Here is a 56,928-nt window from a genome sequence, read left to right as displayed (position 1 = left end):
GTGGTGGGCGAGTGCGGGGACGGGCGGACCGGGGTCGACCTGGCCCGCGAACTGCGCCCCGACGTCGTGGTGATGGACATCCGCATGCCGGTGCTCGACGGCCTCGAGGCCACCCGCCTGCTGGCCGGCGCCGGGGTGGAGCACCCCGTCAAGGTGCTCGTGGTCACGACGTTCAACCTCGACGAGTACGTCTACGAGGCGCTGCGCGCGGGCGCGAGCGGCTTCCTGCTCAAGGACGCGCCGCCGGACCGGCTGCTGCACGGCATCCGCACCGTGGCCATGGGCGCGGCGCTGCTCGACCCCGACGTGACACGCCGCCTCGTGGGCCGCTACGCCGCCCGGATCCGGCCCGCCGAGGGCACCACCCGCGACATACCGCTGACCCCCCGCGAAACGGAGGTCCTGCGCCTGATCGCGGACGGGCTCTCCAACAGCGAGATCGCCGCGGCCCTCGTGATCAGCCCCGAGACCGTCAAGACCTTCGTCTCCCGCATCCTCACCAAGCTCGACCTCCGCGACCGCGTCCAGGCGGTCGTCTTCGCCTACCGCCACGGGCTGGTGACCTGACCCGCGCGGCGCCGGAGTGGCGCGACTCAGTCCTGCAGCCGGCTGCGCATCTGCGACAGACGCCGGTCGAAACGCAGGTTGTACCAGGTCAGCCAGCTCATGAACACGATCGCGAGGCCGAGCATCAGGCTTCCGGCGCCGACCGATCCGGAGACGAACCACAGCGCCGACGTGCCGAAGAAGATGAGGAACAGCATCGGGAACGCCCACCAGCGGTTGCGCCGCAGCCGCTCCTGGCGTGAGTCGACGAACGCCGCCATCGCCCGCCGCCGCTCCGGGTCCCGGGGCACCGGCCCGCCCTCGAGGATCTGCCGGTCCATGCCGGGCACGTCGTCCGGTTCCGTACCGACCGCTTCCGCGTCCCGCACGCGCCGACGGCGTACCCACCACACGAGCCCGACGGCGATCGGCGCCGCGCCCACCACGGCCGACGGCCACGCCGACGCGCCGTTCACGACCAGTCGGACCCCGACGCCCACGACCAGGGCGATCACACCGATGCCCCACAGGCTGTCCTGCCACCGCAGCCGCCGACGGTCGTCGCTTCTCTCTGCGCTTGCCATGTCACCTCTCATGGGGGAGACGTGGAAGTACGGTGCAGACCGGGTACCCGCGTTCGCCCGGGACACTTCGGCCGACACCGAAGCAACCGGCCCCTAACGTGCGGGACATGAGCGACACGCGAACCGCCGCAAGCACCCTCACGCCCGCCGACGCCGTCACCGGCATGGTCGACCACGTCCTCGCCCTGGCCGCCACCTGGACCCACTGGGACGGGCGGCCCGCACACGTCGACGGCCGCGTCCACACCCCGCACAAGGCGATCCGGCGGGTCGCCGACCACATGGTCGACCATCTCGCGGAACTGGAGGCCCGGTTGGCGGGGGAGGAGACGCAGCCCGACCACTGGCACGCCTCCCTGGTCACCACGGACGCCGACCGCGCGCGCTTCACCGGCGAGGACCTGGACGAGGCCCGCAGCCGCCTCACCCGGCTCGCCCGGATCTGGGCCAACCGCCTCGACGCGCTCACCGACGAGCAGCTCGACCACTCGCCCGGCGAAGGCTGGAGCTTCCGCGAACTCGCCGTTCACCTGGCGGAATCCGTGTACTACGCCGACGCGATGGGCGACCTCTCGTGACCGCGTTCGCCGAACTCCACCGGGCCGGCGGGCCCCTGCTCCTGCCGTGCGCGTGGGACCACGCCTCCGCGCTCGCCCTCGCCGGGCACGGCTTCCGCGCCGTCGGCACGACCAGCCTCGGCGTCGCGGCGGCGGCCGGGCTGCCCGACGGCGCGTCGGCGACCCGCGACGAGACCCTGCGGCTGGCCCTCACCCTCGGCTCGGCCCCCTTCCTGCTCTCCGTCGACGCGGAGGACGGGTTCAGCGACGACCCGGACGAGGTGGGGGAGCTGGCGCGGCAGCTGGCGGCGGTCGGCGCCGTCGGGATCAACCTGGAGGACACCCTGGGACCGGCGGACCGGCACGCCGCGAAGATCACCGCGGTCCGCAGGGACGCCCCCGGCCTGTTCGTCAACGCCCGTACGGACACGTACTGGTCGGGCGAGGGTGACTGGGCCGAGACCCTGCGGCGCCTGGAGGCCTACCGCGAGGCCGGCGCCGACGGCGTCTTCGTCCCCGGGCTCACCGACCCCGCCCGCATCGCGTCCCTCGCCGCCCGCTTCGACGTGCCCCTCAACGTCCTGTACACGCCCGCGGGCCCCACCCTCGCGCACCTCGCCGACCTCGGCGTACGCCGAGTCAGCCTCGGGTCGCTGCTCTACCGGCGGGCGCTGGGCGCCGCCCTGGAGACGGCCGCCGATCTCCGGGCGGGCCGGGATCCGGACGGTCCGACGCCCACGTACGACGAGGTGCGGGCGCTGACCGGCTAGCCGTTCCCTTCGTCCCGCGGCCAGTTCTCCAGCGCCACGTGCAAGGCGTCGACCGCCTTGTCCCAGGACGCCTGTACGTCGCGCGGGGCGCCGAAACCCCCGGAGGCCTCCAGCGCGCAGTACCCGTGGAAGGTGGAGCGCAGCAGGCGTACGGCGTCGGTGAGGTCGGGTTCGGCCAGGCCGTAGGCGCGCAGCATGCCGTAGGTGATCTCGGCGGTGCGGCGCAGCGCGGGGGAGTCGGCCACCAGGGCCTGGTCGATGCGGATCTGGGTGGCGGCGTAACGGCCGGGGTGGCGCAGGGCGTACGCCCGGTAGGCACCCGCGAAGGCGGCCAGCGCCTCCTTCCCGGCCCGGCCGGCCACCGCCCCCGCGATCTCCTCGATCAGCTCGCCGCCGGCCAGCAGCGCCATCCGCTCCCGCAGGTCCCGCAGGCCGCGCACGTGCGTGTACAGACTCGCGTCCTTCACCCCGAGGCGCCGGGCCAGCGCGGAGACGGTGACGTTTTCGAACCCGCCCTCGTCCGCGAGATCGGCGGCGGCCGCGACGACACGCTCGCTCGTGAGGCCGACTCGGGGCATGGGACCACCTCTCCGGCGGTGGACGACGGCGCCTCCGGCCGGGAAGCCGGGAGAAGGCGGAAGACCCGGACCCGAGGGGCTCCGGGTGCCACCCTATTACGCCACCTCGCCCCGCCTCCTTGTTGCCCGCCGGGCCCGGCGGGGCTAGTTTGCGCGGCACCTGTCCCACCTCCGCCCCCCCCCACGTTCGGAGCCGTGCATGACCGATCCCGTCCTCCGCCGCGCAGAGGCCCCCGTTCTGGTGGGACGCACGGGAGAACTCCACGCGGTACGGGACGCGCTCGCGCACCCTCCGGCGGTGGTGCTGGTGGAGGGCGAGGCCGGGATCGGGAAGACGCGACTCATCCGGGAGGCACTCGGGCACGCATCGGTACGCGGCCGGACGATCCTGGCCGGAGGCTGCCACCCGCTGCGCGAACCCTTCCCGTACGGCCCGGTGTTCGAGCTCCTGCGCCGCCTGGAGGGCCGCCTGCCGTCGGGGCTCAACCCCGTGTGCGGGGCGCTGCGGCCCTATCTGCCCGAGCTGGACGACCGGTTGCCGCCCGCGCCCGAGCCGCTCACCGACCCCGGCGCGAGCCGGCACCGGCTGTTCCGCGCGGTACGGGCCCTGCTCGACCGGGTCGGCGGCGCCGTGGTCGTCGTGGAGGACCTGCACTGGGCGGACGAGGGCACCCGGGACCTGGTGCGGTTCCTGGTGGACGACCCGCCGGCCGGGCTCGGCGTGGTGCTGAGCTACCGCCGCGAGGAACTGCCCGGCCCCGGGCTGCCGCTGGGCCGCGCCTACCGGCAGCCGCCGGGCACCACCGCGGTCCTGGTGCCGCTGGGGCCCCTGGACGTGCCGGCCGTGCGCAGCATGACCGCCGCCCTCACCGGCAACGCCCGGATACCGGCCGCCCTCGCCGAGGCCCTGCACGAGCGCACCGCCGGCATCCCGTTCGTCCTGGAAGAGGTCGTACGGGCCCTTCCGGGCCGCCTGGACGGCACCGACCCGCTGGACGCCGTCGGCGTACCGACCCGGCTGCACGAGGCCATGGCCGATCGCATGGCCCTGCTGTCCCCTCGGGCCGACGCCTGTGTGCGGGCCGCCGCGGTACTGCGGGTCCCCTCCGGCGAGGAGCTGATCGCGACCGTGGCCGACGCCGGGACGGACCGGGACGGCGCGGCCTGGGCGGGACCGGCGCTGCGCGAGGCGCTCGGCGCCGGTGTGCTGCACGAACTGGGGCCCGACCGCTACGGGTTCCGGCACACCCTGGCCCAGCAGGCCGTCTACCGCAGCATCCCCGGACCGGCCCGCACGGCCCTCCACCGGCGGGCCGTGCGGGCCCTGGACGGCGTCCGGCCGCAGCCCGTCGTGCACCTCGCCTACCACGCCAAGGAGTCCGCGGACACCGCCGAGTGGCACCGCTACGGCGAGGCGGCCGCCCGGGCGGCGCAGCGCATGGGGGACCTGGCCCTCGCCGTCCAGCTGCTGGAGGACCTGCTGGCCGACGCCCGCCTGGCGCCCCTGGCGCGGGCCGAGCTGGCGACCCGGCTCAGTCGCGCCGCGGTGCACAGCGTCTCCCACCGGCAGGCCGCCGAGCTGCTGCGCCGCATCGTGCAGGACGACCGGTTGCCGGACCCACTGCGCGGGGAGATCCGGCTGAACCTCGGACTGCTGCTGCACAACCACGCCGGTGACTACGAACAGGCCCGCGCCGACACCGAGATCGCCGTCGAGGAACTGCGCGAACGCCCGGCGCTCGCAGCCCGCGGCATGGCGGCCCTCGCGCTGCCCGGCTGGGGCGACCACCCCTACCCGGTGTACGAGCGGTGGGTGACGCGCGCCGAGGCCCTGGTCGCCGAGGAGGCCGGGGAAGCCGGCGAGGCGGACGCGGGACTGCGGATGGCGGTGCGCGGCAACCACTTCACCCTGCGTGCCGGCCGCGGCGACCCCCACGTCTGGGAGGAGGCCGAACGCGCGCTGCGGGAGGGCGAGCGGACCGGCCCCGAGGCCCGAATGCAGGTGGCGCGCAACTGGGGCAACCTCGCCGACTACGCGGCCTGGCTGGGCCGGGACGTCCGGGCCCGCCGCTACTGCGGGGAGGCCGAGCGGCTGGCCGGGGAGCACGGCGCGACGTTCGTCGCGGGCATCGCGGCCGGCACCGGACTGCGCCTGGACTGGCACGGCGGCCACTGGCAGGAGCTGTCCGCCCGCGCCCACGGCATCCTGCGGGACAACCCCAAAGTGGCGCCCGTCGCCGCCGACGCACAGCTGGTGCTCGGCCAGTTGGCGCTGGCCCGGGGCGAGTGGGAGGAGGCGGCCGCCCGGCTGGACGCCGCAGGCCTCGCCGACCCGGACAACGCCCCCGCCCCGGTCCTCGCGGCGGCGTCCGGCGCCCGCGTCCGGCTGCTGCTGTCCCGCGGGCAGACCCACGCGGCCTGCGCCCTGGCCGACCGGGCCGTGGCCCGCGTGCGGCGCAAGGACATCTGGGCCTGGGGCGCGGAACTCACGCCGATGGCGGTGGCGGCGTACGTGCGGGACGGGCGCCGCAGCGAGGCGGAGGCGGTGACCGAGGAACTCGCGGCCGGTGTCGCGGGCCTGGACGTGCCGCTCGGCCGGGCCGCCGTGGACACCTGCCGGGGCATCCTCGCCGCCGCCGCCGGACGGCACGAGGACGCCGCGGCCGCCTTCACCGCCGCCCGTGCCGGATACACCGCGCTGCCCCGGCCGTACGCCGCCGCCCGCGCCGGGGAGGCCGCCGCCCGCGAGACGCTGGCACTGGGCGAGCCGGAGCCGGCGCCGGAACTGGGCGACGTCACCGAGGAGTTCGCCGCCCTCGGTGCCACCCGGGACGCGGCCCGCTGCCGCCGGGTGCTGCGCGGCGCCGGTGTGGTCACCCCCTCCCGGCGCGGGCGGCGCGGCTACGGCGACACCCTCTCGCCCCGCGAACGCGAGGTGGCCCGCCTGGTGTCCCTCGGCCACACCAACCGGGAGATCGCCGACGTGCTGTTCCTGTCGCCGCGCACCATCGAGCAGCACGTCGCGAAGGTGCTGCGCAAGCTCGGCGTCTCCTCACGGGCCGACGTACCGGCCGACGGCGCGTGAGCGGCACCCAGCTGTGACAGGCGTCGACGACGCGGCGGTGACAGGGAGTCGAGTACGCGGGGGTGACAGAGCGTCGAGCACGCGGGGGTGACAGCGCGTCGAATACGTAGGGGATACCTACCGCTCCACGGATTGTTCGCGCACCTCGCCCGGCGGAGGGTGAGCCCGCCCGGTTCCGGTGGCTCCCCCTCCGGAACCGTTCCCCACCCTTACCGGAGGAGCAGAGGTATGCGCAGAAGGAGAAGGCAGCTGTCCGCGCTGTGCGTCGGAGCGGCGGCGACGACGGTACTGGCGCTCGCCGGGCCGGTCGCCGCCGCCCCGGCGGACGGGTCGCCCGCCGAGGGCACGATCCGGAACGCGGACGCGGTCGGTGCGGTCGAGGGCCGGTACATCGTGGCCCTGGAGGGCCGGCCCTCCGTGCAGGCGGGCACCGAGGCCGACGTGCGGGCCGACGCCCGCGCCCTCGCCGAGCAGTACGGCGCGCAGGTCCGCCAGGTCTACTCGGCGGCCTTCCGGGGCTTCGCGATATCCGCCACCGAGACCGAGGCCAAGCGGCTCGCCGCCGCCGACGGCGTCGAGTACGTGGAGGCCGACGGCGCCGCCCGCCTCGTCGGCACCCAGCCGGACCCGCCCTCGTACGGCATCGACCGCGTCGACGGCGCACTCGACGACGCCTACACGTACCCCAACACCGGCTCCGGAGCCACCGCCTACGTCATCGACACCGGAGTCCACCTGAGCCACCCGAACTTCGAGGGCCGGGCCTCCAGCGGCTACGACTTCATCGACAACGACTCGGACGCGAGCGACTGCCAGGGCCACGGCACCCACGTCGCGGGCACCGTCGGCTCACGGGACTACGGGGTGGCCAAGGACGTCGACATCGTCTCCGTGCGGGTGCTGAACTGCCAGGGCACCGGCCAGTGGTCGCAGATCATCGACGGCATGGACTGGGTGGCGCGCAACGCATCCGGCCCCTCCGTGGCCAACATGTCGATCGGCGGCGACCCCAGCTCCTCCGTCGACCAGGCCGTCCAGGGCCTGGTCGACGCCGGCGTCACCACCGTCGTCGCGGCCGGCAACAACAACCTGGACGCCTGCAACTACAGTCCCTCGCGCACCGCCGCCGCGATCACCGTCGGCGCGACCACCAGCAGCGACACCCGCTCCAGCTTCTCCAACTACGGCCGCTGCCTGGACCTGTTCGCCCCGGGCAGCGACATCGTCTCCACCCGCAACGGCGGCGGCCAGACGACGATGAGCGGTACGTCGATGGCGTCACCGCACGTCGCGGGCGCCGCGGCCCTGTACCTGTCGGCCCACCCCGGCGCCGCACCGCAGGAGGTCCGCGACGCGCTGGTCGACGGCGCCGACCAGGGCGAGGTGGGCAACCCGGGCAGCGGCTCGCCCAACCTGCTGCTCAACGTGTCAGGACTGGGCGGCGACGACGAACCCGCGCCGGGCGAGCCCACGGCAGCCTTCACCGCCGACTGCTCCACCACGGAGCCGGCCTGCGCCTTCGACGCGTCCGGCTCCACCGACCCGGACGGTGACATCGCCTCCTACGCCTGGGACTTCGGCGACGAGAAGACCGGCACCGGCGCCGCCCCCTCGCACACCTACCCGGCGGCCGGCACCTACGAGGTCACCCTCACCGTCACCGACGAGGCGGGCAACTCCGACACCGCCACCCGCTCCGTACGGGCCGGCGCACCCCCGGCGGGCGACACCCCCACGGCGTCCTTCACGGCCTTCTGCATGCAGACCGGCTGCGACTTCGACGCCTCCGGCACCACCGACCCCGACGACGACATCGCCTCGTACGCCTGGAGCTTCGGCGACGGCCGGAACGGCACCGGGGTGACCACCTCGCACCGTTACCCGGCCGCCCAGCAGAACTTCACCGCCATCCTCACGGTCACCGACGAGGCGGGCAACTCCGACACCGCCTCCCGCACCGTCCAGTGCTGGAGCTTCGGCTTCTGCTTCGCCAACTGACCAGTCGCCGCCCGACCATCGATCCCCACGGGGCGCACCCGGACACGACCCGGGTGCGCCCCGCCCGTCTCCCGGCCGTCAGCCCGCCAGCACCCCGCGCACGAACGCGTTGGTGAACTTCCCCGCCGGATCCAGGTCCCCGGCCAGCACCCCGAAGTCGCCCAGCCGCGGGTACAGCGCACGCAGCTCGTCCGCCGGGGTGGTGAACACCTTCCCCCAGTGCGGGCGGGCCGCGAAGGGCGCGAGCGCCTCCTCCAGCCGCCGCACCACCGGCAGCACCGCCGCCGTGTCCTCGACCCAGGTGAAGTGCGCGGCCACGGTGTCCCGGCCGTAGGAGGGGCTCAGCCACTGCTCGTCGGCGGCGACCGTGCGGATCTCACAGGTCTGCAGCACCGGCGCGAGCACGTCACGTATCGCGTCCATCGCGTGCAGGGCGGCCAGGGCGTGCTCCCGGGGCATCAGGTACTCCGACTGCAGCTCGGCACCGCTGCTGGGCGTGAACTCGGCGCGGAAGTGCGGCAGCCGCTCGTGCCAGGGTCCCGGCACCCCGAACTGTTCCGTGCAGTTGACCGCGGGCATGCCCGGCACCGGGTGCGTCTTCTCGGTGGCCGGCGCCGCGTACGGGAAGTCGGACAGCGGCCGGTCGGTGCGCCGCTTCAGCCACACCTGGCGGAAGCCGGGCGCCCGCCAGTCGGTGAACAGGCTCACGCTGTACGCCGCCGCCATCACCGTCTCGAACGTCGCCGTGTCCAGCCCGGCCAGCGGCAGCCCGGTGAAGACGTGCTGCTCGACCTCGTAGGTCGGCTCCAGGTCGAGGGTGAGCGAGGTCACCACGCCCAGCGCGCCGAGCGAGGTCACCGCCCCGCCGAACCGCTCGTCGCCCCGCGCGAGCACCGCGGTCGAACCGTCCGCGGTGACCAGCTCCACCTCGCGCACCACCGACGCCAGCGGACCGTTGCGCACCCCGGAGCCGTGGGTGCCGGTCGCCACGGACCCGGCGACCGAGATGTGCGGCAGCGAGGCCATGTTCGGCAGCGCGAGCCCCCGCGCGTGCACCAGCCGGGCCAGCTCCGCGTACCGGACCCCGCCGCCGACCCGCACCGTACGGGCCGCCGTGTCCACGTCGACCTCGGACGGCAGGTCCGCCAGCGACAGCAGGACGCCCCCGTCACCCGGCTCGGCGATCTCGTTGAACGAGTGCCCGCTGCCCAGCACCCGCACTTTGGCGCTGTCCGCCACATGGGCCCGCAGCGCGTCCAGGGAGTGCGGCCGGAGCAGTTCCTTGGCCGTGTACGTGATGTTGCCGGCCCAGTTGGTCACCGTGATGTCGCTCATACGGCGGAAACCTACCCGGCGCGCCTGGAAGGGGCCCCGGGCGGGAAGCCGCTGTCGCGGGGGCATACCGTGAGAAGTCGAACGCCGGAGCTGGGAGGAGACACGGGATGGACAGCCGTACCGCGCTGGTCGAGGATCTGATGGAGCGGTTCCCGAACGTACCGCGCGAGGCCGTCTTCAAGGAGGACCTCCTGCGCGGCGGTGTCGCCTTCGACCCCTCCGCGCTGAGCGACAACGAGGACGGCGAGGTCAAGCCGAAGTCGTACTTCATCTTCTCCTTCGACCACGGCACCCTGCCCGAGCTGGGCGAGGCCGCCCTGCGCCGCCCGCCCGAGGAGATCATCCTCACCGGCGGCCCCTACGACCTGCGCCGCACCGTCGTCTCGGTCCGGGTGAACCCGTCCTCGCCCTACCGCGTGGCGGCCGACGAGCACAACCAGCTCGGCCTCTACCTCGACGGCAAGCGCATCTCCGACGTCGGCGTGCCACCGATGCCGGAGTACTACCGGCACAAGCTCTCCAACGGGAAGTCGGTCATGGAGGTGGCCCCGACCATCCAGTGGGGCTACCTGATCTACCTGACCGCGTTCCGCGTCTGCCAGTACTTCGGCGCCAAGGAGGAGTGCCAGTACTGCGACATCAACCACAACTGGCGCCAGCACAAGGCGGCGGGACGGCCGTACACGGGCGTGAAGGACGTCGACGAGGTCCTCGAGGCGCTGGAGATCATCGACAAGTACGACACCGCCAAGATCTCCACCGCGTACACGCTCACCGGCGGCGCGATCACGACGAAGGTTCAGGGGCTGGACGAGGCCGACTTCTACGGGCGGTACGCCAAGGCCATCGAGGAGCACTTCCCGGGCCGCTGGATCGGCAAGGTCGTCGCCCAGGCCCTGCCCAAGCCGGACGTCCAGCGCTTCAAGGACTACGGCGTGCAGATCTACCACCCCAACTTCGAGGTGTGGGACGAGTACCTGTTCAAGATGTACTGCCCCGGCAAGGAGCGGTACGTCGGCCGCGACGAGTGGCACAAGCGCATCCTCGACTCCACCGACGTCTTCGGCGCGCGCAACGTCATCCCCAACTTCGTCGCGGGCGTCGAGATGGCCGAGCCCTTCGGCTTCAAGACGGTCGACGAGGCCATCGCGTCCACCACCGAGGGCCTGCGCTTCTTCATGTCGCACGGCATCACGCCCCGCTTCACCACCTGGTGCCCCGAGCCCACCACCCCGCTGGGCAGGACCAACCCCGACGGCGCGCCGCTGGAGTACCACATCCGCCTGCTCCAGGCCTACCGCCAGACCATGGAGGACTTCGGCCTCTCCTCGCCCCCCGGCTACGGCCCGCCCGGCGCCGGCAACGCGGTCTTCTCGGTCAGCTCCTTCATGGACAGCCTGCCGGAGGACGCGCCCGTGGAGGTGTGAACACGGCGCCTCTCCCGGAGGCGAGAGCATGGGTGCGCGATATTCCGTGGCGCCCGGAGCCCGGGTGCTTCTAGGATGTGGCCACAGCCGAGCGGAGAGCAGGAGGTGTGACCGATGACTGTCATTGCGACGGGCGCTGCCCGTATCCGGAAGTTCGTCAAGTCCACCTCCGTGGCCGCCGGCTGACACCAGCTCACCTCCCGCGTACGACGCGCGGACGCCGGGGCCGCCCTGTGAAGGGTCTCCCTTGAATCTCGCTTCCTCTTCTTCCTTCTCCTCCTCCTCGCACCCGCTCGCCCCCTACGGCTGGGACGCGGAGTGGGAGTCCGAGTTCGCCCCGTACACCGACCAGGGCTGTCTGCCCGGCCGGGTCGTCCGGGTCGACCGCGGGCAGTGCGACGTCGTCACCGCGGACGGTGTCCTGCGCGCCGACACCGCGTTCGTCACGCCGCACGACCCCCTGCGCGTCGTCTGCACCGGCGACTGGGTCGCCGTCGAACCGGACGGCAACCCGCGCTACGTACGCACGTATCTGCCACGCCGTACCGCCTTCGTGCGCTCCACCTCCTCCAAGCGGTCCGAGGGGCAGATCCTCGCGGCCAACGTCGACCACGCGATCGTCGCCGTGTCGCTCGCGGCCGAGCTGGACCTCGCCCGGATCGAACGGTTCCTCGCCCTCGCCTGGGAGTCCGGGGCGCAGCCTCTGGTCGTCCTCACCAAGGCCGACCTCGTGCCCGACCCGGTGACCCTGGCGTACCTCGTCCAGGACGTGGAGACCGCCGCGCCCGGCGTGCCGGTGCTGTCCGTCAGCGCCGAGCAGGGGGAGGGGCTCGACGTGCTCGCCGCCGTCGTCTGCGGCGGTACGGCCGTGCTGCTCGGGCAGTCCGGTGCCGGCAAGTCCACCCTGGCCAACGCGCTGCTCGGCGAGGACGTCATGGGGGTCCAGGCCATCCGCGACGTCGACGGCAAGGGCCGGCACACCACCACCACCCGCAACCTCCTCGCCCTGCCCGGCGGGGGAGTGCTGATCGACACCCCCGGACTGCGGGGCGTCGGGCTGTGGGACGCGGGCAGCGGGGTGGACCAGGTGTTCGCCGAGATCGCGGAGCTGGCCGAGGAGTGCCGGTTCCACGACTGCGCCCACGAGAGCGAGCCGGGCTGCGCCGTCCTCGCCGCCATCGACAGCGGCGAACTGCCCGAACGGCGGCTGGAGAGCTACCGCAAGCTCATGCGGGAGAACCAGCGCATCGTCGCCAAGACCGACGCCCGGCTGCGGGCCGAGATCCGCAAGGAGTGGAAGCGCCGGGGTGCCATCGGCAAGGCGGCGATGGAGGCCAAGAGGGGCGGCATGCGGTAGCCCCTCGCCGGTCGCAACGCGATGTCCGATTTCCGCCAGCCCGGTCCTCCGGTCTGGCGGAGACTGGACAGCGTGACACAGACGGCGGAGTACGGGACCACACGCGACGACGGCAGGTACGAGGCCGTGCGGAGCCGGGACGCCCGGTTCGACGGCGCGTTCTTCTTCGCCGTCGAGACGACCGGCATCTACTGCCGGCCCAGCTGCCCCGCGGTCACTCCGAAGCGGCGCAACGTGCGGTTCTTCGCGACGGCCGCCGCCGCGCAGGGCTCCGGCTTCCGGGCTTGCCGGCGGTGCCGTCCCGACGCAGTGCCGGGCTCCGCCGACTGGAACGTCCGCGCCGACGTCGTCGGCCGGGCCATGCGGCTGATCGGCGACGGCGTCGTCGACCGCGAGGGCGTCGCCGGACTCGCCGGACGGCTCGGCTACAGCGCCCGCCAGGTGCAGCGCCAGCTCACCGCCGAGGTGGGTGCCGGACCCGTGGCCCTCGCCCGCGCCCAGCGGGCGCACACCGCGCGCGTCCTGCTGCAGACCACCGGCCTGCCCGTCACCGAGATCGCCTTCGCGTCCGGGTTCGCCAGCGTGCGGCAGTTCAACGACACGATCCGGGCCGTGTACGCGGCCACCCCGAGCGAGCTGCGCGCCGCCGCCCCGGCCCGCGACCGGGCCGCCCGGCGCACGGCCACCCCCTCCGCCGGCGTCCCGCTGCGCCTCGCCCACCGGGGCCCCTACCAGCCCGGCCCCGTCTTCGACCTGCTCCAGCGGGAGGCCGTCGCCGGGGTGGAGGAGGTCACCGGCGCAAGCGGCCGACGCGTCTACCGGCGCACCCTGCGTCTGCCGTACGGCACCGGGATCGTCGCCGTCCAGGAAAGGCCGGGGCGGCCGGGCCGGCCGGGGACCGGCAGCGGGGGCTGGCTGGAGGCCCGCCTCCACCTCACCGACCTGCGCGACCTCACCACCTCCGTCCAGCGGCTGCGGCGCCTGTTCGACCTCGACGCCGACCCGTACGCCGTCGACGAGCGGCTCGGCGCCGACCCCCGGCTCGCCCCCCTGGTCGCCGCCCGCCCCGGGCTGCGCTCACCGGGCACCGCCGACCCCGACGAACTGGCGGTGCGGGCCCTGGTGGGCCGCGCGGAGGCCGAGCGGCTCGTCCAGCGGTACGGCAAGGCCCTCGACGCGCCCTGCGGCACCCTCACCCACCTCTTCCCCGAACCGGCCGTCCTCGCAAAGGCCGCGCCGGACGGCCCTCCGGGCGCGCTCGCCGCCGCCCTCGCCGACGGCGTCGTACGCCTGGACCCGGGCGCCGACCGTGACGACGCCGAGCGCGCCCTGCTGGCCGTGCCCGGCCTGGACGCCCGTACCGTCGCCGTCGTGCGCACCCGCGCCCTCGGCGACCCGGACGTCGCCCCGCCCGGCCTCGCCGTCCCCGACATCTGGCGCCCCTGGCGCTCGTACGCACTGAACCACCTGCGCGCAGCAGGAGAGTGGGAGAACGACCGATGACCACCCCCACCACCTATTGGCACGAGATCGACAGTCCCGTCGGGCGGCTGCTCCTCACCGCCGCCCCCGATGGCGTGCTCACCTCCCTCTCCGTGCCCGGACAGAAGGGCGGCCGGAGCGTCCAGGGCGGCTGGCGGCACGACACCGGGCCCTTCCGGGCGGCCGAGGAGCAGCTCGGCGCCTACTTCGCCGGGGAGCTGACGGAGTTCCGGCTGCCGCTGCGCGCCGAGGGCACCGCCTTCCGGGAGCGGGTGTGGGCCGCCCTGGACGACGTGCCCTACGGGACGACGACTACGTACGGCGAGATCGCCGCGCGCATCGGGGCCTCACGGCCCGCGGTACGCGCCGTCGGCGGCGCGATCGGCGCCAACCCGCTGCTGATCCTGCGCCCCTGCCACCGGGTGATCGGCGCCGACGGCTCCCTGACCGGGTACGCGGGCGGCTTGGAGCGCAAGACGCGGCTGCTGACGCTGGAGGGCGCCCCGGTCAGCCGGCCAGCACCGCTCCCAGCCACGCCCCGGTGATCAGCAGGCACGCGAACAGCTCCGTCAGCAGGTCGGCGCCGCCGTGGCGCATCGCCGTGCGCAGCGACGCCATCGCCTCGCCGTGCCGCCCGAGCCGGAGGCGCTCGGCGAGGTAGATCCCGCCCATGAAGCCGGGGACCGCGCCCAGTACCGGGACGACCACGAAGCCGAGGACGGCGCCCGCGCCCCCGTACGCCGTCAGCCGGCGCATGGCCTCGTCCCGGCGTCTCCTGCGGGTCGGCAGCGCCCAGCGCACCGCCCGGGACAGCAGCAGGACGACGGTGGCGCCGACGAGGACGGCCCACGCGAGCGGCTGCGGATCCTTCAGCGCCCACCACACGACCCCGGCCCACACCAGCCACGACCCGGGCACGCCGGGAAGCAGGACGCCGCACAGCCCGAGCAGAATCACCAGGCCGGCCAGCAGGAGGTCCCACGCTCCCATCTGTCCAGGGTGCAGGAGTCCGGCGCGGTCCGCAGAAGTCCGGCGCGGCGGGCGGGGCTCCTCAGGGCTTCCTGGCCACCCAGTCCCGTTCGTAGGCATGCCAGCCCAGTTGGAGCCGGGTGGTGACCCCCGTCAGCTCCATCAGGCGCTTCACCCGCCGCTGTACGGTCCGCAGGCCCAGGTCCAGCTGCTTGGCGACGCTCGCGTCGGTCAGCCCGGCGAGCAGCAGGGAGAGGATCTCCAGGTCGGTGTCGTCGGGGGCGTCCGGGCCGTGCTCGGTCACGCCGGACGCGCCCAGGCGCAGCGGGAGGGCGTCCCGCCACACCGCCTCGAACAGGCCCGACAGCAGTTCGAGCAGGCCGCTGGCGTGCACGACCAGCGCGGCGGGCTCCGACGAGTGCGCGGTGAGCGGCACCAGGGCGAGGGACCGGTCGGCCACGACCAGCTTGGTCGGCACCCGGTCCACCACCCGGACCTGTTCGTCGCGGCCCAGCGCGGCGGTCAGCTCGGTGATGCCGGTCGGCAGGTCGAGCACCGACCGCTCGACCACCACCCGGTAGCGGACACCGCGTCCGGTGGCCTGCTCCTCCGCGTCGTTCTCCATGCCGGTCACGGCGACCGGCCGGTCGGTGACCAGTGCGCACACCTCCTCGGTCGCGCCGAGCTGCAGCTGGAGGAAGCGCCGGGCGACGGCCGCGGCGCCGGTCACCACCTCCACCAGGTCGTGCACGGCGGGCTCGGCCGCCGCCGCCCGGTACTCCTCCGCCAGCAGCGCCGCCGCCAGCTCCGCCCGGTCCAGTTCGTGCCGCTGCTGGGTGAGCAGGGCGCCCAGCGCGACGCCGGGCGGTGCCGCGACCCAGCGTCCCGGGCGGGCCGAGGACTGGGCGGCGAGCCCGTTCTGTTCCAGCCTGCGCAGCGCGCGCTCGGTGTCCTGCTCGCCGAGCGCCAGCCGCCGCGCCAGATCGGGTACGTCGGCCGCGCCCACCGACACCAGCGCCCGGTACGCCGCCTCCTGCGTGCCCTCCAGCCCCAGCACTCCCAGCATCAGGCGTCGCCCCTCCCCGAAAACCATGATCATCAGCGTCCGCGGGGACGTCCATGGCGGAAAACGGCCACGGCGTAAACCCGCCTGCGGACATCATCGCCGTACCGCCGGTCACTCTGCCAAGGTGGCGTCGCCGAGCGGTCCTCCCGTGGGGGGTGGGGCCGCTCGGCCACCCCACCTCGGAGAACTGTTCGACGCGTCCCCCGACACGCCGCCCGGCGCGCGCCGGTCCGCCCGAATTTTCCGATGCCCCGTTTTCATCCGGCCCCGTCGGTGGACAATCAGGAGCATGAGTCAGCAGGGGGGAAGGCCCACCGGTCCCACCGGTCCCACCGGTCCTGAGGACGACTGGTGGGGGCAGCTGTACGACGACTCCACCGACGACACCGGCCCCACGGCCGCACCCGATTCCCTGGACGACCGCTTCGCCTCGGCGTCCGGCACGGTGGCCCACCGCCCGGGCCCCGGCACCCAGGACGCGCCGAAACCGCGCCCGCCGGGCCCCACCCCACCCGGACCCGGGGCCCCTTGGTGGGCCCCGGCAGATCCCCCGGGCGTCCCCGGCCCCCGCACCGCGGGCCCACCGACCCCTGCCGCCCCACCGCGGGCCGGCGACGAGCCCTCGCCTGTCGATGGACCGCCGCGCCCGACGGGCCCGTCGGGGGTTGGTGGCGATGCTCCGCGTGGCGGCGGGTTGTCGGGTTCTGCCGGTTCGCCGTGGGCCGGCGACGAGCCCTCGCCTGTCGATGGACCGCCGCGTCCGACGGGCCCGTCGGGGGTTGGTGGCGATGCTCCGCGTGGCGGCGGGTTGTCGGGTCCTGGCGGTTCGCCGTGGGCCGGTGACGAGCCCTCGCCTGTCGATGGACCGCCGCGTCCGACGGGCCCGTCGGGAGTCGGTGGCGATGGCCTGCGTGGTGTCCGGCCGTCGGGCCCTGAGCGTCCGCCGCGGGCTGGTGACGATGCCCCGAGTGTCGGCAGTCCGCCGCGCCCCACGGGCCCGCCGTGGGCCGGTGACGATGCCCCGCGTGGCGGCGGGCTGTCGGGTCCTGCCGGGTCGTCGTGGGCCGGTGACGAGCCCCCGCGCGTCAGCGGTCCGCCGCGTCCGACGGGTCCGCCCCGTCCGACGGGTCCGGCGCGGGGCGGCGACGCCGGCCTGCGCGGTGGCGCTCTCCCGCGTCCTGCGGGTCCGCCCCAGCCCAGGGCCCCTTGGGAACCCCCGCCCGCGACACCCACCGGCCCAGTGAACTTCCCGCCGGGCGCCGAACGGCCCGGCACCGCGCCGCCGGGCGCCGAACGGCCCGGTACCGCCCCGCCGGGTCCCGAGCGGCCCGGTACCGCGTCGCCGGGGGACCAGTGGCCCGGCACCATACCGGCCGCGGCGGCCGGGCAGGCGTCCGGCGCCGGGGAGACGTCGGCCCCGCCACCGCCGCCCCAGGCATACGGCGGTCGGCGTCGGAGTGGTGACCCGCGCGGACTCACCACCTCGGGGACCGGAGCCGCCGACCTCACCGAGCCGCCCGCCGACCTCCCGCCGCCCCGTACCGTGTCCGGCCTGCCCCCGCTCCCGCCGCCGTTCCTCCCCTCGCTGCCGGGAGTCGAACCCGAACCGGACGGCGCCGACCGCGACTACGTCGGCAGCGGGCCGCCCACCTACGACGCCGAGCCCACCGCGCTGCCGCCCGCCGATCCCGACGGGCTCGACGGGCTGGTCCCGGACACCGTGCTGGAGGGCGCCCGGTACGGGACGTGCACGCTGCGGGCCGTCTCCGTGCGCGGGGACTCCGCGCGGTACCGGGGCGAGCCGCGGCGCGACGCGCTGCTCGTCGCCCGGTTCGGCGCCGGCGAGCAGGCGCTGGTCCTGGTGGCGATGGCGACCGGCGCCCGCGCCACCGCCGGGGCGCACCGGGCGGCGGCCGAGGTGTGCCGGTGGATCGGACGGGCCGTGGGGCGCAGTCATGCGCGGCTCGCCGAGGACCTGCGGGCCGCCCGCCGCGGCGACCTGAAGTCCGGCCTGCACCGCCTCACCGACCGCAGCCTCGGCCGGCTCCGCGCCGGCGCCGCCGAACAGGGCCTCGCCCCGGACGAGTACGCGGCCACCCTGCGCTGCCTGCTGCTGTCCGCCGACCCGGAGTGCCGCACCCGGGTCTTCTTCGGCGTCGGCGCGGGCGGACTGCTCCGGCTGCGCGACGGCGCCTGGCAGGACATGGAGCCGGACGTCGGCGACGTCACCGGTGAGTCCGTCCTCGGCTTCGGATCCGCGCCCGGAGGGACGCCCAGGAGCACCCCCGGCGGCGCTCCCGACGACGCGCCGAGCGAGACGCCCGACGGCGACCGGCTCACCATGGACCTCGGCATCACCACGGCCCCGGGCCCGTACGACGGCCCGCCCGCCGAGCCGCCCCGCGAGCCCTTCCGCTTCCGGGCCTCCGTAGCCCGCCCGGGTGATGTGCTTTTGATGTGCACCGCGGGCCTCGCCGAGCCCCTGCTGAACGAGCCCGAGCTGGGCGAACTCCTGGCCCGGAGATGGGCGGGCCGCCCGGCGCCCGGACTCGGGGAGTTCCTCTCCGACAGTGGCGTCCGGGTCAAGGGGTACGCGGACGACCGTACGGCCGCCGCCGTTTGGGAGGCGTGAGACCGCTCGCTGTGGCATAGCTGGAGCCATGGCCAAACAGAACGTCGCGGAACAGTTCGTCGACATCCTCACCCGCGCCGGGGTGGAGCGCCTCTACGGAGTCGTCGGGGACAGCCTCAACCCGATCGTGGACGCCGTGCGCCGCCACTCCGGCATCGAATGGGTGCATGTCCGGCACGAGGAGACCGCCGCCTTCGCCGCCGGCGCGGAGGCCCAGATCACCGGGAAGCTGGCCGCGTGCGCCGGCTCCTGCGGCCCCGGCAACCTCCACCTCATCAACGGGCTCTACGACGCCCACCGCTCCATGGCGCCCGTCCTCGCCCTCGCCTCTCAGATCCCGTCCAGCGAGATCGGCCTGGGCTTCTTCCAGGAGACCCACCCCGACCAGCTGTTCCGCGAGTGCAGTCACTACAGCGAGCTGATCTCCAGCCCGAAGCAGATGCCCCGGCTGCTGCAGACCGCCATCCAGCACGCCGTCGGCCAGGGCGGCGTCAGCGTCGTCTCGCTGCCCGGCGACATCGCGGACGAGCCCGCCCCGGAGAGGGCCGCCGAGACGGCCCTCGTCACCTCCCGGCCCACCGTCCGCCCCGGCGACGAGGAGATCGACCGGCTGGTGCGGATGATCGACGACGCCGACAAGGTCACCCTGTTCTGCGGCAGCGGCACGGCGGGCGCGCACGCCGAGGTCATGGAGTTCGCCGGGAAGCTCAAGGCACCGGTGGGGCACGCCCTGCGGGGCAAGGAGTTCATCCAGTACGACAACCCGTACGACGTCGGCATGAGCGGGCTGCTCGGCTACGGCGCCGCCTACGAGGCCACCCACGAGTGCGACCTGCTGCTCCTGATCGGCACCGATTTCCCGTACAACGCCTTCCTGCCGAACGACGTGAAGATCGCCCAGATCGACGTCCGGCCCGAGCACCTGGGCCGGCGTTCCAAGCTGGACCTCGCGGTGTGGGGCGACGCGCGGGAGACGCTGCGCTGCCTGATCCCGCGGGTGAAGGAGAAGAAGAGCCGCCGCTTCCTCGACCGGATGCTGAAGAAGCACGCGGACGCGCTGGAGGGCGTCGTCAAGGCGTACACCCGCAAGGTCGACAAGCACATCCCGATCCATCCCGAGTACGTGGCCGCCCTGCTGGACGAAATGGCCGACGACGACGCGGTGTTCACCGTCGACACCGGGATGTGCAATGTCTGGGCGGCTCGCTACATCTCGCCCAACGGCCGGCGCCGCATCATCGGTTCCTTCTCCCACGGCTCGATGGCCAACGCGCTGCCGATGGCGATCGGCGCCCAGTTCACCGACCGGCGCCGGCAGGTCGTCTCGATGTCCGGGGACGGCGGCTTCACCATGCTGATGGGCGACTTCCTCACCCTCGTCCAGCACGATCTGCCGGTGAAGGTCGTGCTCTTCAACAACTCCTCCCTCGGCATGGTCGAGTTGGAGATGCTGGTCGCCGGCCTGCCCTCGCACGGCGTGGCCAACAAGAACCCCGACTTCGCCGCCGTCGCCGAGGCCTGCGGCGCCTTCGGCGTACGGGTGGAGAAGCCCAAGGACCTGGCGGGGGCGCTGAAGGCGGCGTTCAAGCACAAGGGACCCGCCCTCGTCGACGTCGTCACCGACCCCAACGCCCTGTCCATCCCGCCGAAGATCAGCGCCGACATGGTCACCGGCTTCGCCCTGTCCGCCTCGAAGATCGTCCTGGACGGCGGCGTCGGACGCATGGTCCAGATGGCCCGCTCCAACCTGCGCAACGTTCCCCGGCCGTGACCGAACGGACAGCCGGCCCGAAACTCGATGACTGCCGGGGGCCCGAACGGGCAAGGCTTTCCCCGTGAAGATGTTCGACCCAAGCGGGACAGACGGGGGGAAGCGACATCAGCGCGCCGACGGGGGACATGAAGGAGGAGGCGGTGTCACAGCTCAGGCGGCGGCTCGGCCGGGCCGACCTGCGGGCGGTGCCCGAGGCCCGGCGGGCCCTGCGTGAGCTGCTGCGGCACTGGGGCGGGCCCGGACAGTCGGAGGTCGCGGAGCTGCTCACCAGCGAGCTGGTCACCAACGCGCTCGTCCACACCGACGAGGGCGCCGTCCTTACCGCGACGGTCGGGCCGCGCGCCCTGCGGGTCGAGGTGCGGGACTTCGTGGGACGGGGCCGGCAGCCCAGGCCGCGCGCCCCGCAGGAGGAGAGCACCAACGGCAGAGGGCTGGTCCTGGTCGAGTCGCTCGCCGACGACTGGGGCGTACGGCCCTGCGAGGTGGGCAAGTCGGTCTGGTTCGAGCTGGGCGCGGAAGCAGGCGCGGAAGCGGCCTGAGGCGCCGGGGTGACCCGGCGCCTCGGACCATCGGTGCGGTGCGCTCGGTCTAACCGAACTGCTGCTCCAGGTCCTTGAGCTTGCGCTCCAGGGAGTCCAGACGGGGCAGGGCCTGGGTGTCGTCCTCCGCGGTGAGGTCCACGGTCTCCACGGCCATCTGCTCAGACCCGCTCCGCACGGGCTGCAGGGAGGGACGCCGGCTTGCTGCGGGCAGCTGCTCCGGGGTCGATATGGCAGGCTCCGCGGTGGCGCGTTCCGAGCCCCGCTCGACCTGCTGCACCTCGACCTCGACCTGACGGCCGCCGCGGCCCGGGAATCCGCGGTGGCCGTGGCCCCGGCTGATCGCCTTGAGCTGCGCCCGCTCCAGCCGTTCCTGCTCGCGCCGCCGCAGCTTCTTCTCCTCCTTCTGGCGCCGGTCGTCGCGCACCTCCTCGACCGCCTCGTCCAGGCTGCGCACGCCCTCCAGGAGCATCAGCGACCAGGCGCGGTACGTCTCCCGGGGAGCGCGCAGCCAGCGGACCATGCGGATCTGCGGCAGCGGACGCGGCACCAGGCCCTGCTCGCGCAGGGCGGCCCGGCGGGTCTGCTTCAGGGCCCGGTCGAACAGCACCGCCGCCGACAGGGACATGCCCGCGAAGAAGTGCGGGGCACCCGCGTGCCCCAGGCCGCGCGGCGCGTGCACCCAGTTGAACCAGGCCGCGGCGAACGCGAAGGCCCACACGAGTATCCGCGAGCCGAGCGCCGCGTCACCGTGGCTGGCCTCGCGCACCGCGAGGACGGAGCAGAACATCGCCGCACCGTCGAGCCCGAACGGGACCAGGTACTGCCAGCCGTCGCTCAGGCCGAGGTTCTGCTCGCCGAAGCCGACCAGACCGTGGAAGGAGAGCGCCGCGGCGACCGCCGCACAGCAGAAGAGCAGGACGTAGGAGAAGGTGCCGTAGAGGGCCTCCTTGCGCCGGCGGCGCTCCTCCATGCGCTCCCACGAGTCGTCCGCGCCCGCGTCCTTCCCCGAGGAACGCTTGCCGCGCGCGAGCACCGCCACCGCCGCCAGCATGCCCAGGAGCAGCACGGCGCCCGGAAGCAGCCAGTTCAGCGATATGTCGGTCAATCTCATCAGGGGTCCCTTGCAGTGGGATAGGGCGTAACGCCCGCCATGGTGGCCCAAACCCAGCCGCCCTCAGGGGGTTTCGGGGCAAGAGGCCGCCAAGGAAGTGCAGAGGGGGTGCCCAGGGCGGCGTTCTGCTCGAACTGCCGCGTGAGGGGCGGGAGTTGAGTTCGAATAAGACTACCCGTACGAGTGGTTCCACGGAAAGTTACCGCGGCGCGTGGGGAAGTTGTGAAACAGCGTCGTCGATCCTAGTCGACGATCTCGGGCCGTCTGACCGCCCGTCAGGGGCCGGGGGGCAAGGGGCAGCCGGCCGGCTCAGCCCGCCGTGGCGAGCAGCTTGTCGACGCGGTCCGCGTCGCAGGTCCGCGGGCACGTGACGCAGGTGTCCTCAGGGCGCAGGGTGTAGAACATGCAGCAGCTCGCCCGGTCCCGGGTGTGCAGCGGTGTGCCGTCCGGCCCCTTCAGTTCACGGAACGCCGCGTCCCCGACGTAGGGCTTGGTGGCGCCCGGCAGCAGCAGCTCCAGCTCGTGCCGCGCCCGCTCCTGTTCGCCGAGCAGATGGGCGACGTACCACAGGCCCTCGACGATCTCGTCGGTCGCCATGCCCCACAGGGCGCGTCCGCGCCGCCGCATCCGGGGGCCGAATCCGGCCAGGACCGGCTCCAGGTGCTCGGCGACCGCGGCCCGCACCTCGGCGCGCAGCGCCTCCTCGTCGGCGACCACCCGGGCGCCGGGCAGGGCGGCGGCCGGATCGCCGGGCAAGCAGGCGAACGAGGCGGCGCGCACGGCCATCCTGCCGAGGGGCAGCCCGGCCGCCGTGCGGTCGTAGGCCACGTGGGCCGCGGGGTGGCGGGGCACCCGGCGGTGCAGGAACCACGGCACGGTGATCAGCAGGCAGGCGGGCCACGCGTACCGGTGCAGGCCGAAGCTCGCGATCACGTCCGGCCGGGCCCGCTGCCCGTAGTCCCGCAGCACCTGGGCCTCGTCCCAGGCGAGGAAGGCCGCCAGCTCCGACCCGCCCGCGGCGAGCGAGGCCGCCGTGACCCAGCCGTCGCCGCCCGGGATCTCGTCGGCCGCGGCCAGTTCGGTGACGCCCAGCCCGGGGAGGACCTCGGACAGGCGCGTGTAGGCGTCCGTGAAGGCCGTACGGGCGACAGGCATGCGGGACCACCGATCGACGTCGGGACAACGGACTGCTTAAAGGTAAGCCTTACCTTACCCAAGATCCTTGGGATTTGAACTGACGGCCCGTGCGCTTATGGTGCTTGACGGACAGGTGACAACCCGCCGTAATGACCTCAAGTACCGACACGTCCCGCAGGAGGACCCGTGAAGCACAGCGCGCAGGGCGCCGCAGGAACGGGTACGGCCGCCGGGCGGGTCCGTGCGGACGCGGCGGCCGAGGCGGTGCGCATCCCGCTGCAGCCCGGGGTGGCGGACGTGGCCCGGGACCGGGTCCGCGGCGCCGGGGAGCCGGACGGCGCCGCGCGTGGCGAGCACACCCACAGCGAACCGCCCGCACCGGGCCCGTCCGTATCCGGCGCCTCCGCGCCCCGCCCGCGCGCCCTCGTCCAGCGTTCCTCCGTGCGCGGGCAGATCCTCGACGCCCTGCGCGCCGCGCTGGTCACCGGTGAGCTGCGGCCCGGTGAGGTCTACTCGGCGCCCGTGCTCGGCGAGCGGTTCGGCGTCTCGGCCACACCCGTACGGGAGGCCATGCAGCAGCTCGCCCTGGAGGGCGCCGTCGAGGTCGTCCCCAACCGCGGCTTCCGCGTCGTCGAACGCGGCGACCGCGAGCTGGCCGAGCTGGCCGAGGTCCGGGCCCTGATCGAAGCCCCGGTCTGGCTGCGCCTGGCCCGTACGGTGCCCGCCGAGCGCTGGGCGGAGCTGCGCCCCCTCGCCGAGGCCACCGTCCGGGCCGCGTCTTCCGGCTGCCCGGCCACGTACGCCGAGGCCGACCGCGCCTTCCACCGCGCGGTCCTCGCGCTGACCGGCAACGAACAGCTCGTCCGGATCGCCGGTGACGTGCACCGCCGCGCCCAGTGGCCGCCGGCCGGCTCGCCCTCCGTGCGCGGCCGGGCCGACCTGGTCGCCGACGCGCACGAGCACACCGCACTGCTGGACGCGCTGATCGCCGGCGACCCGGACGTGGTGCGGGCCCTGGTCGGGGAGCACTTCAGGGGCGCCCCCTGAGCGAGGGGCCCGTCCGGTCGGACAGGCCCCAGCCCGCCCCGTGGGACAGGCCCCAGCCCGCCCGGTGGGACAGGCCCCAGCCCGTCCGGTCGGACAGGCCTCAGACCTCCTGCCGTTCCGCGCGGCTCGCGGGCACCTGCTTCCCGGGCTTCCCGGTCTTCCCCGTGCCGCGCCCCTTTCCGCCCTTGCGGCGCGCGGGGCGGGACCCGGCGTCGCGACCGTGCAGCTCGATGGCCAGCGGGGAGGCGGTGAAGACCGAGGAGTACGTCCCGACTCCCACGCCGATCAGCAGCGCGAGGGCGAAGTCGGTGAGCGAGTCGTCGGCCAGGACCGCCAGCGAGGCCAGGATGAGCACCGCGCCCATGCCCGTGTTGACCGTGCGCGGCAGGGTCTGCAGGATCGCGTCGTTGGTGAGCCGGTCGAACGGCGCCTTCCGCTCCCGGCCGAGCAGCTCCCGGACACGGTCGAAGAGGACCACCGAGTCGTTGACCGAGTAGCCGATCACGGTCAGCAGCGCGGCCAGGAACACCCCGTCGATCGGCTTGCCCAGCCAGGCGAACACACCCACCAGGATGACCACGTCGTGGGCGAGCGCGCCGACCGCCGCCGTGCCGAACAGCAGGCGGAACCGGGCCGCGAGGTACGCCAGCTGGGCGGCCAGCGCCAGGCCGAGGGCGATCAGGGCGTCCCGGCGCAGCTCCTCGCCGAGGCTCGGGCCGATCAGCTCGTCGCGGACCTTCTCCGTATCGCCGCCCAGCTCGGCGACGGCCTCGGTGACGGTCGCCGCCTCGGCGTCGGTCAGCTCCTCCGTGCGCACCGTGAGGTCGCTGTCGCCGGAGGACTGGACGACGGCGCGCGGGAAGCCCGCGTCGGCGAGGGCGTCGCGGGCCCGCTCGGGGTCGACCTGGGTGGCGGTGGAGTACTCGATGAGCCGTCCGCCGGTGAACTCGATGCCGAAGTTCAGGCCGCGCACCAGGATGCCGGAGCCCGCCACCACGAGGACGACGAGGGAGGCCGCCAGCCAGCGGCGCGGCCGGCGCATCAGGAACGGGTTGCGGCGCAGCAGGGCGTCCCGGACGGGGCCGGTGGTCGAGATGCCGGTGATGGCGGGGCGGCGGAAGACCGCCGGGCGGCTCGCGGCGAACTCGGCGAGCACCCGGGTGATCACCAGGGCGCTGACCATCGAGGCCAGGACACCGATGCCGAGGGTGACGCCGAAGCCCTTCACCGGACCGGAGGCCAGGAAGAACAGCAGGGCGGCGGCGATCAGCGTGGTGATGTTGGAGTCGGCGATCGCGCTGAAGGCGCTGCGGAAACCGGCGGTCAGCGCCGACCGCGTACTCGGACGGGTCCGGGCCGCCTGTTCCTCCCGGGCCCGTTCGAAGACGAGGACGTTGGCGTCCACCGCCATGCCGATCGCCAGGACGAAACCGGCGAGGCCGGGCAGGGTCAGGGTCGCGCCGACCGCGGCCAGGGCGGCGTAGGAGATCAGGCCGTAGCAGAGCAGGGCGACGGTCGCCAGGGCGCCCATGAGCCGGTAGACGACGATGATGAACAGCGCGGTCAGCGCGGTGCCGATGACGGCGGCCCAGGCGCCCGCCGAGATGGCCTCGTCGCCCAGGGTGGCGCCGATGGTGCGCTGCTCGACGGTCTCGACCGGCACGGGCAGGGCGCCGCCCTTGATGAGCAGGGCCAGTTCGCGGGCCTCGGCGTCGTCGAAGGAGCCGGTGATCTGCGTGGAGCCGCCGGTGATGCCCGCCCCGCAGGACACGGAGGGGTCGACCTGCGGCGAGGAGATGATCTTGTTGTCCAGCACGATGGCGACCCGGCGCTGGGGATCGCCGGCCGGGTGACAGGCCGCCTCGCCGGTCACCTGGGCCCAGCGGTCGCTGCCGGCGTCCTTGAAGTCGACGGTGACGTGCCAGCCCGCGCCGTTCTGCTGGTCGAAGCGGGCGTCGGCGCCCTTGACGTCCTGCCCGGTCAGCGTGGCGTCCTTCAGCCGCAGGGACTGCCCGGACTCGTCCGGCAGCACCCGCTCGCCGTCCTCGCCGTCCTCGCCGTCCTTGGCCGCATTGTCGTCGGTCCTGCCGTCGGCCCCGTCACCGGCGTTCTCCGCCGGGCCGAGCACCGAGTGGACGGTGAGCTGCGCGGTGCGGCCCAGCACGTCGGCGGCCTTCTTCGGGTCCTGTACGCCCGGCAGCTCGACGACGACGCGGTTCTCGCCGGAGCGGACGATGGTCGGCTCGGCGACACCGAGGGCGTCGATGCGTCCGCGCAGCACCTCCACGGTCCGGTCGGTGGCCTCCCGGTCGGCCTCGGTGGTTTCGGTGGACTTCGTCTCCAGCACGATCTGGGTGCCGCCGCGCAGGTCGAGCCCGAGGCGGATGGGCATGGTCAGGGCGATGGCCACGGACACGGCCATCACGGCGAGCGCGACGAGCGCACGGACGTTCAGGGAACGGGAACGCGAGCGGGAACGAGGGCGGGAAGGGGGACGGGAGCGTTTCAACACGGGCCTCCGGCGGGCACACCGCGGCGGCGGCCGAGCGCGGCCGCGGCGGAAGAAGGTGGAAGGTCGGGGTGTGGTGTCTCAGGTGCCGGAGGAGACGGGCGGCGCCCGGCCGCTGTCGTGGCTCGTGCGGCCGGGGGAGACCGGCGCCGCCCCGGACGCGGCCGGGGCCCGCGTGTGGGCGCCGGAGGCGGTTCCCGCGCCGTGCGCGGTGGTGGCGGCGTGGTGGTCCGGTGCCGTCGGGCGCTCGGCCGGCTGGTCGTGCCGGGCCCGGGGCTGGGCGGCGCAGACCGGCGTGCAGCCGTCGTCGGCGTGGAGGTCGAGGGCCGGGTGCGGGACGGCCGTGGCGGCGGCCGCCGCGAGGGGACCGCTGGGACCGACCTGCGCGCCGGCCGCGGGCCAGGCCGGGACCAGGGGCAGCAGGACGGTCAGCAGGACGGTGAGCACGGTCGCGAGCCGTCGGCGCATGCACCGTCCCCTTTCGTGGTGGATGAGCGGGGGGAGAGAGGAGGAGCCCGGGGCTCCGGCCGGGGAGTGGGCGGCCAGAGCCACGGGCGGTTCGTGGGACCGTCAGGGCTCGATGAGCCCGGCGCGGATGGCGTACCGGGTCAGCTCCAGGCGGTCGCGCAGGCCGAGCTTCTGCAGCAGGTTCGCCCGGTGCCGTTGGACGGTCTTGATGCTGATGAAGAGGATCTCGGCGATCTCCTTCGAGGAGTGGCCCTCGGCGACGAGCTTGAGGACCTCCTCCTCGCGGGGGGTGAGGATGTGGTCGGAGGTCTCCTCGCCGTGCCGTACCCGGTCGAGGTAGTTGCGGATGAGCGCAGTCACCGCACCCGGATACAGGAAGGGCTCGTCGCGCATCGCGGCCCGGCAGGCGGCGACCAGGTCGCGGTCGGCGACGGACTTGAGCACGTATCCGCAGGCGCCCGACTTCAGCGCCTGGAACAGGTACTGCTCGTTGTCGTGCATCGTCAGCATCAGGATGCGCAGCCCCGGCTTCAGCGCGGCCAGTTCGCGGGCCGCCTGCAGACCGGTGAGGCGGGGCATCGCGATGTCCAGGACCGCCAGGTCGGCCTCGTGGGCCCGTGCCATGTCGATGGCCTCCGCGCCGTCCCCGGCCTCGGCGACCACCTCGAGGTCCGGCTCCCGGTCGAGGATGAGGCGCACACCGCGGCGTACCAGCGCGTGGTCGTCGGCGAGCAGGATGCGGATCTTCGCCGGGGCGGGCGCCCGGGACGGGCCGTACGCGGATGCCGCGGACGTCGTGGAGGCGGCGGGGCGGCCGGGCGCGGTCGGCTCGGGCAGGGACGGGTCGGACATGGTCAGGGCTACTTCCTGGGAAGGGGTGCGGTGAGCCGGATGCGGGTGCCGGCGCCGGGCGCCGATGTGATGTCGAGGGCGGCCCCGATGAGCAGGGCCCGTTCACGCATGCCGCGGATGCCGGCGCCCTCGTGCGCCGCCTCGATGCCGCGGCCGTCGTCGGCGATGGTGAGCGTCACCGCGCCGTCGGCGCGGGCCAGGCCCACCTCCAGCCGTTCGGCGTCCGCGTGGCGGGCGGCGTTGGTCAGGCTCTCCTGCGCCACACGGTAGAGGACCAGCTCGGTCTCGTGGTCCAGGACCGGCAGGTCGGCGTCGAAACGGCGCACCACCCGCAGACCCGTGTGGGTGGCGAAGTCGTGCGTGAGCGAGGACAGCGCGCTGATCAGGCCGAGGTCGTCCAGGACGCCGGGCCGCAGCCGGCGCACCAGGCGGCGGACCTCGTCCAGGCTCTCCCGGGTGATCTCCTGCGCCTGGTGCAGCTCGTCGCGCAGCGGCTCCGCGGCGTCGTCGGCGGCACGTCCCAGGACCAGCAGGATCGCCGTCATGCTCTGCCCGACCTCGTCGTGCAGCTCCTGGGCGATGCGGCGCCGCTCCGCCTCCTGGGCGAGCAGGACACGGGCGCTGCTCGTGGCCCGCTCGGCCTCCAGGCGGTCCAGCATGGCGTTGAAGGTGCGGATCAGCTCCGGGACCTCGCCGCCGCCGGAGACCGGCAGCCGCTGGCCGGGACGCAGCAGGTCGACGGTGGTCATCAGCTTGGTGAGCCGCTCCAGCGGCGCCAGCCCCCAGCGCAGCAGCGCGCCGTTCGCCACCAGCATCACGCCCATGCCGACCACGAGGACGACGGCCTCGGTCAACAGGATCGGCACGGAGACGGTCACCGGAGCCCACAGCAGCAGCGCCGTGGCGAAGCCCAGCACCACCGCGTTGAGCCCGAAGATCCGCCAGAACAGGGACACCGGGGGTACGCCTCCTTCAGCGACGTGTCGACTGGTACGCCTCTACTGTCGGTCATCGCGCACCCTCGGTGGGAGCTGCGGCCCAGGTAGCGACCGAGCAAGCGACCAGCCTGCCCCTCCCGGACCCGTCCGGTCGATGGGGCCCGACCCCCATTTCCGGGTCGCGGCATACCCATATGCGCAGCCCCCCGCACCGGCGAGTGGATCCCGCGCCCCCGTGCAAATGGGTCCTGCGCCCGATGGGTTTCCCTGGGCGGCCCGGCCAAGGTTGAGGATGACCGGGCCCGATCGGCCCGGCGCTCGGCATACCCGCAGAACCTTCCGAGAACCCGCAGAACCTTCTGAGAAAAGGACCATTCACCGTGTCGCTCGACGCCTCCCGCATCGAACCCCGCCCCGAGCGGCTGACCGCTCACGAGGCGCGCCAGCGCCTCGAACACGCCCGCAACACCCGCATGACCCAGCTGCAGGCCCTCGACGAGAGCGGCCAGGCGGACGACCAGCTGATGTCCGCGCAGAAGGCCGCGATCGAGCGGGTGCTCAAGGAGATCGACGAGGCCTTCGCCCGGGTCGAGGACGGCACCTACGGCACCTGCCTGGGCTGCGGCAAGCCCGTGCCGGGGGAGCGCCTGGAGATCCTGCCCTACACGCGGTACTGCGTCGCCTGCCAGCGCCGCGCCGCCGCCTGACGGCGCCCTTCCGTCCCGTACTCGTCCCTCCCGCCCTGCCCAAGGGGTGAAGTGGTGAACAACCAGATCATCGACGACCGCGACACGCGTCTGTCGCCCGAGGACCTCACCGCGCTCCGGGAGAACCTCCAGGAGCAGCGGCTGTTCCGCGAGGACCAGCTGCGGCAGATCGCGGCGGTCCCGTCCCGCACCGACGAGCTGATCCAGCGGCGGTCCGCCGCGCAGACCGAGGTCCGGGTCAAGCTGGCGGCCTCCGCGCGCATGGTCCTCGCCGACGTCGAAGCGGCGCTCGACCGCATGACCGAGGGCCGTTACGGCCGTTGTCATCTGTGCCGGCGCACCATCGACCGCGACCGGCTGATGATCGTGCCGCAGGCCCGCTACTGCGCCCGCTGCCAGCAGGTGCGGGAGGCCGGACGATGACCGTGCTCCGGCGGCCCCGCGCCGCGCTGTCCCGGCACCGGCCCTGGCCGCTGTGCCGGCAGTGCAGCGGCGTCGCCCTCGACATGGGCAGCGCCCGTACCCGCGCCTGGGTCGCCGGGCGCGGGATGATCCTCGACGTGCCGACCGTCACCTTCCCCGGCGCGGGCGCGGTGTACCCCATCCAGCGCGGCTCCATCGTCGACACCCAGGGCACGGCCCGGATGCTCGACCGGCTGCTGGGCAACCGGCTGCCCCGCTTCTCCCGTCCGGTGATCGTGGTGACCGCGCCGGTGCTGGACGGGCTGGCCTACCGGACCGAGGCCCGTACGGCCGTGGAGGTGCTGCGCCCGCGCAGCGTGCTGACCGTTCCCAGCGCGCGGGCGGTGGCCCTCGCGGCGGGCGCCGACCTGTCCCGGCCGCTGCTCGTGATGGACATCGGCGCCCATCTGACGGAGGTGGTGCTCCTGGTCGACGGCGCTGTCTTCGACGCCCGCCGCACCGCACTGGGCACGGGGGACATCGACGACGCGACCCCGTCCGCGCGGATCGGCGAGGCGCTGGCCGACATGACGACCTCGATGCTGCGGCAGGACGGTACGTCGCTCACGGTCGACGCGCTGAGCCGGGGGCCGCTGCTGGCGGGCGGCGGCGCGCTGCGTCCCGAGATCACCTGCCGGCTCGCCGACCGGCTGCACGTACCGCTGCGGGCGGTGCCGGCACCGCACACGGCGGCGGTACGCGGTGCCGCGAAGCTCTTGGAGGCCGCGCACACCCATCCGTCGGCCACGGGCACGGATCCACCGGAGGGCCACCCGCACTGAGCCGGTGGTCCGGGCGGATCCCCTTCCGTCCTGAGGGACCGGAACGGGGCCGTGACCGCGGCCCCGTTCTCCGCGCCCCGTCCATCCCGCCCCGCCGCACCGCACGAATCCGCTCCCGCCGCACGGCACGAATCCGCCGCCGCCGCACCGCACGAATCCGCCCCCGTCCCCCGCTCGTGCGGCCGGCGCCCGCCCCGGCGCCGGCCGCACCCCGCGTCCGCCGTACGCCCCGTCCCCGTCCCACCCCACCCCACCCCGACCCGTCCCACCCCCCGTCCGATCCCGTCCGGCCCGCCCTCGACGCCGCCCCCGGTGTCGACGGCGGCGGATCCGGCTGCCCCGAGCCAGGAAGGAGGCACACCGTGGCGGGAGAGATTCCTCAGGCCCAGCCACCACCCGCCGTTCCCGATCCCGACCCCGTGCGGCACCCGCACCTCCTGCTGTGGCGGTGGCGGCGCAACCCGCTGCGGCGGCCGAGTGACCGGCTGCGGGCGTGGATCTCGCTGGGGCTCGTGCTCGCCGTGCTGGTGGCGGCCCCGGCGGCGATGTTCGGGATCGGCGACAGCGCCTACCGCCACTACCGGAGCACCGCCGAGCACGAGGCGCGGACCCGGGACCACCGACCCGCCGTCCTGACCCACGACGCCCCGCGCCATCCCGAGCCGGGTTCGGACGAGGCGAAGAAGACCCGCTACCCGGTCCCGGTCCGCTTCACCGGACCGGACGGAGAGTCCCGCACCGGGAAGACCGAGGTCGAACCGGGGCTGCCGGCGGACAGCACCGTCCTGGTCTGGGTCGACGACGAAGGCCGGATCACCGATCCGCCGCTGAGCGCGGAGCAGATCCGCAGCCGCACGATGGGCTGGGCGATCCTCGCCTTCCTCGGCGTCGTCATCACCGGCCTCGCGGCCCACGCCGCCACGGGCCTCGTGCTGGACCGGCGCAACCTCGCCCAGTGGGACGCGGCCTGGGCCAACACGGCCCCGCGCTGGAGCAGATTCCCGTGACGCCCGCCCGGGCGCGGGCCCCTCAGGCCGTCGCCGCGCCCGCCGCCGGCGGAGCCAACTGCCGTGCCAGCCACGTCGGTACGCCGCCCAGCAGCCGGAACAGCCGCCGCGCCTCCTCCCGCAGCCGGGACGCCTCCGGCTCCGACTCGGCGTCCGCGAGCGACACCAGCGCGGGCGCCGTACCGACGAGGTACCCCAGCTCCTCGCGGATGCGCAGCGACTCGGCGAAGCCGTGCCGTGCCTCGGTCAACTCCCCCTCGCGCAGGGCCAGACCGGCCAGATGCCGCCAGGTGAAGGACAGGAGCAGCGGTTCGGCGTGCGCCGTGGCGCCGGCGTGCGCGCGCCGGTACGCCGCGCGGGCGGCCTGCGGGGACCTGGTCAGGTTCTCCGCGAGCAGTCCGCGCCGGAAGTCGAGCAGGGCCCGCCCCTGGGCCCCCGGCGCGATCAGCGCCGCCGCCCGGCCCAGCGCGGCCCGCGCCTCGTCGGCCCGGTCGCGCACCCCGTGCACCGTGGCGGCGTAGGCGAGTTGACCCCGTTCACAGGCGGCGGCCCCGCGTTCGTCGTCGCTGTGGGCCAGGGCCTCCGCGGTGCGCAGCGCGTCCTCGGCCTCGGCCCAGCCCTGCTCCGTGTACAGGCACCGCTCCACCAGCAGCGCGGTGCGCTGCAGGGCGGTGTCCGCGGTGACCGGCTCCAGCAGGGCCGCCGCGTCGGCCCAGCAGCCGCGCGAGCGCAACCGCCATACCGCGGTCTGGAGCGGATCGTCACCTTCGGTCGTTCCCCAGCCAGAACCAGCCATGGCGGAATGCGCCACGTCGCCCTCCCCTTAGCACGCCATCGAGCTCTCGAGTGGTGGCCGCATCTCAGCACGGATCCGGCGGCCCGGCCAAGGGGATGGGTGAAAGTTTTCACAAAGTCGTGGACTTCGTGCCGTCGAGGTTTGGGAACGCGCTGGGCCCTCCGGCGCCTTCCGCGCGCCCGGGCCTCAGCTCATCCGCAGCGCGAGGAAGAAGTCCAGCTTGTCCTCCAGACGCGACAGGTCACGCCCCGTCAACTGCTCGATCCGCCCGACGCGGTAGCGCAGCGTGTTGACGTGCAGGTGCAACCGGTTCGCGCAGCGCGTCCAGGAGCCGTCGCTGTCGAGGAACGCCTCCAGCGTCGGGATCAGCTCGGCGCGGTGGCGGCGGTCGTAGTCCCGCAGCGGGTCGAGCAGCCGGGCGGTGAAGGCCCGCCGTACGTCGTCCGGGACGAAGGGGAGCAGCAGCACGTGCGAGGCCAGCTCCTGGTGACCGGCCGCGCAGACCCGGCCGGGACGCGCCGCGGCGACCCGGCGCGCGTGCCGGGCCTCCTCCAGCGCCCCGCGCAGTCCCTCGGCCGAGTGCACGGCCGCGCTGACGCCGAGCGTGACCCGCCCGTCGCCGTCGAGACCGGCCGACAGCGGTTCCCGTACCGACTCGAGCAGCGCGTCCGCGAGGACCCCGGCCTCGGAGCCGTCGTGCTCGCTGGAGACCGACGGCAGCGGTACGAGGGCGACCGCCTCCTCGCCGGTGTGCGCCACGGCGATGCGGTCCGACTGCTCGGGTCCGGTGGCGTGCGGGTCGACGAGGATCTCCTCCAGCAGGGTCTGGGCGACCCGGCCGGTCTGCTCGTCGCCGTCCTCCCACTCCACCCGGGCCACCACGACCTGCCAGTGCGGTGCCGCGCCGAGGCCCGGCAGCAGTACCGGCGCCGCCACCCGGAGCCTGGCCGCGATCTCGGCGGGCGCGGCGCCCGTCTGCACCAGCTCCAGGACCTCCTGGGCCAGCCGCCGCCGCACCGTGCGCGCCGCGTCCCGACGGTCCCGCTCGACCGCGATCAGCTGCGTGACGCCGTACAGCAGGTCGAGCCGCTCCTCGGCCCAGTCCCCGGCGTCCGCCTCCACCACCAGCAGCCAGTCGGACAGCACCGTCTCGCGCACCTCCCGGCCCGCCGCGGCACCCTGCGGGATGCGCGTCCCCGCGGCCGTCGCCGGGAGCTGTCCCCGGCCCCGCACCGGGAAGAGGCTGTACGTAGTGGAGCCCACGGGCACCCGGTGCGGCGCGCGCCGGCCCGCGCGGGTGGCCACGAGGTGCTCCGCCGCCAGCTTGGCGCACACCTCGGCGGAGAGCGCGGGCTCCGCGTCCTTCGGGCCGGCGACCTGCCGACCGGTGGGGGAGAGCACCCAGGCCCGCAGGTCGAGGTCGGAGCCGAGCAGGTCCAGGACCACGTCGGGGCCGCCGCCCGCCGGTCCCGAGGTCATCATCCGGCGGTGCCGGTCCACCACGGCCGCGAGGTCCCCGGCCCGCTCGCCGGAGACCTGGCGCACGACGTGCTCGGTGATCGTCGCGAAGGCCACCGACTCGTGCACCGCGAACAGCGGCAGCCGGTGCCGCGCGCACGCCACCACCAGGTCCTCCGGCACGCTCCCCAGCTCCGCCTCACCGGCGGCCAGCGCGGCCACCTGGGCCTGCACCAGGAGGCGGACGAACGGCTCGGAGTCGGCGGCGCTGCGGCGCCAGGCCAGGCCGGTGAGTACCAGTTCGCCGCCCGAGAGGTAGCGGCTGGGGTCCCGCAGGTCGGTGGTCATCACGCCGCGGACCGTGCGGTCCAGCTCGTCCTCGCCGCCGAGCAGCTTGAGGCCCAGCGCGTCGGTGTCCAGCAGTGCGCGCAGCCGCATTCTCGTCGCCGCCGTTCTTTGTCTCGAAGTGTTCCAGGTCACGCGGCTGTGTCGCCCGATTCCAGAGAAGAACAGGGAGGCATGTGAGCACCTCCGTTCATACGAATCTACAAGATGCCCGCCCTGGCCAGCCAACTCCTTCATGGTTTCTGCGACTGACCCTGGTGGAGCACACGACGGTGTACTGAGGCCGTTCCGCGTGAACAGCACATGAACGAGCCGGGCCGCGGCCCACGGGATTGGCTCGATCCCTACGACCACCGCACACAGACAGCACCGCACGCAGACACCAGCGCACGCAGAGACCACCGCACGCAGACGAGGAAGAGAGCCGGTCATGGACTTCCTTCGCCCCGCCGGCTGGGAGGAGGCGCTCGCCGTGAAGGCCGAGCACCCCACCGCTGTGCCCATCGCGGGCGGTACCGACGTGATGGTCGAGATCAACTTCGATCACCGCAGGCCCGAGTACCTCATGGACCTGAACCGCATCACCGACCTGGCCGAGTGGGAGGTCGGCGAGGACTCCGTACGGCTCGGTGCCTCCGTGCCCTACACCCGGATCATGGAGAACCTGAGCACCGAGCTGCCGGGTCTCGCCCTCGCCTCGCACACGGTCGCCTCCCCGCAGATCCGTAACCGCGGCGGCGTGGGCGGGAACCTCGGCACCGCCTCCCCGGCCGGCGACGCCCACCCGGCACTGCTCGCCGCAGGCGCCGAGGTCGAGGCCGAGTCGGTGCGCGGCACGCGCCGCATCCCGATCGACGCGTTCTACACCGGCGTGAAGCGCAACGCGCTGGAGCCCGACGAGCTGATCCGCGCCGTGCACATCAAGAAGGCCGAAGGACCGCAGCAGTTCTCCAAGGTCGGCACCCGCAACGCCATGGTCATCGCCGTGTGCGCCTTCGGCCTCGCCCTGCACCCCGACACCCGTACCGTCCGCACCGGCATCGGCTCGGCCGCACCCACCCCGATCCGTGCCACGGCCGCCGAGGAGTTCCTGAACGCGGCGCTCGAAGAGGGCGGCTTCTGGGACAACGGGAAGATCATCACCCCGTCGGCCGTCAAGCGGTTCGCGGACCTGTGCGCCGCCGCCTGCAACCCGATCGACGACGTCCGGGGCACCGCCGGGTACCGCCGCCACGCGGTCGGCGTCATGGCGCGCCGGACGCTCACCTGGGCCTGGGAGTCGTACCGCGGCGCCCGCCGCACCACGGAAGGAGCCGCGTGATGCGCGTCAACTTCACCGTCAACGGACGTCCGCAGGAGGCCGACGACGTGTGGGAGGGCGAGTCCCTGCTGTACGTGCTGCGCGAGCGGATGGGCCTGCCCGGCTCCAAGAACGCCTGCGAGCAGGGCGAGTGCGGCTCCTGCACGGTCCGCCTGGACGGCGTGCCGGTGTGCTCCTGCCTGGTCGCGGCCGGCCAGGCCGAGGGCCGCGAGGTCGTCACCGTCGAGGGCCTGGCGGAGTTCGCCCGGCAGCGCGCCGAGGGCGACGCCACCTCCGGTGCCCGCGACGGCGCGAGCGCCTCGCTGGACGCGGCGAGGCGGTGGCAGGCCGCCGGGACCGACTCGCAGACCGGCGAGAGCATCGAACTGGCCCCGGTCCAGCAGGCGTTCATCGACGCCGGCGCCGTCCAGTGCGGCTTCTGCACACCCGGACTGCTGGTCGCCGCAGACGAGATGCTGGAGCGCAACCCGAGCCCGACCGACGAGGACATCCGCGAGGCGCTGTCGGGCAACCTGTGCCGCTGCACCGGCTACGAGAAGATCATGGACGCGGTCCGCCTGGCCGCGGCCCGCCGGTCCGAGGGAGCCGGAGCATGACTGCCAACGGCGCACCCACCGGCATCACCCAGGGCTCCCGTACCAAGGGCGGCATCGGCGAGTCCACGCTCCGCCCGGACGGCGTCCTCAAGGTCACCGGCGAGTTCGCGTACTCGTCCGACATGTGGCACGAGGACATGCTCTGGGGCCAGATCCTGCGCTCCACCGTCGCGCACGCCGAGATCGTCTCCATCGACACCGGCGAGGCGCTCGCCACCCCCGGCGTGTACGCCGTCATGACGTACGACGACCTGCCGACCGAGGTGCGCCACTACGGACTGGAGATCCGGGACACCCCGGTCCTCGCCCACGGCAAGGTCCGCCACCACGGCGAGCCGGTCGCGATCGTCGCCGCCGACCACCCGGAGACCGCGCGCCGCGCCGCCGCCAAGATCAAGGTGGAGTACCGGGAGCTGCCCCTCGTCACCGACGAGGCCTCCGCCACCGCCCCCGACGCGATCCTCGTCCACGAGCACCGCGACGACCACCACATGGGCCACGTCCCCCACCCCAACATCGTGCACCGCCAGCCGATCGTGCGCGGCGACGCCGACCGGGCCGCCGGGCGCGCCGACGTGATCGTCGAGGGCGACTACCACTTCGGCATGCAGGACCAGGCCTTCCTCGGCCCCGAGTCCGGTCTCGCCGTGCCCGGCGAGGACGGCGGCGTCGACCTCTACATCGCCACCCAGTGGCTCCACTCCGACCTGCGCCAGATCGCCCCCGTGCTCGGCCTGCCCGAGGACAAGGTGCGGATGACGCTGTCCGGCGTCGGCGGCGCCTTCGGCGGGCGCGAGGACCTGTCGATGCAGATCCACGCCTGCCTGCTCGCGCTGCGCACCGGCAAACCCGTCAAGATCGTCTACAACCGCTTCGAGTCCTTCTTCGGCCACGTCCACCGCCACCCGGCCAGGCTCCACTACGAGCACGGCGCGACCAGGGACGGCCGCCTCACCCACGTGAAGTGCCGCATCGTCCTGGACGGCGGCGCCTACGCCTCCGCCTCCCCGGCGGTCGTCGGCAACGCCGCCTCGCTGTCGGTCGGACCGTACGTGTGCGACGACGTGGACATCGAGGCCCTCGCCCTCTACTCCAACAATCCGCCCTGCGGCGCCATGCGAGGCTTCGGCGCGGTCCAGGCGTGCTTCGCCTACGAGGCGCAGATGGACAAGGTGGCCGCGGAACTCGGTCTGGACCCCGTGGAGTTCCGCCGGATCAACGCCATGGAGCAGGGCACGGTCATGCCCACCGGCCAGCCCGTCGACTCGCCGGCGCCGGTCGCCGAACTCCTGCGCCGCGTCAAGGCGATGCCGATGCCGCCGGAGCGCCAGTGGGAGTCCAGCGAGGGCGCCGACGTACGGCAGCTGCCCGGCGGCCTGTCCAACACCACGCACGGCGAGGGCGTCGTACGGGGCGTCGGCTACGCGGTCGGCATCAAGAACGTCGGCTTCTCCGAGGGCTTCGACGACTACTCCACCGCCAGGGTCCGCATGGAGGTCGCCGGCGGCCGGCCCGTCGTCACCGTGCACACGGCGATGGCGGAGGTCGGCCAGGGAGGCGTCACCGTCCACGCGCAGATCGCCCGCACCGAGCTGGGCGTCACCCAGGTGACCATCCGGCCCGCCGACACCCAGGTGGGCTCGGCCGGCTCCACCTCGGCCTCCCGGCAGACCTACGTCACCGGCGGCGCCGTCAGACACGCCTGCGAGCTGGTGCGCGAGCGGGTCCTGGAGCTCGGGCGCCGCAGGTTCGGCTCGTACCACCCCGCCTGGGCGAGTGCCGAACTCCTTCTGGAGGGCGGCAAGGTCGTCACCGACGGCGGCGAGGTCCTCGCCGACCTCGTGGACGTCCTGGAGGACGAGGTGGTCGAGGTCGAGGAGGAGTGGCGGCACCGGCCGACCGAGCCCTTCGACCTGCGCACCGGCCAGGGCAACGGCCACGTCCAGTACTCCTTCGCCGCGCACCGCGCCGTCGTCGAGGTCGACACCGAACTCGGCCTGGTCAAGGTGATCGAGCTGGCCTGCGCCCAGGACGTCGGCAAGGCGCTGAACCCGCTCTCCGTGATCGGCCAGATCCAGGGCGGCACCGTCCAGGGCCTGGGCATCGCGGTGATGGAGGAGATCGTCGTCGATCCCGTGACCGCCAAGGTCAGGAACCCGTCCTTCACGGACTACCTGCTCCCCACGATTCTCGACACGCCGGCCCTACCGGTCGACGTGCTCGAACTCGCCGACGACCACGCGCCGTACGGGCTGCGCGGCGTCGGCGAGGCACCCACCCTGTCGTCGACCCCGGCGGTCCTCGCGGCCATCAGGGACGCGACCGGGCTGGCGCTCGACCGCACGCCGGTACGACCGGAACACCTCACCGGCACGGCGGGCTCCGATCGACACCCCCAAGACCCTCCGGGCGGCGCACGGAACGTCACACCCTCCGCGCCGCCCGGAGCACAGACCAAGTCCCGCTCCGCTCGCGGTACTTGAAGTACCACCAGTACTACCAGTACCACCACACATGCGTTCGTCTCGGGCCGTCCCCCGGGTCGTGCATATCCCAAATCCCGGGGCCGCCCCAGCGGCCGACCGGGTGCACCTATGAACCTTGGGAGACGGCCCCATGACCCAGCAGTCAGTGGAGCCCAAGATCACCGCCGAGGACGCGGGCGCGGGTTCCCGCGTCCCCGGCGGACGATCTTGGCTCGACCGGTACTTTCACATATCCCACCGGGGATCGACGGTCGCGCGTGAGGTGCGCGGCGGCATCACCACCTTCATGGCGATGGCGTACATCGTCCTGCTCAACCCCGTGATCCTGTCCGGCAAGGACGCGGCCGGCGACACCCTGGGCCAGAAGGCCCTGATCACCGCGACGGCGTTCGCCGCCGCGCTCACCACGCTCCTGATGGGCTTCGTCGGCAAGGTACCGCTCGCCCTGGCCGCCGGACTCTCGGTCTCCGGAGTGATCGCCGGGCAGGTCGTCCCGCAGATGACCTGGCCGCAGGCCATGGGCATGTGCGTGATGTACGGCGTGGTGATCATGCTGCTCGTGGTCACCGGGCTCCGCGAGATGATCATGAACGCCATCCCGCTGGCCCTCAAGCACGGCATCACCATGGGCATCGGCCTGTTCATCGCCATCATCGGCCTGGTCAAGGGCGGCTTCGTCCACGCGGGCGAGGCGACCCCGCTCACCCTCGGCCCGGCCGGGGAACTCGCCGGCTGGCCCGTCCTGCTCTTCGCGGGCACCCTGCTGCTGATCTTCATGCTCCAGGCCCGCAACATGCCCGGGGCCATCCTGATCGGCATCGTCACCGGCACCATCGTCGCCGCGATCCTGAACGCCACCGGGGTCATCGACCCCAAGCAGTGGGCCAACGGAGCCCCCGAACTGCACGGCAGCGCGGTCTCCATGCCGGACTTCTCGCTCTTCGGCAGCCTGGAGTTCGGCGGCTGGGGCGAGGTCGGCGCGATGACGGTCGGCATGATCGTCTTCACGCTGGTGCTCGCCGGGTTCTTCGACGCGATGGCCACCATCATCGGCGTCGGCACGGAGGCCAAGCTCGCCGACGACAAGGGCCGGATGCCGGGTCTGTCGAAGGCGCTGTTCATCGACGGCGCCGGCGGTGCCATCGGCGGTGTGGCGGGCGGCTCCGGCCAGACCGTCTTCGTCGAGTCCGCGACCGGCGTCGGCGAGGGGGCCCGCACCGGGCTCGCCTCGGTCGTCACCGGCGCGTTCTTCGCGGCCTGCCTCTTCTTCACGCCGATCACCGCGATCGTGCCGCAGGAGGTCGCCTCGGCGGCCCTGGTGGTCATCGGCGCGATGATGATGATGAACGCCCGGCACGTGGACTGGGCCGACCGGGCCACCGCGATCCCGGTCTTCCTGACCGTCGTCCTGATGCCGTTCACGTACTCCATCACGGCGGGTGTCGCCGCCGGTGTCATCTCCTACGTCGCCATCAAGGTCGCGCAGGGCAGGGCCCGGGAGATCGGCGCGTTCATGTGGGCCCTGACGGTGGTCTTCGTCGTCTACTTCGCCCTCAATCCGATCGAGAGCTGGATGGGCGTGCACTGACCGCCACGACGGGAACCCTTCACGTACCCGTCGTCCAGGGAGGACCGGAAGATGCTGGACATCGCCGAAGAGCTGCACCGGTGGGTCGAGCAGGGACGCGACTTCGCCGTGGCCACGGTGGTGGCCGTCGGCGGCAGCGCGCCCCGCCTGCCCGGCGCCGCCCTCGCGGTGGACGCCGACGGCACGGTCGTCGGTTCGGTCTCCGGCGGATGCGTGGAGGGGGCCGTGTACGAGCTGTGCCGGCAGGCCCTCCAGGACGGCGGAACCGTCGTGGAGAGCTTCGGGTACAGCGACGAGGACGCCTTCGCCGTGGGTCTGACCTGCGGCGGGGTCATCGACATCCTCGTCACGCCGGTACGGGCGGCGGATCCCGCCCGTCCGGCACTGGCCGCCGCGCTCGCCGCCGCCGCCCGCGGGGAGACGGCGGCCGTCGCCCGGATCGTGAGCGGTCCGGCGGACCTGGTGGGCCGCGCGCTCGTCGTCCGGGCGGACGGCTCCCGCACCGGCGGCTTCGGCGGCCACCCCGAGCTGGACCGCACGGCGGCCGCCGAGGCGGTCGCCTTCCTGGACGCGGGCCGCACCGGCACCGTCGAGATCGGTGAGCAGGGCTCGCGCTGCGGAGCACCGCTCACCATGCTGATCGAGTCCTCCGTACCGGCCCCACGCATGATCGTCTTCGGCGCGATCGACTTCGCGGCGGCACTCGTGCGGGCCGGCAAGTTCCTCGGCTACCACGTGAGCGTGTGCGACGCCCGCCCCGTCTTCGCCACCCCGGCCCGCTTCCCGGACGCGGACGAGATCGTCGCCGAGTGGCCCCACGAGTACCTGGCACGCACCGCCGTCGACGCCCGTACGGTGCTGTGCGTGCTGACCCACGACGCCAAGTTCGACATACCGCTGCTCCGGCTGGCGCTGCGCCTTCCGGTGGCGTACGTCGGCGCGATGGGCTCCCGCCGCACCCACCTCGACCGCGAGGCCCGCCTGCGCGAGGCCGACCTGAGCGACCTGGAGCTGGCCCGCCTCAGGTCGCCGATCGGCCTCGACCTCGGCGCCCGCACCCCCGAGGAGACGGCCCTGTCCATCGCCGCCGAGATCGTCGCGACCCGGCACGGCGGCACGGGCACCTCCCTGACCGGCGCCCACACCCCGATCCACCACGACGGCCCGACGGCCCCGGCGGGGCGCATCGGCTCGGTGGCGTAGCGACCCGGACGGATGCGGCGCGCCCTGTTCGCGCGGGGTCCGGCCCGCGACCTGCTGTGGTGGCACGGACGCCTCTGCGAGCGGCGCCCGCCCCGCGTTCCACCGGAAGGGCCCCGAGGTGCGGCACCGGACGCACCGGCTCGGTGGCCCGGGGCCCCGGGCGCTGTCCGCAGGCGCCAGGCGGACAGGGGCCCGTGCCCGACCGCGCGTCGGGAGAGGCCCGGTCTCCGGTGGAACCGGCTCGCCGCCCGCCGTGCCCTCGGGCGTCCTCCGCCCCCGACGAACCCGACGAACCCGACGATCGCGCCGCGTTCGCGTCGCATTCCGTCGGGACCGGCCCGACGGAATGCGGCCAGGGCTCCCTCGGGCCGGCATCAGTCCAGCCGCGGGGCCGTCCTGGTCAGGGACACCTCCGCGACCACCGGCCGGTGGTCCGAGGCCGTGGGCTCCTGCGGGACCGCGACGTCGCGCACCCGTACGCCCTGGCCCACGGCCACGTAGTCGATCCGCTTCACCGGGTTCTCGGCCGGATACGTGTCCGGAGTCCCGGCTCCCGCGTCGCGCAGCTCCTTCCACAGCGGCGCCAGCTCGGGTGCCGAGGGCTCGGCGTTGAAGTCGCCGAGCAGGAACTGGCGGGCGCCCGGCAGTTCCGCCCGCTCCCGGGCCATGATCCGCCGGGTGTCGGCGACCTGGGCCCGACGCACCGCCGGGTCCGCCCGGTAGTCGAGGTGGGTCACGAACACCTGCACCGGCACTCCGCGCACCTTGAGCGTCACCTCGCCGAACCCGGGTGCGGGGGCCGGCAACGGGTTCTCGTCCTGCGTGGACAGGCGCGTGATCTCGTGGTTCGTCGCGGAGCGGACCGGGAAGCGGGACAGCACCGCCACGCCGTACTCGCGCCGGGGTTCCCCGGCCGTCACCGGATCGAGGCTGTAGATCGGCGCGAACGACACCCGCATGCCGAGCCGCCGCGCCAGTTCCCCGGCCACGTCGAGCCCCTGGCTGCGGGCTCCCCAGTGCACGTCGACCTCCTGGAGGCCGATCACGTCCGCGTCGAGGGCGCGCAGCGCGGCGGCCTGCCGGTCGAGGTCGAAGACGCCGTCCGAGCCAGCCCCGGCGTGGATGTTGTAGGTGGCGATGCGCAGCGGGACCGGGTGACCCTGGTCGGTGGCGGAGGCGGGCGGTGCCGCCACGGCCAGCGTCAACACGGCGCCCGCGAGGGACAGTTGGGTGAAGGTGCGCGCTCTGAGAGACATGCCGGCACGGTACGCGGGAAACGGCGTCCGCGAGGCGCGCGGCGCGATCCCGACCGCGACCCGTTCCCCGCCCGCAACCCCCGGTTCACGGCTGCCGGAGCAGGTGGTTGACCGTGCGGCCGAAGACATGGCGCCCCGAGCGGCCGAGGACACCGTCGAGGAAGGGCGGCAGGAACCGGACGTCCAGCTCCTCGCGCCACACGACCCGCGCCCGGCCGCCGGGTCCCGTCCCGACCTCGATCTCCGCCCAGCCCGTGACCACCCGGCCGCGTTTCTCCAGCCGGCACCGGCCGGGGACGTCCTCCCGCGGGGGCTGCCAGACCGTCACCTCCATCGCGTCGTCGAAGGTGAGCGGCCCGGCGCCGGTGCGGGCCACGACCAGCGTGCCCCGGCGGGTGGGGCCGGGAGGGGCGGCGGTGACCCGGGTCAGCGGCACGGTGTCGCCGTGCCGCTCCCACCGGGTGAGCCGGCGCCAGGCCTCGTCCGGGGCGAGCGGGGCGGTGCGTTCGAGCGAGAAGGTGGCCACCGGACGATCGTAGGCAACGCGCCCACCGGTGCACCGGTACTACCGGTAGACCTTGCCCGGCTCGGCCTTCCCCGGGGCCAGCAGCTGGGGGACCGTCACGAAGACGTAGCCCCGCTTCTTGAGCGCGTCGATGATCCCGGGCACGGCGGGCACGGTGCCGTCGTAGATGTCGTGCAGCAGGATGATGCCGTCCCGGGACGACTGGTCCAGGACCCGCTCGGTGATCAGGTCGGAGTCGTTCGTCCTGTAGTCCTTGGCGGTCACGCTCCACAGCACCTCCGCCAGCCCCAGCTCACGGCAGATGTCGTGCACCGTGTCGTCCGTGCGGCCCTGCGGCGGGCGCATCAGCGTGGGGCGCTCGCCCGTCAGGCGCTCTATCTCCTTGTTCGGGCGCTCCAGCTCCTCGCGTATCTCGTCCGGTTCGGCGTCCGTGAGGATCTTGTGCGTCCAGGTGTGGCTGGCGACCTCGTGGCCCTCGTCGGCCATGCGCCTGACAAGTTCCGGATACGTGTCGATGTGGCGCTTGCCGAGCAGGAAGAAGGTCGCCGGGACCTGCTTCTCCTTGAGTATGTCGAGCAGCCGGGCGGAGTTCTCGCTCGGTCCGGCGTCGAAGGTCAGCGCGATGCACTTGGCGCGCGCGCAGTCCACGGTGCCGAGCCCGCCCGCGCGGGCCTGGGCGCCGCCCGCGCCTCCCTGGGAGTCGGCCGCGTCGGCCTGGGTGTCGGCGGCGTTGCGGACGGAGCTGGGGGAGTGCGTCTCCAGCTTCGTGCAGCCGCTCAGCGCGAGGGTCAGCGAGGCTGCGGCCGCGAAGGTCGCGAGCACACGCAACCTGGTCCCCGTTTTCGTCATCTTCCTGGTCAGCGAAGGCATGCGAGGACTATACGCTGCGAGTATATACGCAGTTTATAGTGCCCTCTTCGGGTGGTCGTCCGTTTCGCTGATACGAATGAGTGTTCGAGGTAGCGGTGCGCTCACCGGGTTACTCAGCCGACACGCATGTGACGGTGAGAGTGAGGAGAAGCCCGTGAGCGAGAGCCCCGGGGCCGCCGGCCCCCGAAGCGGACGTACCTGGCGACGGGCCCTGGTGACCGGCGGCGCCGGATTCGTGGGATCCCACCTGTGCGGCCGCCTGCTCGACGCCGGTACCGACGTCGTCTGCCTCGACAACCTGGCCACCGGCTCCCGTGCCAACGTGGCCGACCTGGAGCGGCGGCGCGGATTCCGGTTCGTCCGGGCCGACGCCACCGACCCGATGGCCCTGCGCGGCCTGCCCGGCCGGTTCGACCTGGTCCTGCACTTCGCCTGCCCCGCCTCGCCCGCCGACTACCTCCGGCTGCCCCTGGAGACCCTCGACGTCGGCAGCACCGGCACCCGCAACGCCCTGGAGCGGGCCCACGCCGACGGCGCCCGCTTCCTGCTCGCCTCGACCTCCGAGGTCTACGGCGACCCGCTGGAGCACCCGCAGCGCGAGACGTACTGGGGCAACGTCAACCCGGTCGGCCCGCGCAGCGTCTACGACGAGTCCAAGCGCTTCGCCGAGGCCCTGGTCACGGCCCACCGCCAGGTGCACGGCACCGACGCCGCCATCGTCCGCATCTTCAACACCTACGGCCCCCGCATGCGCACCGGCGACGGCCGGGCCGTCCCCACCTTCATCGCCCAGGCGCTGGACGGCATGCCGCTCACCGTCGCCGGCGACGGCGGCCAGACCCGCTCCCTGTGCTACGTCGACGACACCGTGGCGGGCGTCCTGGCCCTCGCCGCGTCCGGGGAGAGCGGGCCGATGAACATCGGTGGCGCCGACGAGATCACCATGCTGGAACTGGCCCGCCGGGTCGTCGAACTCACCGGCTCAGGCTCCCGCATCCGCTTCGTCGAACGTCCCGTCGACGACCCCGGCCGGCGCAGGCCGGACACCAGCCTGGCCCGGGAGCGGCTGGGCTGGCGGCCGACCGTGAGCTGGAACGAGGGGCTGGAGCGGACGATCGGCTGGTTCGCGCACGCCGTCGCCGCCTGACGCAGGTCCAAAGGAGTCACTTACAGTGACAAACCGTCTTTTCTCCGGAAGTGACCTGTCTCCAAGTGTTTGAGGCAACTTCCCCGCGGCACCCGCGACGCCGAGAGAGGAGCCCCACCCCATGCGCATCCTTGGTATCAACGCCCTGTTCCACGACCCGGCCGCCGCGCTCGTCGTCGACGGCCGGACCGTCGCGGCCGCCGAGGAGGAGCGGTTCAGCCGCCGCAAGCACGGCAAGCGGCCGGTGCCCTTCTCCGCCTGGGAGGTTCCGGAGCTGTCGGCGCGGTGGTGCCTCGAGCACGCCGGGGTGCGGCCGGGGGAGCTGGACGCCGTCGCGTACTCCTTCGACCCCAAGCTCGCCCGGCCCGCCCGCGACATGGGCCTGGACGACCCCTGGGACCCGCTGCGGCTCGAGTACGCGCGCCGGGCCCCCGAGTTCCTCGCCGACGCGCTGCCCGGGCTCGACCCCGACCAGGTCGTCTTCGTCCCGCACCACGTGGCGCACGCCGCCTCCGCGGGACCGGCCTCGCCCCACCCCGACAACGACGTCCTCGTCCTCGACGGCCGCGGCGAGTCCGCCTCCCACCTGGCCGGCCGCTACCGCGACGGCAAGCTCGACGTCCTCGCCACGCAGGCGCTGCCGCACTCGCTCGGCCTCGTCTACGAGGAACTGACCGAGCACCTCGGCTTCCTGCGCAGCAGCGACGAGTACAAGGTGATGGCCCTCGCCTCCTACGGCACCCCCCGCCACCTCGACCGGCTGCGCGAGCACATCCACGCCACCGGCGACGGCGGCTTTCGCGCCCACGGCGTCGACTGGGCGGCCCTCGCCCCGCCGCGCGCCAAGGGCGAGGACTGGACCAAGGACCACGCGGACCTGGCCGCGAGCACCCAGGCCGTCCTTGAGGAACTGCTCCTCGAACTCGTCCACTGGCTGCACCGCGAGGCCGGGGGCCAGGCCCTGACCATGGCGGGCGGCGTCGCGCTCAACTGCGTCGCCAACTCGAAGATCGCCGCCCGCGGCCCGTACCGGCACGTGTGGGTGCAGCCCGCTGCCGGTGACGCCGGCACCGCCCTCGGCAGCGCCCTGCACGTGGCCGCCGCCCAGGAGGGTGCCGCGCCCGAGCCGATGCCCGGCGCCGACCTCGGCCGCGGCTGGAGCGACGACGAGATCCGCGCCTGGCTGGAGACGGCCGCCATCCCCTACGAGGAGCCGGACGACATCGCCGAGACCGTCGCCGAGGAGCTGGCCCGGGACGGCGTCGTCGCCTGGTTCCAGGGCCGCAGCGAGTTCGGGCCGCGCGCGCTCGGGCACCGCTCCCTGATGGCCCACCCGGGCCGCGCGGAGAACCTCGAACGCCTCAACCACGTCAAGGGCCGCGAGGAGTTCCGCCCCGTCGCGCCCATGGTGCTCGCGGACCGCGCCGCCGACATCTTCACCGGGCCGATCCCCAGCCCGTACATGCTCTTCGTGCACGACGTCGACCCCGTTTGGCGCGACCGCATCCCGGCCGTCGTCCACGTCGACGGCACCGCCCGCATCCAGACCGTCGAGGAACGCCGCGAACCCCTCGTCGCGCGCATGCTGGCCGCCTTCGAACGGCGCACCGGGCTGCCCGTCGTCGTCAACACCAGCCTCAACACCGCCGGGCGGCCCATGGTCGACGACCCGCGCGACGCGCTGGAGTGCTTCGGCTCGGCACCCGTGGACCTGCTGGCCATCGGCCCCTTCGCGGTGCGCCGGGGAGGGGCGTTCGCATGAGCACCGCCCCCGGGACCGGCGGCCCGCGCACCGGTTACGCCGTCGTCGTCCCCACCCTCGTACGGGACACGCTGGCCGACTGCCTGGCCGCGCTGGTCGCCGCGCACGGGCCGGACCCCGACGAGATCGTCCTGGTCGACGACCGGCCGGAACCCGACGCCGACCCCGACGCGCTGGAACACGCCCTGACCGTCCTCGGCGACCTGCGCGAACGCACGGTGGTGCTGCGCAGCGGGGGGCGAGGGCCCGCAGCCGCCCGCAACACGGGTTTCCGCGCGGTCACCTCGCCCTGGACCGCCTTCCTCGACGACGACGTCCAGGTCGGCCCGCACTGGTGCGACCAGCTGATCCAGGACCTCGCCGAGGCGGCACCCGACACCGGCGCCGTGCAGGGCGTGATCGCCGTGCCGCTGCCGGGCGAGCGCCGCCCCACCGACTGGGAGCGCGGCACCGCGGGCCTCGCGCAGGCCCGGTGGATCACCGCCGACATGGCCTACCGCACCGACGTGCTCAAACAGGTCGGCGGCTTCGACGAACGCTTCACCCGCGCCTTCCGCGAGGATGCCGACCTCGCGCTGCGCGTCCTCGACGCGGGCTGGCGCATCCGGCGGGGCCGCCGCACCACCCGCCACCCCGTACGCCCCGCCGCGCGGTGGGTCTCGCTGAAGCAGCAGCGCGGCAACGCCGACGACGCCCTGATGCGGCGGCTGCACGGCCCCGACTGGTGGGCCAAGGCGGTCGCGCCCCGGGGCCGGATCCGGCGCCACGCCGCGATCACCGCCGCCGGTGGCGCGGCCCTCGCCCTCGCCGCCGCCGGACGGCCCCGGGCCGCCGCGGTCGCCGCGCTCGGCTGGGCCGCGGGCACCGCCGAGTTCGCCTGGGCCCGCATCGCGCCCGGACCGCGCACCCGGCACGAGATCACGACCATGCTGGTCACCAGCGCGCTCATCCCGCCCGCCGCGACCTGGCACCGGCTCAGCGGACTCGTGCGCCACCGGAGCGCCCCCGCCTGGCGGGAGGTGGCCGCATGAGTCCCGCGGGACCGGTGAAGGCCGTCCTCTTCGACCGCGACGGCACCCTCGTCCACGACGTCCCCTACAACGGCGACCCGGAGCGGGTGCGGCCCGTCGAAGGCGCCCGCGAGGCGGTGGCGCTGCTGCGCGAGCACGACGTCCGCGTCGGCGTCGTCACCAACCAGTCCGGCGTCGCCCGCGGCCTGATCAGCGACAGCGACGTCCGGCGCGTCAACCGCCGTATCGACGAGCTGATCGGCCCCTTCGACGTCTGGGCGGTCTGCCCGCACGGCCCCGACGACGGCTGCCACTGCCGCAAGCCGGAGCCCGGCCTGGTCCTGTGGGCGGTGGGCCGCGTCTGCACCGCCCCCGCCGACTGCGTCGTCATCGGCGACATCGCCGCCGACATCCAGGCCGCCGAACGCGCGGGCGCCCACGGCATCCTCGTCCCCAACGACCGCACCCGCCCGCAGGAGACGGCCGCCGCGGCCCACGTCGCCCCGGACCTCCTCACCGCCGTCCGAGCCGTCCTCGACGGCCCGCCCCGGGGCCGGGTCCTGGCGAACGAGCGCCCCCTGGAGACGCCGCACGGCCCGGCCGAGCAGGACGGCCCACGCACCGCCACCCCTGCCGACCGCCCCGGACCCGCGACGATCCCACCGGCCACCACCCCCGGGCCGGGTGCCTTCGCCCCCGGGGACATCCCCGAACCCCCGGCTCCCACCGAGGCCGGCCCCGACGGCGTGAGCGGGAGCGGTTCGGCCGCCGCCGCAGGGGCGGGGCGGATGCGGGCCGTCGACGACAGCCGCGGGAGGCCGACATGAAGGCGCTCGTCACCCGGCTCGACAGTTTCGGCGACGTACTGCTCGCCGGGCCCGCCGTGCGGGCCGTCGCCGCGCGGGCCGACCACGTCACCATGCTGTGCGGGTCACGCGGCGCGCCCGCCGCCCGGCTGCTGCCCGGCGTCGACGAGGTGCTGGTATGGGAGGCGCCGTGGGGCGGGTTCGAGCCGCCCGACGTGCGGCGGGAGGACATCGACGCCCTCGTGGAACGGATCGACGCCGACGCGGCGCTGATCCTCACCTCCTTCCACCAGTCCCCGCTGCCCACCGCCCTGGTGCTGCGCCTCGCCGGCGTCCGGCACATCGCCGCGGACAGCGTGGACTACCCAGGATCGCTCCTCGACCTGCGCCACCACCGCGCCCCGCACGCCCACGAGGCCGAGGCCGCGCTCGACCTCGCCGAGGCGGCCGGGTTCCCCCGGGCCGACGACGGGCGGCTGCGCGTGCACACGCCGCCGCCCGCCGACGCGCTCACCGGCCCCGGCCCCTACGTCGTCCTGCACCCCGGCGCCAGCGTCCCCGCCCGCGCCTGGAGCCCCGAGCGCGCCGCCGAGGCGGTACGCGAACTCGCCTCCGCCGGGCACCGCGTGCTGGTCACCGGCAACCCCGACGAGCGCGACCTCACCGCGTACGTCGCCGGCGAGCACGGCACCGACCTCGGCGGCCGCACCGACGCCCCCGAACTGGCCGGCGTCCTCGCGGGCGCCGCCGTCGTCGTCACCGGCAACACCGCGCCCGCCCACCTCGCCGCAGCCGTCGGCACCCCCGTCGTCTCCCTGTTCGCCCCCGTCGTACCCGCCGAGCGCTGGCGGCCGTACGGCGTCCCCTACGTCCTGCTGGGCGACCAGGACGCGCCCTGCGCCGACAGCAGGGCCCGGGACTGCCCCGTCGCCGGGCACCCCTGCCTGAACACCGTCACGGCCACCGACGTGGCCACCGCAGTCGAGAAACTGATGGGGGAGACATGAGGATCCTGATCTGGCACGTGCACGGGTCGTGGACCACGGCCTTCGTGCAGGGCCCGCACACCTACCTCGTCCCCGTCACCTCCGACCGCGGACCCGACGGCCTCGGCCGCGCCCGCACCTGGGACTGGCCCGACTCCGTCGTCGAGGTACCGCCCGAGCGGCTGCGGGACGAGGACATCGACCTCGTGATCCTCCAGCGCCCGCACGAACTCGACCTCGTCGACCGGTGGCTGGGACGCCGCCCGCCGCTGGTCTACCTGGAGCACAACGCCCCCGACGGCGACGTGCCCCACACCCGCCACCCGGCCGCGGACATCCCCGGCGTCACCCTCGTCCACGTCACCCACTTCAACCGGCTGATGTGGGACGCGGGTCCGACGGACACCGCCGTCGTCGAGCACGGCATCGTCGACCCCGGCCACCGCTGGACCGGCGAGCTGGAGCGCGCCGCCGTCGTCGTCAACGAGCCGATCCGGCGCGGCCGTACCACCGGCACCGACCTGCTCCCCGTCTTCTCCCGCGCGGCCCCGCTCGACGTGTTCGGCATGCGCACCGAAGGGCTCGCCGAGCACCTCGGCGTCGACCCCGGCCGCTGCCGCACCCAGGACGTCCCCCAGAGCGACCTGCACACCGAACTGGCCCGCCGCCGCGTCTACGTCCACCCCGTCCGCTGGACCTCCCTCGGCCTGTCCCTGCTGGAGGCCATGCACCTGGGCATGCCCGTGGTCGCCCTCGCCACCACCGAGGTCGCCGAGGCCGTGCCCCCGGGCGCCGGGGTGGTCTCCAACCGCATCGACGTACTGACCGACGCCGTACGCGACTTCCTCGCCGACCCGCTGCACGCGCGGACGGTCGGCGACGGGGCCCGTGCGGCGGCCCTCGCCCACTACGGGCTGTCCCGCTTCCTGGACGACTGGGAGCGGCTGCTCAAGGAGGTGACCCGATGAGGATCGCCATGGTGTCCGAGCACGCGAGCCCGCTCGCCGCGCTCGGCGGCGTCGACGCCGGTGGACAGAACGTCTACGTGGCCCGTCTCACCGAGGAGTTGGCCAAGCGCGGCCACGACGTCACGGTCTACACCCGCCGCGACGCCGCGGACCTGCCCGACCGGGTGCCGCTGCCCGGCGGCGCGGTCGTCGAGCACGTGCCGGCCGGACCGCCCGTGCCGGTCCCCAAGGACGAACTCTTCCCGCACATGCCCGCCTTCGGCGCCCACCTGGCCCGCGCATGGGGGCGGGAGCGGCCCGACGTGGTGCACGCCCACTTCTGGATGTCCGGCATGGCCTCGCAGATCGGCGCGGGCCCGCACGGCATCCCCCTCGTCCAGACCTTCCACGCCCTCGGCACCGTCAAGCGCCGCCACCAGGGCATGCGGGACACCAGCCCCTACGAGCGCATCGGCATCGAGCGGCAGCTCGGCCGCGGCTGCGCACGGGTCCTGGCCACCTGCACCGACGAGGTCGTCGAACTCGGCGACATGGGCGTCCCGCCCCGGCAGGTCTCCGTGGTGCCCTGCGGCGTGGACGCCGAGCACTTCCACCCCGCCGCCGACACCGGCCGCACCCCCGAGCGACGCCTGCCGCACCGGCTGCTCGCCTGCGGACGGCTCGTCCCCCGCAAGGGCTACGACCAGGCCATCCGCGCCCTGGCCCACATCCCAGACACCGAACTCCTCATCGCGGGCGGCCCGCCCGCCGGCGCCGTGGAGGCCGAACCCGAGGCGCAGCGCCTGACCGGCATCGCCCGCCGCGCAGGGGTGGCCGACCGGGTCCGGCTGCTCGGCGCCGTCGACCCGGACGACATGCCCGCCCTGCTCCGCAGCTCCGACCTGGTGCTGTGCACCCCGGTGTACGAGCCGTTCGGCATCGTGCCGCTGGAGGCCATGGCGTGCGGCGTGCCCGTCCTCGCCACCGACGTCGGCGGCCACCGCGACTCCGTCGCCGACGGCGTCACCGGGCGCCTGGTCGCCCCGCAGGACCCTGAGGCCGTGGCCGAGGCCGCCCGCGAACTCCTCGCCGACGAGCGGCTGCGCCGCCAGTACGGCAGGAACGGCCGCGAACGCGTCCTGCGGCACTACACCTGGGCGCGCGTCGCCGACGGCGCGGAACAGGTGTACCGCCTGACCCGCTCCGAGCACGAGGTCTCCACGGAGGTGGCGTCATGACCGTGCACCCGCCCGTCGTCGGGCACTGCGACGAACTCCAGGAGGCGCTGGGGGCGTTCCGCGCCTCCGCGCACGTCACCCAGCGCTGGGGCGACCGGCTCGCGGCCGTGCTCAGCGGCGGCGGCCGGCTGCTCGCCGCGGGCAACGGCGGCAGCGCCGCCCAGGCCCAGCACCTGACCGCCGAACTCGTCGGCCGTTACCGCGACGACCGGCCCCCGTTCTCCGCGATCGCCCTGCACGCCGACACCTCCTCCACCACCGCCATCGCCAACGACTACGGCGTCGACGAGGTGTTCGCCCGCCAGGTCCGCGCCCACGGCCGCGAGGGCGACGTCCTGATGCTGCTGTCCACCAGCGGCGCCAGCGCCAACCTGCTCTCCGCGGCCGACGCGGCCCGCGCGTCCGGAGTACGGGTGTGGGCACTCACCGGCTGCGCCCCCAACCCGCTCATGGCGGGCAGCGACGAGTCCCTGTGCGTCGAGGCCCCGTCGACGGCCACCGTCCAGGAGATCCACCTCGTCGCCGTCCACATGATCTGTGCGGCCTTCGACGCGGCCCTGGAGCGCGGCGCACGTGGTGCGCGGGGTGCGGGGCGCGCGGCGCAGCGGAAGCGGAGGTGACGGGACGCATGACTGACAGGACCCCGCTGGTCGTGGTGGGCGACGCACTGCTCGACCGCGACCTGACCGGCTCCGCCGACCGGCTCGCACCGGACGCGCCGGTCCCGGTCGTCTCGGAGTGCGCCGAGCGGATCCGCCCCGGTGGCGCCGCCCTCGCCGCGTACCTCGCCGCCCGCGACGGCCGCGAGGTCACGCTCATCACGGGCGTCGGCGACGACCCGGCCGGGCTCGCCCTGCGCGAACTGCTCGCCCCCTGGCTGACACTGATCCCCCTGCCCCTGACCGGCACGGTGCCGGAGAAGACCCGCGTCCTCGCCCAGGACCGTCCCGTCGTCCGCCTCGACCGGGGCGGCGGTAGGGTCCGCGAAGCCACGGACGAGGCCCGTGACGCGCTGCGTTCCGCCCGGGCCGTCCTGGTCTCCGACTACGGCCGCGGCGCGGCGGACGCCCTGCGCGACGTGCTCGCCGCGCGCCCGCCGCTGGTCTGGGACCCGCACCCGCGCGGGGGCGCGCCGGTCCCCGGCACCCGTCTGGTGACCCCGGCCGAGAAGGAGGCCCACGGCTTCGCGACGGACCAGGGCCACCCGGGCGGCGGTCTGCGCGCCGCCGCGCTCAACGCCGCCGCACTCGTACGGGACTGGCGGGCGGCCGCGGTGACGGTGACCCTCGGCTCGCGCGGCGCGCTCCTGTCCTACGGCGAGCACCCCCTCCTCGTCCCGGCGCCCGCCGCCCACCACGGCGACTCCTGCGGCGCGGGGGACCGGTTCGCGGCCACCGCGGCCGGGCTGCTCGCCGACGGGGCGCTGGTGGGGGAGGCCGTCGAGGGCGCGGTGAGCGCCGCCACGGCCTTCGTCGCGGCGGGCGGCGCGGCCGCCGTGCCCCCGGCCGACTCCGGCCAGGCCCCCGCCTCGCCGCCCGACACCGACGACCCCGGTGCCCTGACCGCCCGGATCCGCGCCGAACACGGCACGGTCGTCGCCGCCGGCGGCTGCTTCGACCTCCTGCACGCCGGACACGTGGGCCTCCTCCAGGCCGCCCGACGGCTCGGCGACTGCCTGGTCGTCTGCGTCAACTCCGACGCCTCCGTCCGGCGCCGCAAGGGCGGTGGCCGCCCCGTCAACCCCCTCGCCGACCGCGTCCGCGTCCTGCGCGCGCTCGCCTGCGTCGACGCGGTCGCCGTCTTCGACGAGGACACCCCCGAACGCCTCCTCGGCGACCTGCGGCCCGACGTCTGGGTCAAGGGCGGCGACTACGCCGGCGCCGACCTCCCCGAGGCCGCGCTCCTCCAGGAGTGGGGCGGCCAGGCGGTCCTCCTGCCCTACCTGGACGGCCGCTCCTCCACCGCCCTGCTGGCCCGCGCCGCGGAGGGGGCCCGATGAGGCCTCCCGCGCAGGAACGACCCCGCGCCCACCTCCCCTTCGGTGCCCCGCCGGCCCGCGCGGGCCACCCGCCTCGGCGCTCGGCGCCGGTGGCCGGTCATGGGCCGGGGGCCGGGGTGCGGGCCGTCCCCGGCGTGCGGTGGGCGGCCGGCTGCGTGGCGGTGGGGGAGGGGACGCCGGCGGGGGCGATCCGCTGCGGACCGGGAGGACGTACGGACGCGGGCGCCGCGTCCGTGGCTGACCGGGCGGCCGGGGTGGGTGCGACGGTGTCCCGAGGGCCGGGTGGCGCTCCGCCACCGGGGTCCGCCGGCGGACCCGTCACCGGGGACCCGGTGCACCCGCCGGTCGCAGGTGCAGGGGTGGTGCGCCCGGCACGGGCCGGCTCACAAGCGGCGCGCCACGAGGGCGGGGACCAGCCCCGCGTACTGGTGCTGCGTGCCCTCGGGCTCGGGGACCTGCTGGCCGGGGTGCCCGCCCTGCGGGCGCTGCGGCGGGCGTACCCCGGGCACGAGCTGGTGCTGGCCGGCCCCGCCGAGCTGGCCCCCGTGGCCGCCGCGACCGGTGCCGTGGACCGGGTGCTGCCCGCCGCCGAACCCGGGCGAGCCGTCCCGCGCACCCTCGACTGGACCGGCCCCCCTCCCGACGTCGCCGTCGACCTGCACGGCAACGGGCCGCCCAGCCACCGCCTCCTCACCCGCCTGCGCCCGCGCAGACTGCTGGCGTTCGCGCACCCCGAAACCCCGGAGGTGGACGGCCCGCCCTGGTACGCCGAGGAGCACGAACGCGAGAGGTGGTGCCGACTGCTGCGCGCGTACGGCATCGACGCCGACCCCGCCGACCTGCGGCTGCCGCGCCCGGCCGCACCGTCCCCCGCCCCCGGCGCCGTCGTCCTGCACCCCGGCGCCGGCGCACCCTCCCGCTGCTGGCCCGTGGAACGGTACGCGGCCGTCGCCGAGGCGCTGCGCGCACGCGGGCGCCGGGTCGTGGTCACCGGGGGAGCGGACGAGGCGGACCTCGTGGCCCGACTGGCCAAGCTCGCCGACCTGCCCGACACGGACGTCTTCGGCGGCGGCCTGCCCTACGACCGGCTCTCCGCCCTGGTCGCCGGCGCCCGCGCCGTCGTCAGCGGCGACACCGGCATCGCCCACCTCGCCGTCGCCCACGCCACGCCCTCCGCCACCCTCTTCGGCCCGGTCCCGCCCAGCCGCTGGGGCCCGCCGCCCCACCCCCGTCACCGCGCCCTGTGGCACCCGGGCCCGGACGGCGACCCGCACGGCCACGAGACCGACCCCGCGCTGCTGCGGATCACCCCCGACGCCGTGCTCGAAGCGCTGGACGCACTCGACGCCCCGCACACCCCGGAAGAGGGACCATGAACCACGCCGCGCACCACGGCCCGACGACCACCCGCGAACGGCCCCACCCGGACCCCACGCGACCCGCCCCCGTCGGCATCGTCATCGCCACCCGGAACCGCTGCGCGAGCCTCGCCGTCACCGTGCGGAACCTGCTCGCCCTGCCCGAGCGGCCCGAGGTCCTCGTCGTGGACAACGCCTCCACCGACGGCACCCGCGCCATGCTGGCCCGCGACTTCCCCCGGGTCCGCGTCCTCGCCCTGCCGTTCAACCGCGGCGCCCTCGCCCGTACCCACGGGGTCCGCGCCCTGGACACCCCGTACGTCGCGTTCAGCGACGACGACTCCTGGTGGGCGCCCGGCTCCCTGAGCGCCGCCGCCCGGCACTTCGACGAGCATCCCCGGCTCGGCCTGCTCTCCGCCCGCACCCTCGTCGGGCCCGGCGACGCCGCCGACCCCCTCAACGACCTGCTCGCCGACTCCCCGCTCGGCACGGCCACCGACCTCCCCGGCACCCAGGTGCTCGGCTTCCTCGGCTGCGCCGCCGTGGCCCGCCGCACGGCCTACCTCGACGCGGGCGGCTACCACCCGCTGCTCTTCTTCGGCGCCGAGGAGACCCTCCTCGCCTACGACCTGGCGGCCCGCGGCTGGGGCGTCACCCACTGTCCCGACGTGGTGGCCCACCACCACCCGGACCCGCGCCCCCGCACCGGCCGCTCCGCCGTCGTACGCCGCAACGAACTCCTCACCGCCTGGCTGCGCCGCCCACTCCCGTACGCGCTGGCCCGCACCCGTGCCCTCGCCGCCGACGCCCGCCGCGACCCGCACGCCCGGCACGCCCTGCGCGAGACGCTCACCCGCCTGCCCGCCGCCCTGCGCGCCCGCAGGCCCCTGCCCCCGCACGTGGAACGGGCCGCCCGCCTCCTCGACGGGGCCGACACGACTTACGCAGCCGACGGAGCGGCCTCATGACGGACACCCGGACCACCGTCGTCGTCATCACCCACAACCGGTGCGCCGAACTCCTGCGCACCCTGGACCGGCTCGCCGAACTCCCCGAACAGCCGGCGGTGATCGTCACCGACAACGGCTCCACCGACGGCACGGCCACCGCCGTCGCCCGCCACCACCCCGGCGTACGGCTCCTGCGCCCCGGCCGCAACCTCGGCGCCGTCGGCCGCAACCTGGCGATCCGTCAGGTCCGCACCCCCTACGTCGCCTTCTGCGACGACGACTCCTGGTGGGCGCCCGGCTCCCTGTCCGCAGCCGCGGACCTGCTCGACCGGTACCCGGCGGTCGGCTCGGTCACCGCCCGCATCCTGGTCGAACCGGACGGCACCGAGGACCCGATCGTCAAGGAACTGCGCGACTCGCCCGTACCCCGCCCCGACTGGCTCCCGGGGCCGGCGCTCGGCTCCTTCCTGGCCGCCGCGACCGTCCTGCGCACCGACGCGTTCCGCGTCGCGGGCGGCTTCCACCCACGGCTGTGGCTGGGGGGTGAGGAAGAGCTGC

The 56,928-nt window shown here is 74.5% G+C and carries 49 protein-coding genes and 1 pseudogene (2 of these 50 only partly in view); 34 read left to right on the top strand and 16 right to left on the bottom strand.

Annotated elements, in window-relative coordinates; all coding sequences use genetic code 11:
• Nucleotides 1-567 carry the 3' portion of a response regulator gene (locus ABS735_RS26255; RefSeq protein ID WP_373903796.1) on the top strand. The gene continues 93 nt to the left of window position 1, outside the view, so only the last 567 of its 660 coding nucleotides appear in the window; the start codon falls outside the window, past its left edge; its stop codon occupies nt 565-567.
• A gap of 26 nt (nt 568-593) precedes the next feature.
• On the opposite strand, the gene ABS735_RS26250 is transcribed toward ABS735_RS26255, so the two are convergent.
• Nucleotides 594-1,130, bottom strand: a complete 537-nt coding sequence (locus tag ABS735_RS26250) for a hypothetical protein (protein WP_373903797.1) — start codon at nt 1,128-1,130, stop codon at nt 594-596.
• Nucleotides 1,131-1,237: 107 nt separating this feature from the next.
• Between ABS735_RS26250 and ABS735_RS26245 the strand changes: the two genes are divergently transcribed.
• The gene (locus ABS735_RS26245; RefSeq protein ID WP_373903798.1) at nt 1,238-1,708 is read left to right on the top strand and encodes a hypothetical protein; all 471 of its coding nucleotides are present in this window, start codon (nt 1,238-1,240) and stop codon (nt 1,706-1,708) included.
• Nucleotides 1,705-2,457 carry an isocitrate lyase/PEP mutase family protein gene (locus tag ABS735_RS26240; RefSeq protein WP_373903799.1) on the top strand — a complete coding sequence of 251 codons (753 nt, stop codon included), beginning with the start codon at nt 1,705-1,707 and terminating at the stop codon, nt 2,455-2,457. The genes ABS735_RS26245 and ABS735_RS26240 overlap by 4 nt, the downstream gene beginning before the upstream one ends.
• On the opposite strand, the gene ABS735_RS26235 is transcribed toward ABS735_RS26240, so the two are convergent.
• The gene (locus ABS735_RS26235) at nt 2,454-3,035 is read right to left on the bottom strand and encodes a TetR/AcrR family transcriptional regulator (RefSeq protein WP_373903800.1); all 582 of its coding nucleotides are present in this window, start codon (nt 3,033-3,035) and stop codon (nt 2,454-2,456) included. The two genes, ABS735_RS26240 and ABS735_RS26235, sit on opposite strands and share 4 nt — an antisense overlap.
• Nucleotides 3,036-3,234: 199 nt before the next feature.
• On the opposite strand from ABS735_RS26235, the gene ABS735_RS26230 reads away from it, so the two are divergent.
• The gene (locus ABS735_RS26230; RefSeq protein WP_373903801.1) at nt 3,235-6,120 is read left to right on the top strand and encodes an ATP-binding protein; all 2,886 of its coding nucleotides are present in this window, start codon (nt 3,235-3,237) and stop codon (nt 6,118-6,120) included.
• 228 nt (nt 6,121-6,348) lie between these two features.
• Nucleotides 6,349-8,118 carry a S8 family serine peptidase gene (locus ABS735_RS26225; protein ID WP_373903802.1) on the top strand — a complete coding sequence of 590 codons (1,770 nt, stop codon included), beginning with the start codon at nt 6,349-6,351 and terminating at the stop codon, nt 8,116-8,118.
• A gap of 78 nt (nt 8,119-8,196) precedes the next feature.
• On the opposite strand, the gene ABS735_RS26220 is transcribed toward ABS735_RS26225, so the two are convergent.
• The gene (locus ABS735_RS26220; protein WP_373903803.1) at nt 8,197-9,453 is read right to left on the bottom strand and encodes an FAD-binding protein; all 1,257 of its coding nucleotides are present in this window, start codon (nt 9,451-9,453) and stop codon (nt 8,197-8,199) included.
• A gap of 107 nt (nt 9,454-9,560) precedes the next feature.
• Between ABS735_RS26220 and ABS735_RS26215 the strand changes: the two genes are divergently transcribed.
• From ABS735_RS26215 to ABS735_RS26200, 4 genes are all read left to right on the top strand, one after another.
• Nucleotides 9,561-10,880, top strand: a complete 1,320-nt coding sequence (locus tag ABS735_RS26215; RefSeq protein ID WP_373903804.1) for a radical SAM protein — start codon at nt 9,561-9,563, stop codon at nt 10,878-10,880.
• Between the two features lie 247 nt (nt 10,881-11,127).
• The gene (gene rsgA, locus ABS735_RS26210) at nt 11,128-12,237 is read left to right on the top strand and encodes a ribosome small subunit-dependent GTPase A (protein WP_373903805.1); all 1,110 of its coding nucleotides are present in this window, start codon (nt 11,128-11,130) and stop codon (nt 12,235-12,237) included.
• A gap of 21 nt (nt 12,238-12,258) precedes the next feature.
• A complete protein-coding gene (locus ABS735_RS26205) occupies nt 12,259-13,740 on the top strand; it encodes a DNA-3-methyladenine glycosylase 2 family protein (RefSeq protein ID WP_373903806.1) in 1,482 nt (493 codons plus the stop codon).
• On the top strand, nt 13,737-14,264 hold the full coding sequence (locus ABS735_RS26200; protein WP_373903807.1) for a methylated-DNA--[protein]-cysteine S-methyltransferase: 528 nt from the start codon (nt 13,737-13,739) through the stop codon (nt 14,262-14,264). Before ABS735_RS26205 ends, ABS735_RS26200 begins: the two co-directional genes overlap by 4 nt.
• Here ABS735_RS26200 and ABS735_RS26195 read toward each other — a convergent pair.
• Complete coding sequence (locus tag ABS735_RS26195; RefSeq protein WP_373903808.1) at nt 14,227-14,709, bottom strand: DUF456 domain-containing protein; 483 nt, start codon at nt 14,707-14,709, stop codon at nt 14,227-14,229. The two genes, ABS735_RS26200 and ABS735_RS26195, sit on opposite strands and share 38 nt — an antisense overlap.
• A gap of 61 nt (nt 14,710-14,770) precedes the next feature.
• Nucleotides 14,771-15,754, bottom strand: coding sequence for a helix-turn-helix domain-containing protein (locus ABS735_RS26190; protein WP_373903954.1), 984 nt, complete (start codon nt 15,752-15,754; stop codon nt 14,771-14,773).
• Nucleotides 15,755-15,779: 25 nt separating this feature from the next.
• Between ABS735_RS26190 and ABS735_RS26185 the strand changes: the two are divergent.
• The 3 genes and pseudogenes from ABS735_RS26185 to ABS735_RS26175 all read left to right on the top strand — a co-directional run.
• Nucleotides 15,780-18,272, top strand: a pseudogene (locus ABS735_RS26185) (protein phosphatase 2C domain-containing protein); the annotation flags it as partial.
• A 142-nt stretch (nt 18,273-18,414) separates the two neighbouring features.
• A complete protein-coding gene (locus ABS735_RS26180; RefSeq protein WP_373903810.1) occupies nt 18,415-20,157 on the top strand; it encodes a pyruvate dehydrogenase in 1,743 nt (580 codons plus the stop codon).
• Nucleotides 20,158-20,300: 143 nt separating this feature from the next.
• Nucleotides 20,301-20,699 (top strand): ATP-binding protein, encoded by a 399-nt coding sequence (locus ABS735_RS26175; protein WP_373903811.1) that lies wholly within the window; start codon nt 20,301-20,303, stop codon nt 20,697-20,699.
• 49 nt (nt 20,700-20,748) lie between these two features.
• On the opposite strand, the gene ABS735_RS26170 is transcribed toward ABS735_RS26175, so the two are convergent.
• Both ABS735_RS26170 and ABS735_RS26165 read right to left on the bottom strand, forming a co-directional pair.
• Entirely contained in the window at nt 20,749-21,813 is a 1,065-nt protein-coding gene (locus ABS735_RS26170) for a DUF2637 domain-containing protein (protein WP_373903812.1), read from the bottom strand.
• A 309-nt stretch (nt 21,814-22,122) separates the two neighbouring features.
• The gene (locus ABS735_RS26165; RefSeq protein WP_373903813.1) at nt 22,123-22,968 is read right to left on the bottom strand and encodes a (2Fe-2S)-binding protein; all 846 of its coding nucleotides are present in this window, start codon (nt 22,966-22,968) and stop codon (nt 22,123-22,125) included.
• Between the two features lie 168 nt (nt 22,969-23,136).
• On the opposite strand from ABS735_RS26165, the gene ABS735_RS26160 reads away from it, so the two are divergent.
• Nucleotides 23,137-23,997: a GntR family transcriptional regulator gene (locus ABS735_RS26160; protein ID WP_373903814.1), complete on the top strand. Its 861-nt coding sequence runs from the start codon at nt 23,137-23,139 to the stop codon at nt 23,995-23,997.
• A gap of 100 nt (nt 23,998-24,097) precedes the next feature.
• On the opposite strand, the gene secD is transcribed toward ABS735_RS26160, so the two are convergent.
• The 4 genes from secD to ABS735_RS26140 form a co-directional block, all read right to left on the bottom strand.
• A complete protein-coding gene (gene secD / locus ABS735_RS26155) occupies nt 24,098-26,506 on the bottom strand; it encodes a protein translocase subunit SecD (protein WP_373903815.1) in 2,409 nt (802 codons plus the stop codon).
• Between the two features lie 81 nt (nt 26,507-26,587).
• Nucleotides 26,588-26,974: a hypothetical protein gene (locus ABS735_RS26150; RefSeq protein WP_373903816.1), complete on the bottom strand. Its 387-nt coding sequence runs from the start codon at nt 26,972-26,974 to the stop codon at nt 26,588-26,590.
• A 102-nt stretch (nt 26,975-27,076) separates the two neighbouring features.
• Nucleotides 27,077-27,826, bottom strand: a complete 750-nt coding sequence (locus ABS735_RS26145) for a response regulator (RefSeq protein WP_373903817.1) — start codon at nt 27,824-27,826, stop codon at nt 27,077-27,079.
• Between the two features lie 8 nt (nt 27,827-27,834).
• On the bottom strand, nt 27,835-28,782 hold the full coding sequence (locus ABS735_RS26140) for a HAMP domain-containing sensor histidine kinase (protein WP_373903818.1): 948 nt from the start codon (nt 28,780-28,782) through the stop codon (nt 27,835-27,837).
• 362 nt (nt 28,783-29,144) lie between these two features.
• Here ABS735_RS26140 and ABS735_RS26135 point away from each other — a divergent pair, with 362 nt between their 5' ends.
• The 4 genes from ABS735_RS26135 (at nt 29,145) to ABS735_RS26120 (ending at nt 31,722) form a co-directional block, all read left to right on the top strand.
• Nucleotides 29,145-29,471, top strand: a complete 327-nt coding sequence (locus ABS735_RS26135; protein ID WP_373903819.1) for a TraR/DksA family transcriptional regulator — start codon at nt 29,145-29,147, stop codon at nt 29,469-29,471.
• Between the two features lie 51 nt (nt 29,472-29,522).
• The gene (locus tag ABS735_RS26130; RefSeq protein WP_373903820.1) at nt 29,523-29,894 is read left to right on the top strand and encodes a TraR/DksA family transcriptional regulator; all 372 of its coding nucleotides are present in this window, start codon (nt 29,523-29,525) and stop codon (nt 29,892-29,894) included.
• Nucleotides 29,891-30,715, top strand: coding sequence for a rod shape-determining protein (locus tag ABS735_RS26125; RefSeq protein ID WP_373903821.1), 825 nt, complete (start codon nt 29,891-29,893; stop codon nt 30,713-30,715). Before ABS735_RS26130 ends, ABS735_RS26125 begins: the two co-directional genes overlap by 4 nt.
• Nucleotides 30,716-31,077: 362 nt before the next feature.
• Nucleotides 31,078-31,722, top strand: coding sequence for an Rv1733c family protein (locus tag ABS735_RS26120; RefSeq protein ID WP_373903822.1), 645 nt, complete (start codon nt 31,078-31,080; stop codon nt 31,720-31,722).
• A 22-nt stretch (nt 31,723-31,744) separates the two neighbouring features.
• Here ABS735_RS26120 and ABS735_RS26115 read toward each other — a convergent pair whose 3' ends face one another.
• Nucleotides 31,745-32,533, bottom strand: a complete 789-nt coding sequence (locus tag ABS735_RS26115) for a hypothetical protein (RefSeq protein ID WP_373903823.1) — start codon at nt 32,531-32,533, stop codon at nt 31,745-31,747.
• A gap of 171 nt (nt 32,534-32,704) precedes the next feature.
• Complete coding sequence (locus tag ABS735_RS26110; RefSeq protein WP_373903824.1) at nt 32,705-34,414, bottom strand: PucR family transcriptional regulator; 1,710 nt, start codon at nt 34,412-34,414, stop codon at nt 32,705-32,707.
• Nucleotides 34,415-34,751: 337 nt separating this feature from the next.
• Between ABS735_RS26110 and ABS735_RS26105 the strand changes: the two genes are divergently transcribed.
• The 5 genes from ABS735_RS26105 to ABS735_RS26085 all read left to right on the top strand — a co-directional run bounded on the left by ABS735_RS26105 (nt 34,752) and on the right by ABS735_RS26085 (nt 41,515).
• Complete coding sequence (locus ABS735_RS26105; RefSeq protein ID WP_373903825.1) at nt 34,752-35,642, top strand: FAD binding domain-containing protein; 891 nt, start codon at nt 34,752-34,754, stop codon at nt 35,640-35,642.
• Nucleotides 35,642-36,238: a (2Fe-2S)-binding protein gene (locus ABS735_RS26100; RefSeq protein ID WP_373903826.1), complete on the top strand. Its 597-nt coding sequence runs from the start codon at nt 35,642-35,644 to the stop codon at nt 36,236-36,238. Before ABS735_RS26105 ends, ABS735_RS26100 begins: the two co-directional genes overlap by 1 nt.
• On the top strand, nt 36,235-38,721 hold the full coding sequence (locus tag ABS735_RS26095; RefSeq protein WP_373903827.1) for a xanthine dehydrogenase family protein molybdopterin-binding subunit: 2,487 nt from the start codon (nt 36,235-36,237) through the stop codon (nt 38,719-38,721). The genes ABS735_RS26100 and ABS735_RS26095 overlap by 4 nt, the downstream gene beginning before the upstream one ends.
• Before the next feature lie 133 nt (nt 38,722-38,854).
• Nucleotides 38,855-40,312, top strand: coding sequence for an NCS2 family permease (locus ABS735_RS26090; RefSeq protein ID WP_373903828.1), 1,458 nt, complete (start codon nt 38,855-38,857; stop codon nt 40,310-40,312).
• A gap of 51 nt (nt 40,313-40,363) precedes the next feature.
• Nucleotides 40,364-41,515, top strand: coding sequence for an XdhC family protein (locus ABS735_RS26085; protein ID WP_373903829.1), 1,152 nt, complete (start codon nt 40,364-40,366; stop codon nt 41,513-41,515).
• Between the two features lie 374 nt (nt 41,516-41,889).
• On the opposite strand, the gene ABS735_RS26080 is transcribed toward ABS735_RS26085, so the two are convergent.
• The 3 genes from ABS735_RS26080 to ABS735_RS26070 all read right to left on the bottom strand — a co-directional run bounded on the left by ABS735_RS26080 (nt 41,890) and on the right by ABS735_RS26070 (nt 44,167).
• Nucleotides 41,890-42,771, bottom strand: a complete 882-nt coding sequence (locus tag ABS735_RS26080) for an endonuclease/exonuclease/phosphatase family protein (RefSeq protein WP_373903830.1) — start codon at nt 42,769-42,771, stop codon at nt 41,890-41,892.
• Between the two features lie 85 nt (nt 42,772-42,856).
• The gene (locus tag ABS735_RS26075) at nt 42,857-43,297 is read right to left on the bottom strand and encodes an SRPBCC family protein (protein WP_373903831.1); all 441 of its coding nucleotides are present in this window, start codon (nt 43,295-43,297) and stop codon (nt 42,857-42,859) included.
• Between the two features lie 39 nt (nt 43,298-43,336).
• Complete coding sequence (locus ABS735_RS26070) at nt 43,337-44,167, bottom strand: polysaccharide deacetylase family protein (RefSeq protein ID WP_373903832.1); 831 nt, start codon at nt 44,165-44,167, stop codon at nt 43,337-43,339.
• A 154-nt stretch (nt 44,168-44,321) separates the two neighbouring features.
• Between ABS735_RS26070 and ABS735_RS26065 the strand changes: the two genes are divergently transcribed.
• The 12 genes from ABS735_RS26065 to ABS735_RS26010 all read left to right on the top strand — a co-directional run.
• The gene (locus ABS735_RS26065; RefSeq protein WP_373903833.1) at nt 44,322-45,314 is read left to right on the top strand and encodes an NAD-dependent epimerase/dehydratase family protein; all 993 of its coding nucleotides are present in this window, start codon (nt 44,322-44,324) and stop codon (nt 45,312-45,314) included.
• A 121-nt stretch (nt 45,315-45,435) separates the two neighbouring features.
• Nucleotides 45,436-47,076 (top strand): carbamoyltransferase family protein, encoded by a 1,641-nt coding sequence (locus ABS735_RS26060; protein ID WP_373903834.1) that lies wholly within the window; start codon nt 45,436-45,438, stop codon nt 47,074-47,076.
• Nucleotides 47,073-48,107: a glycosyltransferase gene (locus ABS735_RS26055; RefSeq protein WP_373903835.1), complete on the top strand. Its 1,035-nt coding sequence runs from the start codon at nt 47,073-47,075 to the stop codon at nt 48,105-48,107. Before ABS735_RS26060 ends, ABS735_RS26055 begins: the two co-directional genes overlap by 4 nt.
• Nucleotides 48,104-48,913: a D-glycero-alpha-D-manno-heptose-1,7-bisphosphate 7-phosphatase gene (locus ABS735_RS26050; RefSeq protein ID WP_373903836.1), complete on the top strand. Its 810-nt coding sequence runs from the start codon at nt 48,104-48,106 to the stop codon at nt 48,911-48,913. The genes ABS735_RS26055 and ABS735_RS26050 overlap by 4 nt, the downstream gene beginning before the upstream one ends.
• On the top strand, nt 48,910-49,899 hold the full coding sequence (locus ABS735_RS26045) for a glycosyltransferase family 9 protein (RefSeq protein WP_373903837.1): 990 nt from the start codon (nt 48,910-48,912) through the stop codon (nt 49,897-49,899). The genes ABS735_RS26050 and ABS735_RS26045 overlap by 4 nt, the downstream gene beginning before the upstream one ends.
• On the top strand, nt 49,896-50,846 hold the full coding sequence (locus ABS735_RS26040; RefSeq protein ID WP_373903838.1) for a glycosyltransferase: 951 nt from the start codon (nt 49,896-49,898) through the stop codon (nt 50,844-50,846). The genes ABS735_RS26045 and ABS735_RS26040 overlap by 4 nt, the downstream gene beginning before the upstream one ends.
• Entirely contained in the window at nt 50,843-52,063 is a 1,221-nt protein-coding gene (locus ABS735_RS26035; RefSeq protein ID WP_373903839.1) for a glycosyltransferase, read from the top strand. Before ABS735_RS26040 ends, ABS735_RS26035 begins: the two co-directional genes overlap by 4 nt.
• Complete coding sequence (locus tag ABS735_RS26030) at nt 52,060-52,683, top strand: D-sedoheptulose-7-phosphate isomerase (RefSeq protein WP_373903840.1); 624 nt, start codon at nt 52,060-52,062, stop codon at nt 52,681-52,683. Before ABS735_RS26035 ends, ABS735_RS26030 begins: the two co-directional genes overlap by 4 nt.
• A gap of 8 nt (nt 52,684-52,691) precedes the next feature.
• A complete protein-coding gene (gene rfaE2, locus ABS735_RS26025; protein WP_373903841.1) occupies nt 52,692-54,062 on the top strand; it encodes a D-glycero-beta-D-manno-heptose 1-phosphate adenylyltransferase in 1,371 nt (456 codons plus the stop codon).
• Between the two features lie 359 nt (nt 54,063-54,421).
• Entirely contained in the window at nt 54,422-55,438 is a 1,017-nt protein-coding gene (locus tag ABS735_RS26020) for a glycosyltransferase family 9 protein (protein WP_373903842.1), read from the top strand.
• Nucleotides 55,435-56,388, top strand: coding sequence for a glycosyltransferase family 2 protein (locus ABS735_RS26015; protein WP_373903843.1), 954 nt, complete (start codon nt 55,435-55,437; stop codon nt 56,386-56,388). Before ABS735_RS26020 ends, ABS735_RS26015 begins: the two co-directional genes overlap by 4 nt.
• Nucleotides 56,385-56,928, top strand: the 5' portion of a protein-coding gene (locus tag ABS735_RS26010; RefSeq protein ID WP_373903844.1) for a glycosyltransferase family 2 protein. The gene runs 353 nt beyond the window's last position; 544 of the gene's 897 nt are visible here — the first part of the coding sequence; it begins with the start codon at nt 56,385-56,387; the stop codon falls past the right edge of the window. The genes ABS735_RS26015 and ABS735_RS26010 overlap by 4 nt, the downstream gene beginning before the upstream one ends.

Source organism: Streptomyces sp. MMCC 100 (assembly GCF_041538145.2).
GTDB lineage: Bacteria > Actinomycetota > Actinomycetes > Streptomycetales > Streptomycetaceae > Streptomyces.
This window is presented reverse-complemented; position numbering and strand designations above follow the sequence as displayed.

Excerpts from the sequence above, each read along its gene's own strand:
- ABS735_RS26035 (WP_373903839.1), top strand. The coding sequence starts at position 50,843 with ATGAGGATCGCCATGGTGTCCGAGCACGCGAGCCCGCTCGCCGCGCTC.
- ABS735_RS26230 (WP_373903801.1), top strand. The coding sequence starts at position 3,235 with ATGACCGATCCCGTCCTCCGCCGCGCAGAGGCCCCCGTTCTGGTGGGA.
- rfaE2 (WP_373903841.1), top strand. The coding sequence starts at position 52,692 with ATGACTGACAGGACCCCGCTGGTCGTGGTGGGCGACGCACTGCTCGAC.
- ABS735_RS26080 (WP_373903830.1), bottom strand. The coding sequence starts at position 42,771 with ATGTCTCTCAGAGCGCGCACCTTCACCCAACTGTCCCTCGCGGGCGCC.
- ABS735_RS26050 (WP_373903836.1), top strand. The coding sequence starts at position 48,104 with ATGAGTCCCGCGGGACCGGTGAAGGCCGTCCTCTTCGACCGCGACGGC.
- ABS735_RS26165 (WP_373903813.1), bottom strand. The coding sequence starts at position 22,968 with ATGCCTGTCGCCCGTACGGCCTTCACGGACGCCTACACGCGCCTGTCC.
- ABS735_RS26110 (WP_373903824.1), bottom strand. The coding sequence starts at position 34,414 with ATGCGGCTGCGCGCACTGCTGGACACCGACGCGCTGGGCCTCAAGCTG.
- ABS735_RS26045 (WP_373903837.1), top strand. The coding sequence starts at position 48,910 with ATGAAGGCGCTCGTCACCCGGCTCGACAGTTTCGGCGACGTACTGCTC.
- ABS735_RS26170 (WP_373903812.1), bottom strand. The coding sequence starts at position 21,813 with ATGAGATTGACCGACATATCGCTGAACTGGCTGCTTCCGGGCGCCGTG.
- ABS735_RS26055 (WP_373903835.1), top strand. The coding sequence starts at position 47,073 with ATGAGCACCGCCCCCGGGACCGGCGGCCCGCGCACCGGTTACGCCGTC.
- ABS735_RS26205 (WP_373903806.1), top strand. The coding sequence starts at position 12,259 with ATGTCCGATTTCCGCCAGCCCGGTCCTCCGGTCTGGCGGAGACTGGAC.
- ABS735_RS26225 (WP_373903802.1), top strand. The coding sequence starts at position 6,349 with ATGCGCAGAAGGAGAAGGCAGCTGTCCGCGCTGTGCGTCGGAGCGGCG.
- ABS735_RS26245 (WP_373903798.1), top strand. The coding sequence starts at position 1,238 with ATGAGCGACACGCGAACCGCCGCAAGCACCCTCACGCCCGCCGACGCC.
- ABS735_RS26060 (WP_373903834.1), top strand. The coding sequence starts at position 45,436 with ATGCGCATCCTTGGTATCAACGCCCTGTTCCACGACCCGGCCGCCGCG.
- ABS735_RS26145 (WP_373903817.1), bottom strand. The coding sequence starts at position 27,826 with ATGTCCGACCCGTCCCTGCCCGAGCCGACCGCGCCCGGCCGCCCCGCC.
- ABS735_RS26190 (WP_373903954.1), bottom strand. The coding sequence starts at position 15,754 with ATGCTGGGAGTGCTGGGGCTGGAGGGCACGCAGGAGGCGGCGTACCGG.
- ABS735_RS26235 (WP_373903800.1), bottom strand. The coding sequence starts at position 3,035 with ATGCCCCGAGTCGGCCTCACGAGCGAGCGTGTCGTCGCGGCCGCCGCC.
- ABS735_RS26040 (WP_373903838.1), top strand. The coding sequence starts at position 49,896 with ATGAGGATCCTGATCTGGCACGTGCACGGGTCGTGGACCACGGCCTTC.
- ABS735_RS26090 (WP_373903828.1), top strand. The coding sequence starts at position 38,855 with ATGACCCAGCAGTCAGTGGAGCCCAAGATCACCGCCGAGGACGCGGGC.
- ABS735_RS26030 (WP_373903840.1), top strand. The coding sequence starts at position 52,060 with ATGACCGTGCACCCGCCCGTCGTCGGGCACTGCGACGAACTCCAGGAG.
- ABS735_RS26095 (WP_373903827.1), top strand. The coding sequence starts at position 36,235 with ATGACTGCCAACGGCGCACCCACCGGCATCACCCAGGGCTCCCGTACC.
- ABS735_RS26150 (WP_373903816.1), bottom strand. The coding sequence starts at position 26,974 with ATGCGCCGACGGCTCGCGACCGTGCTCACCGTCCTGCTGACCGTCCTG.
- ABS735_RS26085 (WP_373903829.1), top strand. The coding sequence starts at position 40,364 with ATGCTGGACATCGCCGAAGAGCTGCACCGGTGGGTCGAGCAGGGACGC.
- ABS735_RS26250 (WP_373903797.1), bottom strand. The coding sequence starts at position 1,130 with ATGGCAAGCGCAGAGAGAAGCGACGACCGTCGGCGGCTGCGGTGGCAG.
- ABS735_RS26125 (WP_373903821.1), top strand. The coding sequence starts at position 29,891 with ATGACCGTGCTCCGGCGGCCCCGCGCCGCGCTGTCCCGGCACCGGCCC.
- ABS735_RS26070 (WP_373903832.1), bottom strand. The coding sequence starts at position 44,167 with ATGCCTTCGCTGACCAGGAAGATGACGAAAACGGGGACCAGGTTGCGT.
- ABS735_RS26220 (WP_373903803.1), bottom strand. The coding sequence starts at position 9,453 with ATGAGCGACATCACGGTGACCAACTGGGCCGGCAACATCACGTACACG.
- ABS735_RS26215 (WP_373903804.1), top strand. The coding sequence starts at position 9,561 with ATGGACAGCCGTACCGCGCTGGTCGAGGATCTGATGGAGCGGTTCCCG.
- ABS735_RS26195 (WP_373903808.1), bottom strand. The coding sequence starts at position 14,709 with ATGGGAGCGTGGGACCTCCTGCTGGCCGGCCTGGTGATTCTGCTCGGG.
- ABS735_RS26180 (WP_373903810.1), top strand. The coding sequence starts at position 18,415 with ATGGCCAAACAGAACGTCGCGGAACAGTTCGTCGACATCCTCACCCGC.
- ABS735_RS26100 (WP_373903826.1), top strand. The coding sequence starts at position 35,642 with ATGCGCGTCAACTTCACCGTCAACGGACGTCCGCAGGAGGCCGACGAC.
- ABS735_RS26200 (WP_373903807.1), top strand. The coding sequence starts at position 13,737 with ATGACCACCCCCACCACCTATTGGCACGAGATCGACAGTCCCGTCGGG.
- ABS735_RS26015 (WP_373903843.1), top strand. The coding sequence starts at position 55,435 with ATGAACCACGCCGCGCACCACGGCCCGACGACCACCCGCGAACGGCCC.
- ABS735_RS26105 (WP_373903825.1), top strand. The coding sequence starts at position 34,752 with ATGGACTTCCTTCGCCCCGCCGGCTGGGAGGAGGCGCTCGCCGTGAAG.